Source organism: Dyadobacter sp. CY356, from assembly GCF_021440195.1.
Classification (GTDB): domain Bacteria; phylum Bacteroidota; class Bacteroidia; order Cytophagales; family Spirosomataceae; genus Dyadobacter.
In genome coordinates, this window is the sequence record NZ_JAJTSZ010000008.1 from 230686 (window position 1) to 288356 (window position 57671).

Annotated in this window: 59 protein-coding genes (2 of these 59 only partly in view); 23 read left to right on the forward strand and 36 right to left on the reverse strand. The window is 39.2% G+C overall.

Going from position 1 to position 57671, the window contains the following annotated elements; genetic code table 11:
- The 4 genes from dnaE to LXL81_RS23305 all read left to right on the forward strand — a co-directional run.
- On the forward strand, window positions 1-996 hold the 3' end of the coding sequence (dnaE, locus tag LXL81_RS23290; RefSeq protein WP_234649384.1) for a DNA polymerase III subunit alpha. Its footprint begins 2658 nt before the window's first position; 996 of the gene's 3654 nt are visible here — the last part of the coding sequence; its start codon lies off the left edge, out of view; its stop codon occupies window positions 994-996.
- 87 nt (window positions 997-1083) lie between these two features.
- Window positions 1084-1416: a thioredoxin gene (gene trxA, locus LXL81_RS23295; RefSeq protein WP_090338216.1), complete on the forward strand. Its 333-nt coding sequence runs from the start codon at window positions 1084-1086 to the stop codon at window positions 1414-1416.
- Between the two features lie 137 nt (window positions 1417-1553).
- The gene (locus LXL81_RS23300) at window positions 1554-1832 is read left to right on the forward strand and encodes a type II toxin-antitoxin system RelE/ParE family toxin (RefSeq protein WP_234649386.1); all 279 of its coding nucleotides are present in this window, start codon (window positions 1554-1556) and stop codon (window positions 1830-1832) included.
- Between the two features lie 12 nt (window positions 1833-1844).
- On the forward strand, window positions 1845-2138 hold the full coding sequence (locus LXL81_RS23305; protein WP_234649388.1) for a HigA family addiction module antitoxin: 294 nt from the start codon (window positions 1845-1847) through the stop codon (window positions 2136-2138).
- 9 nt (window positions 2139-2147) lie between these two features.
- Here LXL81_RS23305 and LXL81_RS23310 read toward each other — a convergent pair whose 3' ends face one another.
- The 8 genes from LXL81_RS23310 to LXL81_RS23345 form a co-directional block, all read right to left on the reverse strand.
- A complete protein-coding gene (locus LXL81_RS23310; RefSeq protein ID WP_234649390.1) occupies window positions 2148-3038 on the reverse strand; it encodes a serine hydrolase in 891 nt (296 codons plus the stop codon).
- Between the two features lie 3 nt (window positions 3039-3041).
- A complete protein-coding gene (locus LXL81_RS23315; RefSeq protein WP_234649392.1) occupies window positions 3042-3917 on the reverse strand; it encodes an aldose 1-epimerase family protein in 876 nt (291 codons plus the stop codon).
- A 55-nt stretch (window positions 3918-3972) separates the two neighbouring features.
- A complete protein-coding gene (locus LXL81_RS23320) occupies window positions 3973-5184 on the reverse strand; it encodes an aspartate aminotransferase family protein (RefSeq protein ID WP_234649394.1) in 1212 nt (403 codons plus the stop codon).
- 83 nt (window positions 5185-5267) lie between these two features.
- Window positions 5268-6461, reverse strand: coding sequence for a hypothetical protein (locus LXL81_RS23325; RefSeq protein WP_234649396.1), 1194 nt, complete (start codon window positions 6459-6461; stop codon window positions 5268-5270).
- Window positions 6462-6500: 39 nt separating this feature from the next.
- A complete protein-coding gene (locus LXL81_RS23330; protein ID WP_234649398.1) occupies window positions 6501-7355 on the reverse strand; it encodes a type 1 glutamine amidotransferase in 855 nt (284 codons plus the stop codon).
- Window positions 7356-7520: 165 nt separating this feature from the next.
- Entirely contained in the window at window positions 7521-8621 is a 1101-nt protein-coding gene (locus tag LXL81_RS23335; RefSeq protein WP_234649399.1) for a carboxylate-amine ligase, read from the reverse strand.
- A gap of 33 nt (window positions 8622-8654) precedes the next feature.
- Window positions 8655-9932 carry a glutathione synthase gene (locus tag LXL81_RS23340; RefSeq protein WP_234649401.1) on the reverse strand — a complete coding sequence of 426 codons (1278 nt, stop codon included), beginning with the start codon at window positions 9930-9932 and terminating at the stop codon, window positions 8655-8657.
- 99 nt (window positions 9933-10031) lie between these two features.
- Window positions 10032-10739, reverse strand: a complete 708-nt coding sequence (locus tag LXL81_RS23345) for an esterase family protein (protein ID WP_234649402.1) — start codon at window positions 10737-10739, stop codon at window positions 10032-10034.
- Between the two features lie 287 nt (window positions 10740-11026).
- Between LXL81_RS23345 and LXL81_RS23350 the strand changes: the two genes are divergently transcribed.
- Both LXL81_RS23350 and LXL81_RS23355 read left to right on the forward strand, forming a co-directional pair.
- A complete protein-coding gene (locus LXL81_RS23350) occupies window positions 11027-12160 on the forward strand; it encodes a carboxypeptidase-like regulatory domain-containing protein (protein WP_234649404.1) in 1134 nt (377 codons plus the stop codon).
- 118 nt (window positions 12161-12278) lie between these two features.
- The gene (locus LXL81_RS23355) at window positions 12279-13037 is read left to right on the forward strand and encodes an esterase family protein (RefSeq protein ID WP_234649406.1); all 759 of its coding nucleotides are present in this window, start codon (window positions 12279-12281) and stop codon (window positions 13035-13037) included.
- Between the two features lie 39 nt (window positions 13038-13076).
- Here the strand turns inward: LXL81_RS23355 and LXL81_RS23360 are convergent, their stop codons facing one another.
- Window positions 13077-14045: an acyl-CoA reductase gene (locus LXL81_RS23360; protein ID WP_310589610.1), complete on the reverse strand. Its 969-nt coding sequence runs from the start codon at window positions 14043-14045 to the stop codon at window positions 13077-13079.
- Window positions 14046-14227: 182 nt separating this feature from the next.
- On the opposite strand from LXL81_RS23360, the gene LXL81_RS23365 reads away from it, so the two are divergent.
- From LXL81_RS23365 to LXL81_RS23375, 3 genes are all read left to right on the forward strand, one after another.
- The gene (locus tag LXL81_RS23365) at window positions 14228-14575 is read left to right on the forward strand and encodes a 4Fe-4S dicluster domain-containing protein (protein WP_234649410.1); all 348 of its coding nucleotides are present in this window, start codon (window positions 14228-14230) and stop codon (window positions 14573-14575) included.
- Between the two features lie 347 nt (window positions 14576-14922).
- Window positions 14923-16161 (forward strand): porin, encoded by a 1239-nt coding sequence (locus tag LXL81_RS23370; RefSeq protein ID WP_234649412.1) that lies wholly within the window; start codon window positions 14923-14925, stop codon window positions 16159-16161.
- Window positions 16162-16204: 43 nt separating this feature from the next.
- Window positions 16205-17524 (forward strand): ammonium transporter, encoded by a 1320-nt coding sequence (locus LXL81_RS23375; RefSeq protein WP_234649414.1) that lies wholly within the window; start codon window positions 16205-16207, stop codon window positions 17522-17524.
- A gap of 169 nt (window positions 17525-17693) precedes the next feature.
- Here LXL81_RS23375 and mtaB read toward each other — a convergent pair whose 3' ends face one another.
- Complete coding sequence (gene mtaB, locus LXL81_RS23380; RefSeq protein ID WP_234649416.1) at window positions 17694-19022, reverse strand: tRNA (N(6)-L-threonylcarbamoyladenosine(37)-C(2))-methylthiotransferase MtaB; 1329 nt, start codon at window positions 19020-19022, stop codon at window positions 17694-17696.
- A gap of 39 nt (window positions 19023-19061) precedes the next feature.
- Window positions 19062-20900, reverse strand: a complete 1839-nt coding sequence (locus tag LXL81_RS23385) for an LTA synthase family protein (RefSeq protein WP_234649418.1) — start codon at window positions 20898-20900, stop codon at window positions 19062-19064.
- A gap of 156 nt (window positions 20901-21056) precedes the next feature.
- Here LXL81_RS23385 and LXL81_RS23390 point away from each other — a divergent pair, with 156 nt between their 5' ends.
- Together LXL81_RS23390 and LXL81_RS23395 are read left to right on the forward strand one after the other, a co-directional pair.
- Complete coding sequence (locus tag LXL81_RS23390) at window positions 21057-23243, forward strand: glutamine synthetase III (protein ID WP_234649419.1); 2187 nt, start codon at window positions 21057-21059, stop codon at window positions 23241-23243.
- Between the two features lie 42 nt (window positions 23244-23285).
- The gene (locus LXL81_RS23395; RefSeq protein WP_234649421.1) at window positions 23286-23837 is read left to right on the forward strand and encodes a hypothetical protein; all 552 of its coding nucleotides are present in this window, start codon (window positions 23286-23288) and stop codon (window positions 23835-23837) included.
- A gap of 78 nt (window positions 23838-23915) precedes the next feature.
- Here the strand turns inward: LXL81_RS23395 and LXL81_RS23400 are convergent, their stop codons facing one another.
- Window positions 23916-24926, reverse strand: a complete 1011-nt coding sequence (locus LXL81_RS23400) for a glutamine synthetase beta-grasp domain-containing protein (RefSeq protein WP_234649423.1) — start codon at window positions 24924-24926, stop codon at window positions 23916-23918.
- Window positions 24927-25320: 394 nt separating this feature from the next.
- Here LXL81_RS23400 and LXL81_RS23405 point away from each other — a divergent pair, with 394 nt between their 5' ends.
- From LXL81_RS23405 to LXL81_RS23415, 3 genes are all read left to right on the forward strand, one after another.
- Window positions 25321-26028: a 16S rRNA (uracil(1498)-N(3))-methyltransferase gene (locus LXL81_RS23405; protein WP_234649425.1), complete on the forward strand. Its 708-nt coding sequence runs from the start codon at window positions 25321-25323 to the stop codon at window positions 26026-26028.
- 67 nt (window positions 26029-26095) lie between these two features.
- A complete protein-coding gene (locus LXL81_RS23410) occupies window positions 26096-26749 on the forward strand; it encodes a DUF4159 domain-containing protein (protein WP_234649427.1) in 654 nt (217 codons plus the stop codon).
- Window positions 26750-26894: 145 nt separating this feature from the next.
- The gene (locus LXL81_RS23415) at window positions 26895-27641 is read left to right on the forward strand and encodes an acyl-CoA desaturase (RefSeq protein WP_234649429.1); all 747 of its coding nucleotides are present in this window, start codon (window positions 26895-26897) and stop codon (window positions 27639-27641) included.
- Window positions 27642-27928: 287 nt separating this feature from the next.
- Here LXL81_RS23415 and LXL81_RS23420 read toward each other — a convergent pair whose 3' ends face one another.
- The 5 genes from LXL81_RS23420 to LXL81_RS23440 form a co-directional block, all read right to left on the reverse strand.
- A complete protein-coding gene (locus LXL81_RS23420) occupies window positions 27929-29302 on the reverse strand; it encodes a HAMP domain-containing sensor histidine kinase (RefSeq protein WP_234649430.1) in 1374 nt (457 codons plus the stop codon).
- A gap of 3 nt (window positions 29303-29305) precedes the next feature.
- A complete protein-coding gene (locus LXL81_RS23425; protein ID WP_234649432.1) occupies window positions 29306-29983 on the reverse strand; it encodes a response regulator in 678 nt (225 codons plus the stop codon).
- Window positions 29980-30513, reverse strand: a complete 534-nt coding sequence (locus LXL81_RS23430) for a 5' nucleotidase, NT5C type (RefSeq protein ID WP_234649435.1) — start codon at window positions 30511-30513, stop codon at window positions 29980-29982. Before LXL81_RS23430 ends, LXL81_RS23425 begins: the two co-directional genes overlap by 4 nt.
- Window positions 30514-31818, reverse strand: coding sequence for a dihydrolipoamide acetyltransferase family protein (locus LXL81_RS23435; protein ID WP_234649437.1), 1305 nt, complete (start codon window positions 31816-31818; stop codon window positions 30514-30516).
- A gap of 75 nt (window positions 31819-31893) precedes the next feature.
- Window positions 31894-33162 (reverse strand): competence/damage-inducible protein A, encoded by a 1269-nt coding sequence (locus LXL81_RS23440; protein WP_234649439.1) that lies wholly within the window; start codon window positions 33160-33162, stop codon window positions 31894-31896.
- Window positions 33163-33268: 106 nt separating this feature from the next.
- Between LXL81_RS23440 and LXL81_RS23445 the strand changes: the two genes are divergently transcribed.
- Together LXL81_RS23445 and gldC are read left to right on the forward strand one after the other, a co-directional pair.
- Window positions 33269-34003, forward strand: coding sequence for a DUF4197 domain-containing protein (locus LXL81_RS23445; RefSeq protein ID WP_234649441.1), 735 nt, complete (start codon window positions 33269-33271; stop codon window positions 34001-34003).
- Between the two features lie 64 nt (window positions 34004-34067).
- Window positions 34068-34409, forward strand: a complete 342-nt coding sequence (gene gldC, locus LXL81_RS23450; protein ID WP_137342911.1) for a gliding motility protein GldC — start codon at window positions 34068-34070, stop codon at window positions 34407-34409.
- 56 nt (window positions 34410-34465) lie between these two features.
- On the opposite strand, the gene LXL81_RS23455 is transcribed toward gldC, so the two are convergent.
- The 6 genes from LXL81_RS23455 to LXL81_RS23480 form a co-directional block, all read right to left on the reverse strand.
- Complete coding sequence (locus tag LXL81_RS23455; protein WP_234649443.1) at window positions 34466-34825, reverse strand: MmcQ/YjbR family DNA-binding protein; 360 nt, start codon at window positions 34823-34825, stop codon at window positions 34466-34468.
- Window positions 34822-35001 carry a DUF6728 family protein gene (locus LXL81_RS23460; protein WP_234649445.1) on the reverse strand — a complete coding sequence of 60 codons (180 nt, stop codon included), beginning with the start codon at window positions 34999-35001 and terminating at the stop codon, window positions 34822-34824. The genes LXL81_RS23455 and LXL81_RS23460 overlap by 4 nt, the downstream gene beginning before the upstream one ends.
- A 32-nt stretch (window positions 35002-35033) precedes the next feature.
- Window positions 35034-37043, reverse strand: a complete 2010-nt coding sequence (ispG, locus tag LXL81_RS23465; protein WP_234649447.1) for a (E)-4-hydroxy-3-methylbut-2-enyl-diphosphate synthase — start codon at window positions 37041-37043, stop codon at window positions 35034-35036.
- Between the two features lie 282 nt (window positions 37044-37325).
- Window positions 37326-38408 (reverse strand): galactokinase family protein, encoded by a 1083-nt coding sequence (locus LXL81_RS23470; protein WP_234649448.1) that lies wholly within the window; start codon window positions 38406-38408, stop codon window positions 37326-37328.
- Window positions 38409-38411: 3 nt separating this feature from the next.
- Window positions 38412-39632, reverse strand: coding sequence for a sugar MFS transporter (locus tag LXL81_RS23475; RefSeq protein ID WP_234649450.1), 1221 nt, complete (start codon window positions 39630-39632; stop codon window positions 38412-38414).
- Between the two features lie 59 nt (window positions 39633-39691).
- Window positions 39692-41050 carry a Gfo/Idh/MocA family protein gene (locus tag LXL81_RS23480; protein WP_234649451.1) on the reverse strand — a complete coding sequence of 453 codons (1359 nt, stop codon included), beginning with the start codon at window positions 41048-41050 and terminating at the stop codon, window positions 39692-39694.
- A 299-nt stretch (window positions 41051-41349) separates the two neighbouring features.
- On the opposite strand from LXL81_RS23480, the gene LXL81_RS23485 reads away from it, so the two are divergent.
- Together LXL81_RS23485 and folE are read left to right on the forward strand one after the other, a co-directional pair.
- Window positions 41350-41766, forward strand: a complete 417-nt coding sequence (locus tag LXL81_RS23485; protein WP_234649454.1) for a 6-carboxytetrahydropterin synthase — start codon at window positions 41350-41352, stop codon at window positions 41764-41766.
- Window positions 41726-42415 carry a GTP cyclohydrolase I FolE gene (gene folE / locus LXL81_RS23490; RefSeq protein ID WP_234649456.1) on the forward strand — a complete coding sequence of 230 codons (690 nt, stop codon included), beginning with the start codon at window positions 41726-41728 and terminating at the stop codon, window positions 42413-42415. Before LXL81_RS23485 ends, folE begins: the two co-directional genes overlap by 41 nt.
- A gap of 167 nt (window positions 42416-42582) precedes the next feature.
- Here the strand turns inward: folE and LXL81_RS23495 are convergent, their stop codons facing one another.
- Together LXL81_RS23495 and LXL81_RS23500 are read right to left on the reverse strand one after the other, a co-directional pair.
- A complete protein-coding gene (locus LXL81_RS23495) occupies window positions 42583-43512 on the reverse strand; it encodes a TIM barrel protein (protein ID WP_234649457.1) in 930 nt (309 codons plus the stop codon).
- 36 nt (window positions 43513-43548) lie between these two features.
- The gene (locus LXL81_RS23500) at window positions 43549-44562 is read right to left on the reverse strand and encodes a cation diffusion facilitator family transporter (RefSeq protein ID WP_234649459.1); all 1014 of its coding nucleotides are present in this window, start codon (window positions 44560-44562) and stop codon (window positions 43549-43551) included.
- A gap of 38 nt (window positions 44563-44600) precedes the next feature.
- On the opposite strand from LXL81_RS23500, the gene LXL81_RS23505 reads away from it, so the two are divergent.
- Both LXL81_RS23505 and LXL81_RS23510 read left to right on the forward strand, forming a co-directional pair.
- A complete protein-coding gene (locus tag LXL81_RS23505) occupies window positions 44601-45155 on the forward strand; it encodes an NUDIX hydrolase (RefSeq protein WP_234649461.1) in 555 nt (184 codons plus the stop codon).
- A 1-nt stretch (window position 45156) separates the two neighbouring features.
- A complete protein-coding gene (locus LXL81_RS23510) occupies window positions 45157-45771 on the forward strand; it encodes a LysE family translocator (protein ID WP_234649463.1) in 615 nt (204 codons plus the stop codon).
- 76 nt (window positions 45772-45847) lie between these two features.
- Here LXL81_RS23510 and LXL81_RS23515 read toward each other — a convergent pair whose 3' ends face one another.
- Genes LXL81_RS23515 through surE form a run of 4 tightly spaced genes read right to left on the reverse strand, consistent with a single transcriptional unit; the run spans window position 45848 to window position 48738 of the window.
- Window positions 45848-46123, reverse strand: a complete 276-nt coding sequence (locus tag LXL81_RS23515) for a Txe/YoeB family addiction module toxin (protein WP_234649464.1) — start codon at window positions 46121-46123, stop codon at window positions 45848-45850.
- Window positions 46102-46317: a DUF2683 family protein gene (locus LXL81_RS23520; RefSeq protein WP_234649466.1), complete on the reverse strand. Its 216-nt coding sequence runs from the start codon at window positions 46315-46317 to the stop codon at window positions 46102-46104. The genes LXL81_RS23515 and LXL81_RS23520 overlap by 22 nt, the downstream gene beginning before the upstream one ends.
- Window positions 46318-46369: 52 nt before the next feature.
- On the reverse strand, window positions 46370-47950 hold the full coding sequence (locus LXL81_RS23525) for a GH3 auxin-responsive promoter family protein (RefSeq protein WP_234649468.1): 1581 nt from the start codon (window positions 47948-47950) through the stop codon (window positions 46370-46372).
- Between the two features lie 20 nt (window positions 47951-47970).
- Entirely contained in the window at window positions 47971-48738 is a 768-nt protein-coding gene (gene surE / locus LXL81_RS23530) for a 5'/3'-nucleotidase SurE (protein ID WP_234649471.1), read from the reverse strand.
- Between the two features lie 124 nt (window positions 48739-48862).
- Here surE and LXL81_RS23535 point away from each other — a divergent pair, with 124 nt between their 5' ends.
- Window positions 48863-49363 (forward strand): GNAT family N-acetyltransferase, encoded by a 501-nt coding sequence (locus LXL81_RS23535; protein WP_234649473.1) that lies wholly within the window; start codon window positions 48863-48865, stop codon window positions 49361-49363.
- A 3-nt stretch (window positions 49364-49366) separates the two neighbouring features.
- Here LXL81_RS23535 and LXL81_RS23540 read toward each other — a convergent pair whose 3' ends face one another.
- The gene (locus LXL81_RS23540) at window positions 49367-50350 is read right to left on the reverse strand and encodes a rhodanese-related sulfurtransferase (protein WP_234649475.1); all 984 of its coding nucleotides are present in this window, start codon (window positions 50348-50350) and stop codon (window positions 49367-49369) included.
- Between the two features lie 203 nt (window positions 50351-50553).
- On the opposite strand from LXL81_RS23540, the gene LXL81_RS23545 reads away from it, so the two are divergent.
- A complete protein-coding gene (locus LXL81_RS23545; RefSeq protein WP_234649477.1) occupies window positions 50554-51168 on the forward strand; it encodes a deoxynucleoside kinase in 615 nt (204 codons plus the stop codon).
- Window positions 51169-51227: 59 nt separating this feature from the next.
- Here the strand turns inward: LXL81_RS23545 and LXL81_RS23550 are convergent, their stop codons facing one another.
- From LXL81_RS23550 to LXL81_RS23565, 4 genes are all read right to left on the reverse strand, one after another.
- Window positions 51228-51581: a hypothetical protein gene (locus tag LXL81_RS23550; RefSeq protein ID WP_234649479.1), complete on the reverse strand. Its 354-nt coding sequence runs from the start codon at window positions 51579-51581 to the stop codon at window positions 51228-51230.
- Between the two features lie 79 nt (window positions 51582-51660).
- The gene (locus LXL81_RS23555) at window positions 51661-52326 is read right to left on the reverse strand and encodes a VOC family protein (RefSeq protein WP_234649481.1); all 666 of its coding nucleotides are present in this window, start codon (window positions 52324-52326) and stop codon (window positions 51661-51663) included.
- Between the two features lie 97 nt (window positions 52327-52423).
- Window positions 52424-52837: a response regulator gene (locus LXL81_RS23560; RefSeq protein ID WP_234649483.1), complete on the reverse strand. Its 414-nt coding sequence runs from the start codon at window positions 52835-52837 to the stop codon at window positions 52424-52426.
- Window positions 52838-53027: 190 nt separating this feature from the next.
- Window positions 53028-53423, reverse strand: coding sequence for a response regulator (locus LXL81_RS23565; RefSeq protein WP_234649485.1), 396 nt, complete (start codon window positions 53421-53423; stop codon window positions 53028-53030).
- A gap of 270 nt (window positions 53424-53693) precedes the next feature.
- Between LXL81_RS23565 and LXL81_RS23570 the strand changes: the two genes are divergently transcribed.
- Window positions 53694-54935, forward strand: coding sequence for an ATP-binding protein (locus tag LXL81_RS23570; RefSeq protein ID WP_234649487.1), 1242 nt, complete (start codon window positions 53694-53696; stop codon window positions 54933-54935).
- Window positions 54936-54966: 31 nt separating this feature from the next.
- On the opposite strand, the gene LXL81_RS23575 is transcribed toward LXL81_RS23570, so the two are convergent.
- Both LXL81_RS23575 and LXL81_RS23580 read right to left on the reverse strand, forming a co-directional pair.
- On the reverse strand, window positions 54967-57225 hold the full coding sequence (locus LXL81_RS23575) for a TonB-dependent receptor (RefSeq protein ID WP_234649491.1): 2259 nt from the start codon (window positions 57223-57225) through the stop codon (window positions 54967-54969).
- A gap of 54 nt (window positions 57226-57279) precedes the next feature.
- Window positions 57280-57671 carry the 3' end of a tetratricopeptide repeat protein gene (locus tag LXL81_RS23580; RefSeq protein WP_234649493.1) on the reverse strand. 898 nt of this gene lie beyond the right edge of the window, so only the last 392 of its 1290 coding nucleotides appear in the window; the start codon falls outside the window, past its right edge; it ends in the stop codon at window positions 57280-57282.

Consider the following 57671-nt stretch of genomic DNA (forward strand, 5'->3'; position numbering starts at 1 on the left):
GTGGAATCTATCATTGAGGAACGTGATACAAACGGGCAGTTCAAGGATATTTTTGATTTTATAACGAGGGTTAATTTAAGGACTGTCAACAAAAAAACGCTGGAAAGTTTGGCTTATGCCGGAGGTTTCGACTGTTTTGAAGATTACCATCGCGCCCAGTATTTTACCTCCGAGCCAGGTGGTGATGTCGGTACTTTTATAGAACGTCTGATTCGATATGCAAATAATTACCATGCGGAAAAGGCATCTGCACAATCGTCTCTGTTTGGGGCGTTTGGTGGTAATGAGGCACTTATGGTGAAGCCCAAACCTGCTGATGTTCAGCCTTGGGACGATCTTGCCAAATTGCGTTATGAACAGGAAGTTGTGGGTTTCTACATTTCAGGCCACCCGCTGGATACGTTCCGCCTTGAACTTGATAATTTCTGCAACGGCACACTTGATGAGCTTTTGACAATCCACGAAGGAGAGCGTGCTCCAAGAAATTTTGGTAAAGAAATCAGCGTCGGCGGTATTGTAACAAGTGTTATGGAACGGATGTCAAAAAATGGAAATCCATTTATCATCTTTAAATTGGAAGATTACAGGGGTTCCATAGAAATGCTTCTGGGTGGCGAAGATTGTGTGAAATTTAAAAATTATCTTGAAGTGGGGCGCTTTTTGTATATCAAAGGAAAAATACAAAATCGCTGGAAGCAGGAAGATCAGTTTGAATTCAAAATCTCCTCGATTCAATTGCTGACCGAAATCCGTGACAAGATGTGTAAGAAGATAAGAGTTAACCTAACGTTGGATCAGATTGATGCGCAATTTATCATGTTATTAAATGATACATTCAATAATAATCAGGGGTCATGTCCGGTCAATGTAACTGTAAAAGACCCTGATTCTCAATTAGAAGTTGAGATGGTTTCTCGTGGTTATCGTGTATCTCCAACAAACGAATTATTTAAAACCTTGGAAGGTTCTTTGGGTGTTAAGTTTTTTCTTAATTAGAACGGAAATTCAAGAATTCCGGAACTTTTATACCACTAATTTCATTATTATCTCAACTAATTAATATCAAACTAGACACTTATTGACATGGGAAAAGCACTTGAAATTACCGATAGCACCTTTGAAGAATTGATACAGGGCGATCAGCCTGTACTTGTTGATTTCTGGGCAGAGTGGTGCGGTCCTTGTAAAATGATCGGACCAGTTGTTGAACAATTGGCAGGTGAATATGAAGGAAAAGCTGTTATTGGTAAAATGGATGTTGACATGAATTCAGCGATTCCCGCTAAATTCGGTATCCGCAGTATCCCTACTTTAATGATCTTCAAAAATGGTCAGTTGGTAGATAAAGTTGTAGGTGTTGTACCTAAAACTACTTTGGAAGATAAATTGAATGCGCAGATCGTAGCGACTGTTTAAATTTAACAGTTTTGAGATTATATAAAAAAGGCTCCGTGAGGAGCCTTTTTTATATTTAGTAGTCGTAATTGGAATAATATTTATCTTTCAAATCTAAGTTGTTATATGTAATATTACATATAACACACGCTAAGACATTGATAAGAAATTTTCTCCATAAAGGATTACAGCAATATTATGAAGATGGAAATGGATCAAAATTACCATCTCAATATTTGAGAAAAATCAATCGTTTATTTGATGAACTGGATGCTGTTGACTCCATAGATGATATTAAAAAAATGGGCTCAGGTGTCCATAAGCTATCCGGAAAAATGTCCGACTTCTGGTCGGTTACAATTACGCCTAACTATCGTATGATTTTTAGGTTTGAAGAGCATGATGTTTGCGACGTAGACTTCCTTGACTACCATTAAAAGAATTCACTTATGCTAAAACGAAATTTGCCTCCGGTACATCCGGGCGAAATTTTAAGAGAAGAATTTATTAAAGAACGCAATTTGACAATTACAGAAGTTGCTCTGGGCTTGGGAATTACCAGAACCAGCTTGTCAGCCGTTTGTAATGAACGCGTTGGTATCAGCTCAGAATTAGCGGTAAAGTTATCTGAGGCATTTGGAAATACGCCTCAATTCTGGGTTAATCTTCAAAAAAACTATGAGTTATGGAATGCAGAACAGAAGGTAAACCGTTCTGGAATCACACATTTTACAATTGTATAGGGATAGCTTTCATTTCAAATTCAAATAAATCATCTCAGAAATCCCGGCCAGCATTTTGCGGTTTGCTGCTTCATTTTCCCAGTCTCTCGACAAAATTACAAGAACATATTTTCTTCCATCCGGCAGAAAAACAATCCCGCTGTCATGCTGGATATTTGGAAGTCCGCCGGTTTTATGGGCAACTTTTACATCTTTTGGAAGATTTCCAGGAATAACGTCATTAAATTTTTGATCCAGTAAAATTTTGATCATAGCGTCACAGGCCTTTTGATTAATAATTTTACCAAGCGCCATTTTTTCAAAAAGTAACCGCAGATCGCAAGCATTTGTTGTGTTGTTCATACCTTTTTGAAAAGCTTTTGCATCTTCAACACCCCGAAGGATAAGAATATCTTTCGCTCCTAAATCCCGCATGGTTTGCGTTACATTTTTTGCTCCAACGAGATCAATCACCATATTCGTAGCGAAATTACTGCTGACAATAATCATCTCGTAAACCAGGTCTTTAATCGCTCGTTTTTCGCCGATGTGTCTGTAAAGAATATGGTCACTGTCCTGAATAGAATCCTGACTGTACAGACTTCCATCCACAATGCTTTTAAATTCATTTTTGATCGTTATCGAATCCGTCAGCTTGAATTTCCCCTGAGAAGCCTGTTTGAAAACCTCGATCATAACCGGCATTTTCATCGTACTTGCCGCATGAAAAGTCTCATGTTCGTTAATTGATAATGTTTCGCCAGTGGTAAGATCTTTAAAAGCAACTGCGTAGGAGCCTTTATGTTTTTTCAATTCATCCGAAATTTTCAGCTTTAAATCTTCCATTTTTAATTTTGACTGCCCGAAAACAGCAAGATTTGACAGGCAAAATAATACGATGGTAAAGCATACTTTTTTCATAAACTATTCCTTGATTTCGATTGAGTAAGATGCGTTGAAAATTTCTTTGGCAACAAGTTTTAATATTCCTTCTTTGGTTTCAAAATTATGATCACTGTCGGCATTGTCAGCTATGCCAAGCCAGGGTTCGATACAAACAAACTTTGCATTTGGTTTTGCCCAGACTCCCAAATATGGAAAACCTGAATAGTTCACATGAACGGATTGAGAAGATTTTTTACTTTTCAGACTCACGCTTGTCGAATCCAGATTTTTAAAAATCAGGGCATCATTGTCAAACATATCCGGGGTCAGTGGAAGTATGTTGGAATTCTCAATGACCGGTTTTGTTGTTTTTCCAACCAGTCCATCTTTTTCTAGAAGCCACGTTGGTGCACTTTCAGTTTTTTCGAATTCAAGGTAATAATCTTCATATTCCTCACCATCATTAACAGGACATTTAAAAGCAGGATGTCCGCCAAGCGAAAAAAACATGGTTGAATTTCCAAGGTTTGTAATCTTATGGCTAACCGTAATTTTATTCCCGTCAAGTGAAAAAGTGATTAAAAACTCAAATTCATAAGGATAAATCTGCAAAGTTTTTTCGCTGAATTTCAAACCATATGTAAGGCTGTTTTCGGTTTGCTCAACAAGTTTAACATTCGGGTTATTCCGGATGAAACCATGACGTGGTACTTTGTATTGCTGTCCTTTGATCAGAACATAACCATCCTTGATCGCCCCGATTACAGGGAAAAGTACAGGTGCATAACTACCCCAAACGTCGGGATTGGCATCCCACATGTATTCCTTTCCTGTGATTTTGGAATGGATTTCGCAAAGTTCGGCACCCAGTTCACTTACGCCTATTTTAAGAATATCGTTTTCTATCGTAGCCATAATCTAATTTATAGTTTATTGATCAGTAAAATAAATTTAAATGGGAATGTCTAATTTATTGTTCCAATACTTCCATAATTACAGAACAACCTTCCCGGATTTGTTCTTCGGTAATGATCAGGGGAGGAGCAAGGCGCATGGAATTATCACAAAAAAGAAACCAGTCCGTTATAACACCTTTTGCTATACAGCTGTCAATGGTTTTTTTCAAAACGTCAAAAGAATCCATTTCCGCTGCCAACATCAATCCTTGTCCTCTGACTTCTCTGATTTTGGGATGGATCAGCAACGACTTAAAAAGTGCTCCTTTTTCAACTGATTTTTCAGCCAGATTATCTCTCAAAGTAATTTGAAGAGCAGCCAGTGAAGCGGCTGAACTTACAGGATGACCGCCAAAGGTTGTGATATGTCCTAAAACCGGATTTTTTTTGAACACGCTCATAACTTCCCGGGAAGCCATGAAAGCACCAATCGGCATACCGCCACCCATACCTTTTGCACTTAAAAGCACATCAGGATAAATGCCATATTGTTCAAATGCCCAAAACGAACCGGTTCTTCCAAAACCTGTCTGGACTTCATCAAGAATTAATAACGCACCTACCTCAGTGCATCTCTTGCGCAACGCTTTTATATAATCCAGGGTCGGGACCCGTACACCTGATTCTCCTCCGATTATCTCAATGATGACAGCGGCCGTTTTGGATGTAATAAATTCTAAGTCTTCGATTTTACCATGTTCAATATTTCTGATTCCGGGTAACAAGGGGCGGAAATTTCTCTTGAAAGATTCTGCCCCGGAAAGACTCAATGCGCCCTGGGTAGCACCGTGATAGGCGTTGTAACAGGAAATTAATTCTGTCCGGCTTGTGTAGCGTTTGGCAAGTTTCATTGCACCTTCCACCGCTTCGGTTCCTGAATTGGTAAAATATACATTATCAATCTTACCAAAAGGAGAGGGAATTTCTGAATTAAAGTTTAAAGTATCAGTCAGGGCTTTTGCGAGCTGGACTTGCGTGCTTTGTACCAATTCACCGTAAACCAGCAAGTGCATATGTTTATCAAGCTGCTCATGCAAAGCTGCTAAAACCTGCGGATGCCTGTGACCAACATTACTTACGCCAATGCCTGAAATAAGGTCCAGATAACGTTTTCCATCAGTTCCGTACATGTATACTCCTTCCGCCTTTTCAATTTCAAGTGCTAGCGGGAAGTCGGAAGTTTGTGCAATGTGATCAAAAAAATGTTGACGGTGCGAAATGTGCATTTAATACTTATTATACTTTTTAATTTTATTATACTAATTCAAAATATTAAACAGCTTATATTTTCGTTAAAATCATCAGACTTCTATTTCTCAAAAAAACAAGCAGTTCCACCAACCCAGGTGAAGTCCTTATTGAATCGGACTCCAATCATTTCACCACGACTTAACCTGCTTAAACTGGTTAATAACTGCGGTTTTTCTTCATGATCAGGCCAGCCATACATCATCCTTATTTCGCATTTTACAAGTCCATCCGGTGCTTGCACTACCGGCTCATACACTACTTTTTTCTGCAAAATATAGTTTTCAGGATCTGGTATCGCATTTAAAATTTCCTCGTTTACGTGAAGTTGAACACCAGTACCAGCAAATGAGAAAAGCGGTTTTAAAACATAATTTTCCAGATCTGACGGAAATGTATTGTTGTAGTCAGAGACAAATTTCGTTTCCGGGATATATTCTCCGGTCAAAAAAGGCAGGGTGAATTTACTGATTCTGAAAAACCAGTTTGGGTGACCAACCCAATCCACATCGACATCGTCGGTGAAATGGTAACTTGTTTCCAGATCCGGATAATTTTGTAGATCATCAAAAATCAGGCGGTTATAAATTCTCTTAACCTGGATTTTACGGCCGTCGATTTCATAGTAAAGATTGCGTCCATCTTTAATTAATCTGGTATAACAAACCGCTTTTACGCCAAGCAATTTTTCAGTCAATGCAAAATCAACTCTGGTCTTTTGCTTTTCCGGAAATATTTCGAGCAGAATAACATTTTCAGGATTTTCGTCTCCTAAAATCAACTTTTTTAAATCCTCAACATATCCTTCTAAATTTTCAGAGCTAAAAGAATATTGAAAATTCTCAGGGACCGGAAAATAATTTTTAAAAGTTTCAGACAAGTATCCCTGATAAGCATAAAGCGAAGCAAATCCCTGTAACTCTATCAATTTCGGTACCAAGTCACCATTTTTATCCTTACAAACAGCAAAGTCGATAGCGAGAAAAGAGGTATGTCCGTTTTCATTCGGAACATTTTGCCCCGCCGGAATAGCACGATCAGTTTTGGCTTTGAAATCATCTGAAACTATGGTTTGAATAATTTCGTCACAAGCTTCAATCAATTTATTTTTTAAATCTTTCGGAACAAAAACGGGTGTTTCAGCCACACGAAAATCAAGCTCATCAGGATAATCTATCTGGATTTTATTGATAAGTTGCTGGTACTTTTCCTCAGAAAATGATTGATTATACTGCTTCCTTGCTTCCTGATGCATATTATTCCTGATTTACTTTGTTGATGAATGCCTGAATGATTAAATAGCAGCTGCGATGTTTTCTACCTCCTGAATTTTATCAAAAGCTATTTTTAAAAAAGCTGGAATGATTGTAGCCTCCGTCATTCTGATCTTGTCAGGATCGTTCAAATGCTCGATCATGTCGTTGTATTTTGCCTCGCCGTAATTTTCTGTTATACTTTTTTTCTTATCTTCTCTTAAAAAATATCTCAGCATTCCTTCTGAATCTGCTTCCGGATGGAATTGTGTCCCAACAATTTCTTTGGAAAAACGGATGGCCATAATGGCACGTTCCAACGGCACATGAGGACGAATTTTTTCAAGACAAATGATCTTTGCACCCATATTGTCAATCGCCTGCTGGTCTGGCTGGATGACCTGAAAATCTCTTGAATCTACAATCCAGAAAGGATCATTCAGCGGATTTAATAGTGGATCTTTTCTCCCCCAGGAAGTTTTATGAACCGGAAATGTTCCAAATGAAGTTTTTCTTCTTTTGCCGACCGTACCAATTTGCCAATGTATACTGGCCATTTGGAAAGAATGACAAATTAAAAAAAGATGTTTTTTTGTACGGTTATGCCGACTTGCATTGAAGGCATTAATTTGATCCAGAAAACGAAAAAACTTGCGCTCCCAGGCCTCGCCAGACGGAGCCGGATTTCCCGGACCGCCTGTGGAAATATAGGCATCAAAGTCCATCCCGGGCACTTCCAGTTTCTGACGAACGTCAAAAATCTCATAAGTCAGGTTCAATAATTCCTTCTCACCAAAACCTGTAATTATTTTTTTTATACAACGCATGCCTTCATTTTCAAAGCCGTTGTACATATCCAGAATAGCAATTCTGAACTGTCTTTTGTTGTTGTTCATTTTCGATTGGGCCCAAACCTGATAAATAATTTTGGTACTCCGTTTTGTTATTGTCTCTATTTCAAAACGTAAATTTCCTCATTTGATTCAACAAAAAGAAGAATTCCCTTAGTAAGCACTAAAAAGAATTCTTCTTTAAACAGTTAATAATAAGAACCGGAATGTTTAATATATTCCGATTTTTGTTTCCGAAACTATATAATCAACAACGGCTTTCATGTCATTTGTTTGTTCAAAAACAGCCAGTTGCCGGTCTGCACCCGTACCCATTTCAAGGATCTGATGAATGTATTCAATCTCTTTTCTACTGCCAAGCTCATCGATTACGTCGTCAATAAATTCCAGTAATTCTACGACCAGCAATTTATATTCAACTTCCTCCTGTTTTCCAAAATCGATCAGTTTTCCACTGATTCCATAACGGGCTGCTCGCCATTTATTTTCGTTGATCAGCATACGGTGGTAAGGCCGGAAACTTAAATTCTGACGATGCAGTTTATGAATTTTTGCCACAAGTGCCTGCATAATAGCAGCCAGACATATGGTTTCATCCGTGCGCATCGGCACATCACACATCCGGAATTCTATCGTGTTGAAAAATGGATGGAGCCTGATATCCCACCAGATTTTCTTGCCATTATCAATACATTTGGTCTTTACGAGTAAGTTTATGTATTCGTCATATTCAGCTGCGCTGGAAAAATAATCGGGTATACCGGTTCTTGGGAATTTATCAAAAACTTTGGAACGGTAAGATTTAAATCCCGTATTACGCCCGCACCAGAATGGAGAATTTGTGGATAAGGCATAGATATGCGGAAGGAAGTAGCGCACCGCGTTCATGATCTCAATTCCCTCATTCCGGTTTTCTATACCTACATGCACATGCAAACCAAAAATAAGATTTCCTCTGGCCACATCACGCATCTCGTCTATAATTTCATCATAACGTGGATCTGCTGTGATCAACTGCTCGACCCAGTCTGCAAATGGATGCGTGCCCGCAGCGCCAACCTGCAGGTTTTGTTTGGCTGCCAGATCAAGAATCATTTTACGGAGATAAGTAACCTCTTCTCTTGCTTCCTGAATATTGTGGCAAATATTGGTACCTACCTCCACCACTGCCTGGTGCATTTCAGCTTTAACCCGCTCCTGCAACGTTATCTTCCCATCTTCCACAAGTTTAGACATGTGGGAGCGCAGATTTCTGGTATCAGGGTCAATGGTTTGAAATTCTTCTTCAATTCCGAGTGTGAAAGTCGCCATGATTGATTGCTGGGGTTAAAAGTATATTGGCTGCTATTTCTTTTTTGTCGCCTTACCAGTTGCTTTTTTAGGAGCTTCCGGTTTTTCTGCTTTTGGAGCTTCTGATTTTTTTGGAGCTGCCTTGGCTACCGGTTTGGCATCGGCTTTTTCTTTCACCTCCGGTTTTTCTGGAGCCTGCTTTGGCTCAGCTTTTCTTTTTGGAATTTCTTCAAAAGCGACCGGAACCGGTGCTTTTTCCTTCGTAGCTGGTGCCGGAGTTTCAGAGGTTTCGTTTTTTGAAACTTTTTCCTTTTTCAGTTTGACCGATTTTGAAACTTCAACTTCACCTTCCTGCGCAGCTGGTGCAGGAGCTTGCAAGGCAAAACCAACAGAGTCTTTTACGAATGTTCCCCAGGTGAGGTTCGTTTGTCCTGGTTTATGATTTTTAGCACGTTCTATGGCCATATTGGCAGCAGCCTCTACAACCCATTCAAAATTGTCATTACCAACTGAATATATATCTGCGTCCGGCGCAGGATTACAGAAATCGATAGCAATCGGAATTCCGTCACGCACAGCGAATTCCACCGTATTGAAATCATAACCCAAAGCAACATTCAGCTTCAGGGTATATTCTTTGATAGTCGCTAAAAGTTTTTCTGCTTCTTCTCCCTGAGCTTTTATTTCAGAAGCATAACGAAGGTGATGCGGATTTCTTGGTTCGTAGGGCATGATCAGCACATCTTTCTGGCCGATGCAATAACAACGGAAATAATCATCAAACTGAATTTCTTCCTGCAACATCATGATCAGCTGGCCTGTTTCCTCATGTTTTCTCCACATATCATGCGGATCATTTACCTGATAAACGCTTTTCCAGCCACCGCCATCGTGAGGTTTCATATATGCGGGAAATCCTATGTATTTAAACATTTCTTCCCAGGCCAGCGGAAATTTAAGATTTCGGAATGATGTTTCCGACGTATCCGTAGGTCTTTCTTTGGATGGGATCAATACCGTTTTTGGAACCGGAACTCCAATTTTTTCGGCCAGAGCGTTGTTAAAAAATTTTTCATCCGCACTCCACCAAAATGGATTATTTATTACGGCTGTTCCACTTAAAGCTGCATTTTTAAGATAAGCCCTGTAAAATGGAACGTCCTGGGAAATTCTGTCAATAATAACTGCATATTCAGTTGGGTCGGCTTGTACAACTTTTTCTATTGTTACAGCTTCTGCTATTATACCTTTTTCACCTTTGCTGTTTACGCGATCAATAAATGCCTGAGGAAAGGTATTTTCCATTCCAAAGAGTATTCCAATTTTTTTCATAATAATTTTTGTTAATGCGTTTAATATTAAAGTTGGTATTTACGGCGGTTTTTAATGTTTTTTTCAAATACCAAAATGGTGCCAATTATCTCGGCCGGTTTACATAATTCTGCTCAAATAATCGGGAAACATTTGGTTCCAGAGCGGCCAGTCGTGTTTTTCCCAACCCCGGATATCGAGCCAATGATCAATTCCTTTTGAACTCAGTATGTTCGACATTTTGATATTGCTGTTTAAACAAATATCCCAATCGGAAGTGCCCAGCACAATTTTCATGTGATTGAAACGCCAGCTTTGTTCATTAGGCATAAAATCAATAGGGTTGCTGAAATAGACATTATCATCATAAAAGCCGTCCATGAAATTCCGTATGTCGAAAGCGCCGCTCATGCTGACCAGATATGCTACCAGATCCGGGTGGCGGAACGCGAAATTTGCAGAGTGAAAACCACCAAAACTACATCCTGCCACTCCAATTTTTTCTACATGACATTCATTGCGAATATAAGGTACCAATTCATTTGCAAGAAATTTATCGTACTGAATATGATTCAAAACCCGGCTTTCGGGATTTAAGTGTTTGGCGTACCAGGAATCAGCATCCACCGAATCTATACAATAAATTTTATATTTCCCCGAATCAACAAGCCCTCTTACAGATTCCATTAAACCCATATCTTTTGCCTGGTAGTATCTTCCTAGCGTTGTGGGAAATACAAGAATTGGATAACCCCAGCTGCCATAAACCAGCATATCAATATCGCGGCCAAGGTGGTGCGAATAATATTTTATATGTTTTTCTTCCAATTTAGATCGATTTTTAAAGTAGATGTTGAAATATACAAAACATATAATTAGTGGCAAATAAATGAAAATTGCGAATAAACAATGACTGATCCTTTCAAAAGATAAAATTATTTAAATGCCACAACTGGTTAAAGCTGATAAAAGTGATATAAATTAAATATAGAAATTACTAATCGCTTACTGTGGAGCAAGAAACTTTTCATATGCTTTTAAAAATAAATTTAACAACGTATTTTGTAACCAAATAAAACTTGAAGTTTAAGTCAATTTCCCTAAAACTGCCGGTCATGAAAATTTTTCGTTTGTCAGCATTTCTAATTTTCATATTATTTTCTAATAGTCTGTATGCGCAGAAAAAAGCCTTTAATGGCCGCGTAATTGATGAAAAAAATAATGAGCCGTTAGCATTTGTTTCGGTTTATATCACCAATACCACAATTGGTACGATAACAAATGCAAAAGGAGAATTTTCTTTGATGCTGGATCCGGGAAAATACGAGGTGATTGTTTCCATGGTTGGTTATGGTCCGATAGTTCATCCGGTAGAAATCAGGAGAGAACTCGCAAATCCTCCTATTCTTTTCAAGATTGCCACCAAAGCTTATGCACTTGACACCGTTTCAGTACTTGCTAAGCGTGATGCATCCTGGTATTCAAATTTGCGGTTATTCAAGGATTATTTTCTTGGTAAAAGTTCAAAAGCCCAAAAATGCAAATTGCTGAATCCAGACGCACTGATCACTGTGTTTGATGTTGAAAAACAAACTTTAACAGTTACTGCAAAAGAACCTCTTCTCATCGAAAATCCTGAGCTCGGATATAAAATCAGTTTTTTGCTGATCGCGTTTGTCATGAATAAAGAGGCTAAATATTCAAGTTATCTTGGTTATCCGCACTTTGAGCTTATGGATGGCAGTGATAACCAAAAGCAGGAATGGGCAGAAAAACGCCAACAGGCATATCTGGGTTCTACCATGCATTTTGTACGTTCTTTAAGAGATCAAAAATTACAGCAGGAAGGATTTCGTGTAAGCCGGCCGGTGGAGGGTTTGAGCGTTTATGCGGCCGAGGCATCTGTGAATGGACGGCCAAGGGTGACGAAGTCAACAAGATTTGAAGATGTTTCGTATGGCGAATATTTATCCTTTCCCGAAAATCAGGCAAAGCTGGAATTTAAAGGATTTTTACAAGTTGTATATCTGAGGGAAATGGAAGATCTTGAATATGTTTATTCCAAAACTTCTGATGATTTAAGAAAGGCATCTTACCAGACCTCGATCATCTCGTTAAGAGATCCGAGCGTTTTTTTACAGGAAAACGGAAGTTTTGACAAGCCGCTCGGGATTACATTTGAGGGATACTGGAGTTGGGATAAGGTAGGGGACATGCTGCCTTACGATTATTACCCCAAATCAGAATAATTTCAATCTTTCTTTTATTAAATGACTGCATCTGTTACCTTGCCGCTTTACCATTTTTCCAACCATTTTGATTTCATCTGATCCCCGGCTTTTGTGTATTGAGCAAAGTATATCTTCTTTGTTTCTTCATCGTGATGTTTTTATTTCGATAAGGCTTCCTGTGCATTATCATGAAGCAACGCAATATCCTCTTCTTTTGATCAATGATGGCCAGGATTTCCGAGCGCTCGGCATGAATGAAATCCTTACGGATCTGCAAATTAATGCGATTATTGACCCGGTTATTGTAGTTGGAATTCATGCAGGAGCGGATCGTTTGCAGGAATATGGAACCGTTTGTAAACCTGATTATGCGCATCGCGGCAGCAAGGCTGGTGCCACGACTGATTTTGTGCTTAAAGAGTTGTTGCCTTATTTAAATGAACATTATCTGGTAAAAACAGACAATGTTTGTTACGCAGGATTTTCTCTTGGCGGTTTGATGGCGCTTGATATGGTTTGGAATCATCCCGATATTTTTTCAAGAACCGGCGTTTTTTCAGGTGCTCTGTGGTGGAGGCAAAAAGCCTTGGATGCCGGATATAAGGATGCGGACCGGATCATGCATGAACAGATCAGAAATTCATCTATAAAAACCGATCTTAAATTCTGGTTTCAAACCGGAACCAACGACGAAACCGACGACCGCGATCATGACGGGATTATTGATTCTATCCAGGATACGCTGGAATGTATTGCTGAACTGGAACGGAAAGGTTTTGTCTGGGGAAAAGATATTGCTTATTCTGAAACTCCGGCAGGAGAACATAATCCGGAAACCTGGTCCCGTGCCATGCCGGAATTTTTAATTTGGGCCTTTGGAAAAAGTAATCCCTGAAAAGCCCGCAGCTTTTTGGAGATTTTCAGGGATAATAATTTATAATGAAGTCAGAAAAGCCATGGTGTCAACATTATCAGCATAATCTGAAAGTTCTGGTTCCTGTGTTTTCCCGAAAGGAACAGCGCCATGAATTATATTCTTGTCACCAACCACGCACTGGATTTTCTCAGCATTTTCTTCAAGATAGCCTTTCATGGATTCAATGTTTTGGTATGTCTCATAATGAACAACGCTGATCGGAGATACCATTGCATGATTTTCAGTGAGCATCAAAAAGCCATTGTCGTAATGAAGAACACGGTTTACAAGTAAGATTGACTTGTTGTATTCGTAGTTGTTAAAATATTTATGATGATTAAGATACAGCTGGTCAAAGGCTTGAATTGATTCAAAAAACTTGGTAAAATCATATCCTTCCGGGATATATAATTTCGAAACATTCCTGCATCCCAGCCCAAAATATTGTAGGATATCCTTACCCAGAGCATGCAGCTCCGCATCACTTTCATTGCCGGTGATCACGGCAAGAGAGGTCCTGTTCTTCCTTATTATATTTGGTTTTTTAGAAAAATAGTAATGAAAATATCTCGCTGTGTTATCGCTCCCGGTTGCAAGGTAAGCGTCTGAATCGTTTAGTCTTTCCACAAAAAATATATAGTCAGCAAATGCTGGTTCAATTTCTATAAGTTTTTCCAGTAATGCCGGAATCAGGACAGGGTCGTCGGAACTGGATTTAGCCAATAATGTATGTCCGCTCATTAACACACACAAAACATCATGAAACCCAACAGCAGGAATATTGCCGGCCATGATCACACCAATTTTCTGAGATGCTGCCGGTTCCGGATATTGATTGATCCAGTTTGTCAAGTTTTCCTCTGAAAGGAAGCGTTCAGCAATTGCATCCAACGATCCCAACACATTGACCGGCGTAAACCAGTTATTTTTTCTATTGGCAGTAATAGCTAATTCCTGAAGATAATCCCTGTTTTGGGGGTCTTTCAAAAAATTTCCTAATTTAATAAAGGCATTTATGCGTTGAATTCTTGATATCATTCCAGGGAAACTAAAAATAATTAAACTTGTGAATCTGTTTTTATTTTTCTGATTGTCGGGAAACTTTAAATAGTTATATTTGTTAGTCTATTAGGGCGAAAATAGGAACAAATATAAACAATCCGGCGACTATGGCTATAATGATAACCGATGAATGCATAAATTGTGGGGCGTGCGAGCCAGAGTGCCCCAATACGGCTATTTATGAAGGTGGTGTAGAATGGACGTGGGGAGAGGGTACAAGTTTGGACGAGGTAGATTTTGGAGACGGAACCGTAATTAGCGGTAAAGAAAAGCAGTCACCTGTGTCAGATGAATTCTATTATATAGTATCAGATAAATGTACTGAGTGTGTAGGCTTTCATGAAGAACCGCAATGCGCTGCCGTTTGTCCGGTGGATTGCTGCGTGCCCGATCCTGAAAATGAGGAGGAAGAAGAAACTTTACTGGCTAAAAAAGCTTGGATGCATGGTGAATAATCCATAATCAGATCTTAATGCTTTAAAAGACCCACTTACTGTGGGTCTTTTTTTGTGCCTTACAATTTTATAATAGTAAAATAATAATAAAATTTCTTAATTAATCGGAGATCTGCCATTTAATAAAATTTCGTAATACTATGCAAATGCAGAATAAATTAAAATTTATTAAAATATATGTAATGCGTTGATTATGTTTTAATATTGATAAAAAAGAGTACAAAAAAAGGAAAATTCATCTTTTCATGATAAAAAATGACTATAATATTTGATAAATATAATTTTAATACAATATTTGGTTCGTAAATAATCAGTGAAACTATTAAATACGTAAACAGAAGAAAATTATGAAAAAGGTCTATTGCACAGTATTATCTTTAATGATCCCTTTTTTGGGTTTTAGTAAGTCGGGCTTGGCAGAAGAAAAGAAAACCAAAACAACAGAAACTACCAAGATTGAGGAGGTAAAAGAAGAAGGTGAAGAAGGTAAGGGATCTTTTGCGTTTTCTGGTTATTTAGATTCATATTACATGGCCAACTTTAATAAGCCGGCCTCACGTTCAAACCTTGGCCAGGCAAACGCCCGTGTTTTTGATATCAAATCGGGTGAGTTTCAGTTGGGTTTGGTACAGGCAAAAGCGGTTTATACCAATTCTAAATCTGAGGCAGTTGTTGACTTGACTTTTGGTCCTAATGCAAACCTGGGTAACTATGGTAATTTCCCGTTCAGTACAGCTTTGGCCATCAAACAAGCTTACTTTACGTATAAATTTACAGACAAGTTCTCAATGACAGCAGGTCAGTTTGGAACGCATATCGGATATGAAGTAATTGATGCGCCTGCAAACTTTAACTACTCACTTTCAAACTTATTTAACAACGGGCCATTTTATCATACGGGGGTTAAGGCAACTTATGCTTTCACTGATAAAGTTTCATTAATGGCTGGTGTGGTTAACAATGTAGATGGATTGGGAGATAACAACCGCAAAAAAGGTATTATATCTCAATTATTCATTTCACCTGTTACAGGATGGAATGTCTACCTTAACTTTATCAATAGCAATGAAGCTAACCCGGGTTCGGACGGAGATTCTCCAAAAGCTCATTACCGCGTATTTGATGTTACTTCAAGTTATCAGATTACCCCAAAATTCCTGGTTGGAGTTAATGCCGCACTTGGCTCTCAAAAAGGAGATTATCAAGGGTATGGGGGGCCAACGGATGCGCAAACATGGGGTGGAGCTGCACTTTATTCTAATGTAGCGATTACAGACAATTTTGCGATCGGTGCGCGTTACGAATATTTCAATAACGATAACGGTGTAAGAGCTTTACTTGCATTTCCTAATGGAAAAGGAACAGCAGAAAGTCCAATTTCTGGTATTGGAACTCACGTAAATTCTGTAACTTTAACAGGAAACATCGGTCTTGCAGATGGACACATTCTTATCAAACCTGAATTCCGTCTTGACGCTTATCCAAAAGCTGGTGGTAACAAGGAAGAACAATTTGAAGATTCAGACGGAAATTTCACAAAAAGCAGTCAGACAACATTTGGAATTGCTTTTATCTATAAATTTTAATTCACCTTCTTAAATCAAAAACAATCGAAATCTCTACAAAACAATGGAAAAACGTAATTATTTACCACTGATTATTTTACTGGTAATTGCTCTGCTGGGGGCTTTTGTTCCTAGCGTGCCTACCAAAATTGTCACTGAGGGCTTAAATTCGGGCGATATCGCCTGGATGTTGGTATCATCCGCACTGGTACTGTTAATGACTCCCGGTTTAGCTTATTTTTATGGAGGTATGGTTAATAACAAAAATGTTATTTCCACCATGCTTCAAAGCTTTATCGCCATGGGTGTTATTAGCGTTCTTTGGGTTGTAGTTGGTTTCAGTCTTGCTTTTGGAGATGACATTGGAGGATTTATCGGTAATCCGACCACTCACTTTATGTTTAAAGGCGTGTTGGATGGTCCTGCTTTCGGAACAATTCCTTTCGCTTTATTTGCGATGTTCCAAATGAAGTTCGCTGTTATTACACCTGCTCTTATCACAGGATCTATGGCTGAGCGTGTAAATTTCCGCTCTTATGTACTTTTCATGATTTTGTTCTGTGTGTTTGTTTACGCTCCGCTTTGCCACATGACATGGCATGCAGATGGTATCTTGTTCAAAATGGGGGTTCTTGACTTTGCTGGTGGAACAGTTGTTCACATGTCTGCTGGCTGGGCAGCTTTGGCTGGTGCAATGTATTTGAAAAGACGTAAATCTGTACTTGAATCACACGTATTGCCTCCTGCAAACATTCCTTACGTTCTTTTAGGAACTGGTTTACTTTGGTTTGGATGGTTCGGTTTCAACGCCGGTTCTGCTTTGACTGCTTCTCCTTTGGCAGTTTCTGCTTTCGCTGCAACTAACACTGCTGCCGGTGCTGCTGGTTTGGCCTGGGTATTGTTCGATGTTGCAAGAGGTAAAAAAGTTTCTGCACTTGGCTTTTGTATCGGTGCGGTTGTAGGTCTAGTGGCTATCACGCCTGCTGCTGGTTTCGTAACCGTTCCTTCGTCTATCTTCATCGGTGCAGTTGCTGCATGTATCAGTAATTATGTTGCACACCTTCGCACTCGTTCAACTTTGGATGATACACTTGACGTGTTCCCTTGCCATGGTGTAGGTGGAATGGTTGGTATGTTGATGACTGGTATTTTCGCAACAAGTGCAGTGAACCCATTGGTAACTGATCAAGGTCTTGCTTTTGGTGAAACTACGCTTTTCATCAACCACGTAATTGCGTTGGTAGGTGTTTCAGCATTCGCTTTCGGAGGTTCATTCCTTCTTTTGAAAATTACAGATCTTATTTTGCCGCTACGTGTATCTGAAACTGACGAAAAAGTTGGTTTGGATATCAGCCAGCATGATGAGTTCCTTGTAGAAGCATAGGAATTTAAAACATAAAAAACCGACCGGCAGAATATTCTGCCGGTCGGTTTTTTGTTACTAATGCTTTTTTTGAAATGTTCTTATTTTAGAACGGGTGCACCGAACTGAATTATCGTTAAACGCATTCCTAACAGCTAACAGCTAACAGCTAACAGCTAACAGCTAACAGCTAATGCGCAGGTTCATAATTTTCGGATTCCATAACCTCCATTAACCCTGATTCATTGAGATGAACGTACTGTATTTCCTTGGTTTCGTTGATCAGAAGCGGATCGTATTTTACAGCTACACGAATATAATTTTCAGTAAAGCCAAGCATTTGTCCGTTCTGTATTTCATCTTCAAACAATACAGTACCCGTTTTTCCAATCTGTGATTCGTAGAAATGTCTCTTCTTCTTTTCAGAAAGTATATGAAGCATTTTAGATCGTTCTGCTCTTTCTGATTTTGGTACAATTGGTCTAATCGTTGTCGCCAGCGTATTTTCCCGTTCCGAATAAGTAAAAACGTGGAGATAGGAAATGTCAAGCTCATTTAAAAACTGGTAGCTTTCCAAAAATAATTCATGCGTTTCACCCGGATGGCCCACAATCACGTCGACCCCGATGCAGCAATCCGGCATTAATGATTTAATTTTTGCTACTCTCTCAACATACAATTCTCTCCTGTACCTACGGCGCATGAGTGCCAAAACGCTGTTTGAGCCAGATTGTAACGGAATATGGAAATGAGGAACAAAACGTTTCGACTGCGCTACAAATTCAATTACTTCATCGGTCAATAAATTTGGTTCGATAGAAGAAATCCTGAATCTTGATATACCTTCCACTTCGTCCAATGCTCTGATCAGATCCAGAAAAGTTTCTTTTTTAATACCATTCTGAATTCCAAAATCTCCGATATTAACACCCGTCAACACAATTTCCTTAACCTCTCTTGCAGCAATATCCTGAGCAGCTTTGACGATATTGGCTATTGTGTCCGAACGGCTTTTTCCACGCGCCAGTGGTATTGTGCAATAAGCGCAGGGATAGTCACATCCGTCCTGCACTTTCAGGAAAGTACGGGTACGGTCATTAAGTGAATAGGAAGTATGGTATTCAACCGCATCTTCAATAGGAGAAGCAAGGATTTTCGCAGTTTGATTGACCGGCTCCTTTTCAAAAGTATCCAGTAATTCAACCAGGCGGAATTTTTCAGCTGCACCTAAAACGGCATCTACACCAGGAATTTCGGCAATTTCAGCAGGTTTTAATTGCGCATAACAACCTATGATGGCAACGTAACCGTCGGCATTTATTTTTTGTGCTTCACGAACAATTTTGCGGCATTTCTTATCCGCATTTTCAGTTACTGAGCAAGTATTGATGATAAAGATATCCGGCTTATCGTTGAATTCAACCTTGGAATAACCCTTGTCTTCAAACATCCTCGCGATCGAAGAACTTTCAGAGTAATTCAGTTTACAACCCAGCGTATAAAAAGCGACTTTTTTCATAGTAATGACAATAAGAGTGCAAAATTACACTTTTTCCGCTTAACGCTTTAAATAATCACCAAAAGAAGCTTGTAAATAGGATTTTCCATAGTCAACTTCTGTGGATTTCAGATTACCGGATTTCTCAGTAATGTTGCCTCCAATGTTATCTCTGACAATAAACCCGTTAGGGCGTATCCAGCCGAAACCGTTCATAAAAGCGAAATAGGCAAACGGAGTACGTTTTTTCATGAAAATATCATTACTCCAATGGAAGGATTTTGACGGCAGATTAAGTTGATTAACCAGAGTCGCGGCCAGATCGGTTTGCGAGCATAACGTATCAATAGTGATATTTTTTTCTTTCAACACACCGCCAAGCCATAACATGGGGATGTGAAATTCATTTGGTTTTGAGGCTGGTTTTTCTGGTAACGGATGCCCGTGATCCGCCAGGATGACGATCAGCGTATTTTTCCACCAGGGTTTTGTTTTGGCTTTTCTGATAAATTCTCCAATTGACGCATCTGAGTAATGATGCGCATTCAGAAACAAATGTTCCTGATCGTTCCCCTGAATAATCGTTTTTACAGGAACTTCAAAAGGCTCATGACTGCTCAATGTAAATATTGTCGAAAAAAACGGCTGTTTTTTTTGATCAAGGTCCGTCAGGAATTTATTCAAAACCACATGATCATGTGCACCCCATTTGGAATTCATGTCGGCCTCATTGAATGCATTTTTATCAACAATGGTGTTAAATCCCTGTTGTATAAAATATGTTTTCATGTTGGCAAATTCGGTTTCGCCTCCATAATAAAATGAAGTGTTATAACCGTAATCTCTGAACTCCCTTGGTAGCGATGGAAGCGAAACAGTTTTGTTCGGTATTTTAATGATGGAAGTAGTCGGTTGCGCCGGGTATCCGCTTAATACTGCCACCATCCCTTTATCGCTCCGGTTCCCACTTGCGTACATGTTTGTGAATAGGATTCCTTCTTTTGTAAGTGCATCAAATTGCGGTGTAATTCCGGGTACGCCATTCAGCTTTTCCACGATTTTGGCTGTGAAACTTTCCCAGATGATGATAATTACATTTACTGGCGCGTGGGTCGTATCAATCAATTGCTCGTGTTCTTTTCCTGTTTGATATAGTGATTTTACACGCGCATTTGTTTTTTCGTCTGAGAAATAATGAAAAGGGTTCCGTCTGTCAAAACCTTCGTTAAGCAAAGAGCGACTATAATTCCAGGGAACATTTACCGCTGCGTAATTGGCAAAACTTCGGTTTGAAAAATAAACCGCACTTTCGTTCATAGGAGCCAGTTGAAAGCCTCCACGAATTGGAATAATCAGTATAGCAGCCAGAAATATGAAAAGCAAGGCTGTGAAAACCGGAGAGGATCCGGAAAAATAGGGTATTGATCTTTCTTGAATAGTAAACAATATTTTGATCACCAGAACGAGAAGTGAGATCAAAAGAAGCAGTAAGGGGAAAACCGGGGCAGCACCCATAGAAGCAAATGCTTCTTTTGGTGTTTTCAAGTATATGAGTGATGTCGCATCAATTCTGAAACCCCAGGCACGAAATAGTTCAAGATCAAAAATGGTTAGCAAAACCATTAAAAACGCAACGATGACGCTATACCATTTCAAAAAGTTTTCATACCATTTCCACTTAACACTGCTTGCCGCAATCAGCAAAGTGGGAATCATAAGAATATATCCGGAAAAAGAAATATCCATTCTCAGACCGTGTAATGCACTTTGCACAAGCAGGTAACCGCCAAGATCCTGGGACTTTTTGAAATGATATATAAAAAAAATGATACGGAAGAGTTGAAAAAATAATATCCAGCTCAACCCGTACAAAGCCAGAAATCGAAATCTTTTTAGCATGTTAGGGGAATAAACTGCAAAATTCAAAAAAATATCCCGAATTTGACACTTGTTGTAACTTATAAAGTGAAAAATCAGAAAAATTCATGCAGTTTTGGTACTTAGTATCCCGAAATAAATAATTTTGGCAAGAAATACTATTAATTACCCATACTTATGACCTTTCGTTCCAAAGCTTTTGAGATTGCACTGAGCCGTGTTGCACCTGTATTAACACCACCAACTGAAAAGGTGGCTGACCTGTATGGAAGTAATACTTTCAGTGATGATGTGATGAGAACTTTACTTTCTCAGGAAGCTTATATTAAAATTTCAAATGCGATCCGCTCGGGATCTACAATAGATAGGGAAGTTGCCGAAGAAGTTTCCGCGGCCATGAAGTCATGGGCGATTTCCAAAGGCGCAACGCATTACACGCATTGGTTTCAGCCCTTGACCGGAAGTACGGCAGAAAAACATGATTCATTTTTCGATTTAACCATTGACGGAAAAGCCGTAGAAAAATTCAAAGGTAGTGCCCTCGTTCAGCAGGAACCTGACGCATCCTCGTTTCCAAGCGGAGGTTTACGGGCAACTTTTGAGGCCCGTGGTTATACAGGCTGGGATCCAAGTTCTCCTGCTTTTTTGATGGATAATGGGGCAGGAGGAAAAACCTTGTGTATTCCGTCTGTTTTTATTTCTTACACTGGTGAAGCGCTGGATTATAAGGCTCCGTTGCTGCGGTCGCTGGTGATGCTGGATAAGGCCGCAACTTCTGTTTGTCAGTTTTTTAATCGTGATGTTGACAAAGTCACGCCGACGCTTGGTATTGAACAGGAATATTTTCTCGTTGATAAAGCTTTATACTATGCCCGTCCGGATTTATTGATGACGGGGAGAACAGTATTTGGGCATAGCCCTGCGCGTGGTCAGCAGCTGGACGATCATTATTTCGGATCCATATCGCCGCGGGTTAACGCATTTATGGTTGATTTCGAATTTGAGGCTTTAAAACTTGGTATCCCGGTTCGGACAAGACATAATGAAGTAGCACCAGGCCAATTTGAATGCGCCCCGACTTTTGAAGAGGTAAATCTGGCCATCGATCATAATGCTTTGCTGATGGATCTGATGCAGAAAATTGGTGAAAAACATAATTTTCAGGTTCTTTTTCACGAAAAGCCTTTTGCAGGAATTAATGGAAGCGGAAAGCATAATAACTGGTCTTTGTCAACGGACACAGGAATTAACCTGCTTGCACCAACGACAAAACCGAAAGAAAATCTTCGCTTTCTGACCTTTTTGCTTAATGTGGTGAAGGCAGTGCATGATCACGCGGATCTGTTACGCGCTTCTATTTCTTCCGCAGGAAATGAACATCGTTTGGGAGCAAATGAGGCGCCGCCATCAATAGTTTCCGTATTTTTGGGAGGAGAATTGACCAATATGCTGGAAGAGTTGGTCAATAAAGGAGAAATTACACTGGAAAAAGGTGAAAACTTTTATTACAAACTTGGGATAACCCGGATACCAAACTTGCAGCGTGACAATACAGACAGAAACAGAACATCTCCTTTTTGTTTCACTGGAAATAAGTTTGAATACCGTGCGGTTGGCAGTGCATTAAACAGTGCCTCGCCAATGATTGTTTTAAACACGATTGTAGCAAATCAGCTGACCGAGTTTAAGCGGGAAATGGATGAAAGGCTGAATGCCGGAGAAGAGAAGAAAGTGGCCACCGTAGCAATTCTGAAAAGATACTTCAAAGAATCTAAAAAAATACTGTTTGAAGGAAACGGTTATTCTGAGGAATGGGTTGAAGAGGCTAAGAGCAGAGGATTAAGTAATATCAGCGCGACTTATGATGCGCTTTATGCTTATGTGACAGAAAGCACAATCAAGGCTTTTGAAAAAATGGGCGTATTGTCTTCAAGAGAATTGCATGCCCGTTATGAAATTGAACTTGAAAATTATGTTAAGAAATTACAGATTGAATCAAGGGTAATAAGTGACCTGGCACTGAATCACGTCGTATCAACGGTTGTTAAATATCAGTTCAAACTTGCTCAAACAGCAAGGGCCCTGACAGATCTGGAAATGCTGGAAGAGGCAGAGCCGATCAAGGAAATAATCAAGGATATTTCTTCGCATGTGGTCATTATTAAAAGGCTGGTGCATGAAATGACTGAAAGCCGGAAAACGGCTAACAACGTTGAAGATTTATTGGAACGGGCTCGTTTTTATGGCTCAACAGTAAAGGGATATTTTGATGAGATCAGATACCATGTTGATAAACTGGAATTATTGATCGACGATGAAGACTGGCCGCTGGCAAAATACAGGGAAATGCTATTTTTAGAATAATAATCGTTACCATTGCTTTAAAACAATAATCAAATCAAAACTATGAATCCGGGATTCGATCCAGAAGAAATTGCACAGCTAAAACGGGAATGTAAAGCTGAACGATTGAACTTTGTATACGTTACAGACGAGTTCGAAGAAGATGAAGAAGAAAATAACGAACATGCCCACGTTCAGTTTGTAGGTTATTACAAAGATAAAGAGGTGGTCTATGATTTGTTGATCTATACGCTGAGATTACACCATTCAACTTTGGTTTATGATGCGGCTTTGGAAAGATTGAAACTTCAAATGCCGGACTATATTTCACCTGATGAAAGAGGGGAAAACGATGTGGTTGATTTTGATAAAGATGAGGAAGCGGAAATTCTGCTAACTGAATTTATTGAAGAAATTGAGGAAAATGAAGAAATCTCTGTTCGCGAACACGTTGAAGTTGACGATAAGTTTGACTACGGAATCGGTCTGGAAGTTGGATTGAACAAAACTGAAATCAATGAAAAAGTAATTAACGATTTCATCATCCGTTACAATTCAGGACGTTTGCAACTTGATCCAAATGTTTATTCTTTTTCAACTGAGGACGAAGAGTAATATTTTTTCAAATACAATAACAAGAAAAAGACCACCAAAGCGGTGGTCTTTTTCTTGTTATTACAAAATAACTATTTTCTAAACGGCTCCTTTAACAGTTTTGATAATACGAGCAGCTACTTTATATGGATCAGCAGCAGAGTTTGGACGACGGTCTTCAAGGTATCCGCTCCATCCTCTTTGAGGAACAAGAACAGGAATACGGATAGAAGCACCACGGTCAGAAACACCATAGCTGAAATCATGAATACTTGCAGTTTCGTGTTTTCCAGTCAAACGAAGGTGGTTATCAGCACCGTAAACTTCGATATGTTCTTTAACAACAGGACGGAAGGCTTCGCAAATTTTGTCGAAAGTTTCTTTGCTGCCAGCAGTTCTCAATACATTGTTTGAGAAGTTGGCATGCATTCCGCTTCCGTTCCAGTCAAGAGCTCCCAATGGTTTCGGGTGCCAGTTGATAGAAACACCATATTTTTCACCGATACGCTCCAAAAGATAACGTCCCAACCAGATTTCGTCTCCGGCTTGTTTCGCACCTTTCGCAAACATCTGGAATTCCCACTGACCAGCCGCAACCTCAGCATTGATACCTTCAATGTTAAGACCTGCTTCGATACAAGCGTCAAGATGTTCTTCAATAATTTCGCGTCCGTATGCATTTTGAGCACCTACTGAACAGTAGTATGGGCCTTGTGGTGCTGGATATCCGTTTGCAGGAAATCCTAATGGCTTATTAGTTTCGATATCCCAAAGGAAATATTCCTGTTCAAAACCGAACCAGAAATCGTTATCATCGTCTTCAATCGTAGCTCTGCCATTTGTAACGTGAGGAGTTCCGTCAGCGTTAAGTACCTCGCACATAACAAGGTATCCGTCTTTACGTTGTGGATCCGGAATAATATAAACAGGTTTCAATAGACAGTCAGAAGAACCACCAGCTGCTTGCTCTGTAGATGAACCATCAAATGACCAATTGCTTAGATCTTCAAGTTTACCACTAAAGTCGCTTTCAATTTTGGTTTTGCTGCGTAAACTTTGGGTTGGCTTAGAGCCGTCCAGCCAAATGTATTCCAGCTTAGATTTTGACATAATAATACTAGATAAAGTGGTGACGAATTAATATTACGACACAATATTAATGCTAAAATGTATTTCTAAAAAATAAAATCTAATAAAATTTAATCTAATACAGAATAAAATTGCGAACATGGTAGTATTATCAGTAAATAATGTACTTTTTCCATAAAATAAGCTAAGATTTAAAAATAAACCATTCAAAACGCAATTGTGTATTTATATAATATTTAGGGTTTATATTCATAAGTATTTTTAAAAATAATGAAAAAATACAAAAAACGGGTTTTGAAGACTCTCCTTTCAAATCTTGGTATAGTCACTTTTTGTCTATGAAGTGATTACATAATATTTAACTATTTTTGAGAAATGAATCGGAGCAAAAGGCATCCGGAAATTAAATTAAATTATGCACTTATTTTTTCAACCTGATCCAAAGGTTTTTGAATTGGATGAAGAGGAGTCGCGGCACTGTACCAAGGTTCTGAGACTCACTACCGGAGATATGATTTATGTTACTGATGGTAAGGGACTTCTGCGCAAATGCAGGCTTAATGTTGGCAAAAGGAATGTTTCTTATGAAACCGTAGAGTCAAGTTTTATACCAAAAAGATTATATAACGTACATATTGCTGTCGCCCCGACGCGAAAAGCAGAGCGGAATGAATGGATGGTTGAAAAGATGACTGAAATGGGTGTGGACCGGATTGATTTTATTGTCACTGAACATACGCATCGTGAAACGGTAACCCGTGTTGTGAATCTTAGTCGTCTAAACCGGATTGCTGCGTCGGCTATGAAACAATCCCAGCAATATTATATGCCGGAAATCAGATTGATTACAGAATTTCATTCGTTTATAAAAGCGTGTGATCAGGAAACCCGCCTGATCGCATATGTTCCGGATAACCATTTGACCGAACATGTTATAAAAAAGGTTAAAAAGCATTCTGATACAATATTATTGATAGGACCGGAGGGTGATTTCTCCCCGGAGGAAGTTATATTAGCAACTAACAACGGTTTTGAAGCCGTTTCCTTAGGTGCGACCAGGTTACGCACTGAAACGGCGGCTGTTGCAGGTTGCCATGCTATTAATCTGGCAGAATTACTTTAAGAAGCATTCAACGATACCGGTTCTGGCACTTCTTTTTATAAAGGATATTATGGTGAAATACATTTGGATGAAATCGTTTATAATACTTTTATTTCTGACATCCGTAAATGTCAGTCAGGCGCAGTCGTCGTTAAAAATCGCAAAGCTGAAATATGGCGGCGGGGGCGACTGGTATGCCAACAAAACATCGCTTCCAAATCTGATCCGGTTTGGGAATTCTGAGCTTAAAATGAATATTAATCCGGTTGAAGATGTAGTGGAAGTAGGAAGCCCGGATTTGTTTACTTATCCGTTTGTACACATGACCGGGCATGGAAATGTCGTTTTTACAGATGCAGAAGCCCGGAACCTGCGCACTTACCTGCTTGCAGGAGGTTTTTTACATATAGATGACAATTACGGTCTGGACCCTTTTATTCGTAGGGAAATGAAAAAAGTATTTCCAGAACTATCTTTTGTTGAGCTTCCTTTTAATCATCAGATTTATCATCTGAAATATGATTTTCCCAATGGCCTGCCCAAAGTACATGAACATGACGGCAAGTCGCCACAAGGTTTTGGCTTGATTTACCAAGGCCGTTTACTGTGCTTTTATTCTTATGAATGTGACTTGGGAAATGGCTGGGAAGATCAAAGCGTTTACAAAGATCCAGAAGAGCTTCGCCGCAAAGCTTTACAGATGGGTGCGAATCTTCTTGACTATGCATTTACCATTTTGTAAAAAACCAAGTTAGGCATGGTATTTTAATGATGTTGTAGAATCAATATAAATAAGTCCGCAAATTAACGCGTAATGATGGTGGAATTCTGCCTTCTCTGAATTAAATTTGTGTTATAATTCCGTATTTAACCATTATATCTTTTCAATGTATATAGTTCTTGCCGTTTTTGTTGTACACTGGTACTTGTCTCTTTTTTGTCAAACATTCTTTTTGCACCGTTATTCAGCTCATAAAATGTTTATCATGAGTAAGCCATGGGAGCGGTTTTTTTATTTGTTAACCTATTTGTCACAAGGTTCTTCGTATTTAAGTCCACGTGCTTACGCCATTCTTCACCGGATGCACCATGCATTCAGTGACACTGAAAGAGATCCTCATTCTCCTCATCACACAAAAAATGTTTTTACAATGATGTGGGAGACAAAAGATATATATAATGCTGTTTTAAATCGTAAAAGAGCAATTGAAACTCAATTTGAACGCAATTATCCTGAATGGAATTTTATTGAAAAACTGGGAGATTCCTGGGCATCAAGAGCAGGTTGGGCAATTTTGTATTCAGCTTTTTATATTTTGGCATATTTGTATCTGGATATGCACTGGGCGTTTTTCTTCTTGTTGCCAATCCACTTTTTAATGGGACCAATTCATGGTGCTATTGTTAACTGGAGTGGACATAAATATGGTTATCAGAATTTTGATAACGATGATAAATCTAAAAACTCCTTAATTTTTGATTTTCTCATGATGGGGGAGTTGTTCCAGAATAATCACCACAAACGTCCTAATTCAATCAATTTCGGCTCAAAGTGGTTTGAAGTGGATCCAACTTATCCTGTGATTAAGATGCTTAACAAGCTGAAAATTATTGAGATTCGTAAGAAAGCGTAGAAGAAATTAAAAAAATATAGGGCAGTGGACATTTATTGTTTACTGCCTTTTTTTTGTTGATAAAGTATTAAAGTTTGTAATTACTTTTTATCTGTAAACGCAGAATTCTCTTACTGGCTACAAAAAACTTTGGCAGGTGTGAGAAACACCTGCCAAGTTTGCTTATTAACACCACAAAAAATGAAATCTAATTTTACGCGTTCAACGAAATAGTCTGACGCTTAAAAGAACATTACAAATAAAACATGTAATGCTTAAGATGGACTTAAGGATAAATTAGAATTTGCTTAGAGACGAATAAAATCGATAATAAACGTCGTGCCCTTTGGCTGATTGGTCTGGATGGAGACATATCCGTTATGCAGTTTGACAATTCTTTCGACCAATGAAAGCCCTATGCCATAACCTTTTACATTGGCCGTGTTGTCGCCACGGTAAAAGGGCTGAAAAATAAGATTTTGGTCCTGTTCCGGAATCCCCTTGCCATTGTCAGCAAAGCGCAGATTAAGTTTTTTAAATGATGCATGTAAAGTAATCGTCACCATCTGGTTTTCGGAGAACTTGCAGGCATTATCCATCAGATTCAAAAAAGCTGTTTTTAATAAAGTCGAATTTCCTGCAATTTCCAGCCAGGTATCGTCGTCGGGGAGTTCATCCAGATTGAGCTGGATATTATAGGCAGGGTTTGCCTGGCTCAGACTCTGCCGGCAATCCCAGAGTAAATCATCAATCCGGACAATTTCTGTCAGAAGGTCGCGCTGGTCTTCACTTACCTTTGCCAGTTCGAGTAAAGTATTGGAAAGTTGGGCAAGTTCCTGGACATCTTCAAGCACAGATTGAATTGTAACCTGATAATCACTCGTACTTCGCTCTTTGAGCATACTTACTTCAAGCTGGGATCTTATTTTTGTCAATGGATTTTTAAGCTCATGTGAAACATTGGCTACAAATATTTTCTGCATTTGAAAAGCCGTTTCAATCCGTTCTAAAAGTTTATTGAAAGTGGTTGATAACCGTCCTATTTCATCTTTCTGATTTGGGATCTCCAACCTTGTATCCAGCTTCTGAGGAAGAATACCTTCCACGGCATTCATTACTTTTGAAATAGGTCTTAAAGCACGTTTGGCAAAAACCCATCCGGCAAGTCCTACAATGGCCGTTACGATAAGATAAAGCACCGTAAGAAGCGTATTTAAATTTGATAAATTAGCCTGCCCATACAAATCCTGCGCACCCAACATAACCACGGCACGGTTGAAGGGATATTTATAATAAAGTCCAACAACTTTATAATCTCCATCTGTATACCGGATTTCCCCGGATTTTCTGATTTCGTCCAGCCAGTAATTTGAAACGTGAATTGATTTGGTGACAGCGTTCGTATTGGTATAGATCAGTCTGTTTTTTTCATCAAAAATCAGAATGTTTTCATTGTAGATCAGGTCACGGTTTGAGCCTTCCAGTGCCCGTAAAACTTCTGTATTAACTTGTGGGACTTTTAGTAACAGCTCGGCAGTAGATTTTGCTTTTGACCTTAACCTATCGTAAAAATCTTCCGTTACGTTATTGTAGGTAAAATAATAAATTGCAAAAAATGTAACCAATAAAATGCCGCTTACAAGCAGGGAAAACTGGATCGTAAGTCGGGTACGGATCTGCATGATTTACTCGATTTTAAGCACATAGCCCATTCCAAACTGCGTATGAATCAGTTTAACCGGGTAATCTTTGTCAATTTTTTTACGAAGGTAATTGACATAAACCTCAATGACATTGGTTCCGGTATCAAAGCCGATGTCCCAAACCTGCTCAGCAATTTCAACCTTCGACACAACACGTCCCTGATTTCTGATCAGATAAACAAGAAGATTAAATTCCCTGGCGGTTAAATTGATTTTATTTCCGGATCTGTGCACCGTCTTGGCATCCATGGAAACTTCAATATCAGCAAAACGCAATATCTGTGCAGTTTGAGAAATAGCAGAGCCACGTTTGGTCAACGCACGAACGCGGGCCAGTAATTCTTTGAATTCAAAGGGTTTGACGAGGTAATCGTCTGCGCCGGCGTCCAGTCCTGTTACTTTATCGTCGGTTGAACCTAGTGCCGTCAGCATTAAAATCGGGGTTTCATCACCTGAATGACGTAGTTCCCTGCAAAGTTCTATTCCGTTGATACCAGGAATGATAATGTCACTGATAATTAACTGATAGCCGCCCTTTTTTGCCAGTTGTTTTCCGATCAGCCCGTCGTAGGCAATATCAACCTCATAACCATTTTCTTCAAGACCCTGTTTGAGGGACTGGACGGTTTTCGGTTCATCTTCTATCAGTAGTAATTTCATTTATTGGGTAAGAATAATTCTGATACTTCCTGCCAGCTCGACACACGCCGAAATGTTTTGTCAGAAAGATTGTGTGTTGCTGTGAATAATATTCCTTCACCTTTGAAAGCATTCAAATTGCGAACCTGGTCGTCAATAAGATAATCAGAATGAATGATACTTTTATGACCACAAAAAACAATATTGGTCCAGGGTATAAAACTGAAATGTTTTTGCAGCCAGTCAAATTTATCTTTAAACGAATTTGGAAATTCCATCGCAGCTGTCGCTACATAGATTTCGTAAAAGCTCGAAAGTTTGAGGATCGTTTCCCTTGCGTCCTTTTTAACCGGAATATCAGCGAAGAAACCCGGTTCGTTCATGATTTTATTTAATCTTGTCAACTGTTTGGGATGAAGTAATTGCCTCAGCGGCTTTGTATCAAAATCTTTCTGAGTCAAAGCTGTATCAAAATCTTCCAAAACAATGCCAGCCAGCTTTTCGTATGTGTCGGCCATCACATCATCCATATCCAAAGTAAGTCTCAGCATTTAGACGAGTGTTCTATGGGCATCAAAATTTTCAAGATAATCAGAAACCCTTTTTACAAACATTCCACCCAATGAGCCGTCCACGACGCGGTGGTCATAGGAGTGTGATATAAACATCAGACTTCTGATACCAAGCAAATCTCCCTGCAAGGTTTCGATAACGGCAGGTTTCTTCTTAATTGCACCAAAAGCCATAATAGCAACCTGCGGCTGAACAATGATAGGAGTTCCCATCAAATTACCAAAAGCACCAATATTGGATACAGTGTAAGTTCCACCTGCGAGGTCGTCGGCTTTCAATTTATTCTCTCGTGCTCTTTTTGCCAGTTCATTGACCTTCCGGGCTAAACCCGCCAGGTCATACTGGTCAGCATGATGAATTACGGGCACTATCAGATTTCCATCAGGTAAGGCAACGGCCATGCCAATGTTGATATCTTTCTTTTTAACAATATTATCGCCTTCAACAGAAATATTGATGAGCGGATAATCTTTTATGGCTTTAACAACAGCCTCTATCAGAATCGGTGTAAAAGTGATACTGTCACCTGATTTTTTTCTAAAATCATTTTTAATCGCATCTCTCCACTTTACAATGGTGGTCATGTCAGTTTCTATAAAGGAAGTAACGTGGGCAGAAATGCGTTTGGATTCACTCATACGCGAAGAGATCATCTTACGCATACGATCCATTTCTATAATTTCGGTGGAACCGTTTAAAGAAGTCGCTTTGACCGGAACAGTTTGAACAGGTTCAATTTTAGCATTTGTCCGATTTGTCAGATACGAAAGAATATCGTTTTTAGTAATACGGTTTTCTGCTCCGGTACCTTGAATGCTGGCCAGTTCCTGTGCACTTAAATTTTCCTCCCGGGCAATACTTAATACCAGTGGAGAATAAAATGCGCTTGACTCAGAACCACTTTTTAATAATAGTTCAGCTTCAACGGTTTCAGACGTTTTGCGGACGGCATTATGGATATCTTTTTCAAGAAATGCGACGGCATCAAAACCAGGATCGTCAAAGTTTGTATGAGGAGGATCATCCTGAGATTCTTCACCTTCTTCCACCTGAATATTTGCCACCGGACTGCCAATCGCAACGACATCACCTTCTTTGACAAGCCATTCAATTAACACACCGGAATAGGGCGAGGGAACTTCCGTATCCACCTTATCTGTGGCTACTTCAAGAACAGAATCATCAGCCGTAATTGATTCGCCCGCTTTGTTCAGGAGGGTCAAAACGGTGCATTCCATGATACTCTCGCCCAGAGCGGGCATTAACATTTCAATTATTTTCATATTGTTCTATATTTCATCTCCACAATCTATCGCCACGATATTATGAATTATCTAAATTTTTTAAGGTTTCAATTTTCAATTTTTATCGGCTTCTGTTTTTAAGATTGTTTTTCTCAACAAATTTAAAACATAGCTCGATGTCAGCTCAATATTTACTTTTCTGTCGTTTCTTAACGTTAAAAGTTGTGTGACGGTTTCTTTTGGTGTTGCACATGCAATCCAAACCGTTCCGACTGGTTTTTCAAGTGTCCCACCGTCCGGACCGGCAATTCCGGTGGTCGAAATGGCGTAGGTTGTGTTTAACTTCCGGCGTGCACCTTCTGCCATTTCACGCGCAGTTTGTTCACTTACTGCCCCAAAGTCTTCCAGCGTTTGTCTGGAAACGCCCAAGATATGCATTTTTATTGCATTGCTATAACTGATTACAGAACCTTGGTAATAACGCGATGAGCCAGGAATATTTGTTATTTGATTTGCTACAAATCCACCTGTGCAACTTTCGGCTGTGGAAACGGTTGAATCGCTTTCCAGAAGCAATTTTCCAATTACAGTTTCCAGTTCGTCTGCATCATATCCAAAGATAAATTCCTGGATCATGGGAACAAGCTGATCTACTTGTTCTTTTAGTTCCGCATCCATGGTGGCCTGGTTATCGCCTGTTGCGGTTAATCTCAATTTCACCTGTCCAAAGTGGGGAAGATAAGCCAGTTTGATATGAGGTGGCAAAGCATCCTCCCAGTCAGCTATTTTTTCTGCCAGAAAGGATTCACCGATGCCGATCGTGCGTATTATTTTATGTGTAATAATGTTAAAAATGAAACGCTCCTTCAATTTTGGCAGAATGGCGTGCGTCATCAGGCTTTTCATTTCATAAGGAACGCCGGGGAGAGATACATAGATAACCCCGTCCTTCTCGAACCACATACCCGGCGCCGTGCCCCAGAGATTTGGAATGTAGGTACAGTTTTCCGGCAGTGCCGCCTGTTGCTTATTCAGTTCCGTCATTTCTCTACCACGTTTGGCAAAAAAGTCTGTAACCAGAGCCAGGGCATCCTCATTTATTTTTAATTCAGTATCAAAATATTTACAGAATGTATGTTTTGTTATGTCATCTTTTGTCGGGCCAAGTCCACCAGTTACGATAATAACATTAACTCTTTGGCTGGCTTCCGTCAATGCTGCAATGATATCTTCCTGCAAATCGCCGACAGAAGTTTTTCTAACCGGACGAATTCCTATGCCAGTTAATTCAGAGCCAATCCATTGTGTATTTGTATCTGTGATTTGTCCAAAAAGAATTTCATCACCTATGGTAATTATTTCCGCCCTGATAATGGGATTCATAAATGCGAATTTGAATGAATTGAACCGTTTATTTTTCCAAAAATAAGTAAAATTAATTGTTATTGATTACGTTTGAAACTTAGTGTGTATTAAACAGAGTAACCCAATGAATCGTAAAATATTATTAATTGTCTTTCTATGGATTTCATGTAGCTGTGCTTCAATGGCTCAGTTCAATCTTGGAAAGGTACTTGACTCATTTAAAAAACCGGAAGGAACTTCCTCGTCATTATCCAACGCTGATATAGTAAAAGGTTTGAAAGAAGCATTGACAGTCGGAATCAGCAAGGGATCTGCCGAAGCGTCCAAGACGGATGGATTTTTTAAAAATGAACTGATAAAAATTGTTGTACCGCCGGAAGCTCAGAAAGTTGCAGAAACACTTCGGAAACTTGGATTAGGCAAGGAAGTTGACAAATTCACACTTTCGCTAAACCGGGCTGCTGAGGATGCTGCTAAAAAGTCCAAGCCTATTTTTGTGAAGGCGATCACTTCGATGACCATAACAGATGCCCTTGGTATATTGAAAGGACAGGATGACGCGGCGACGAAATATCTTCAAAAAACAACAAATCAGGATCTTTACAATACTTTTTTTCCTGTTGTTGACAGTACATTGAATTTGAATAAAGCGACGCAGTATTATGCTGATCTTGTAAAAACTTACAATGAAATTCCATTGGTGAAAAAGGTAAATCCCGATTTGAAAGGATATGCAACACAGAAGACAATTGACGGACTTTACACCTTAATTGCACAAGAAGAAAAGAAAATCAGAAAGGATCCGGTGGCCAGGGTAAGTGATATTTTGAAAACAGTTTTCGGACAATCGGCTAAGTAACGAACCTGAAACCACGAGGTGTTGTTACTTTATCTTACTTTTGCGAAAAATATTTAATCCTTTTATGAAAAATTCTGAGATTCATTTCACCGTTGAACTTGATAATCAAAACGTACCTGATAAAATCCACTGGTCGGCGACCGACAATCCTAACGAAGGAATCAATGACACACGGGCAATAGCGATTGCTGTCTGGGATCATTACCACAGAGGTACTTTAAAAATTGACCTTTGGACAAAAGATATGGAGGTTTTTGAAATGAAACGTTTTTATATTGAAATAATGAGCGGTATAGCTGATACTTTGCTGACTGCTACCAATGATACAGTAATGGCAGACGCCATTGAAGGCGTTTGTGAAACACTGAGTAAAAAACTGGATGAGGAAATGAAGGCCGCGAAGTAATTTAGTGTTTCGTTATAAAGTAAAGAGCGGTCTTTGGCCGCTTTTTTAGTTTTTTATCATTTCAATTCCTCCAAAGCCATTTTATCCTTCTTCGGCAAACTGTCAACAATCAGCTCATAAGAATCCTTAATCCAGCTATATAAAAGTTCACTGGGAATACTACCGGTAATGTGGACCGTATTCCAGTGCTTTTTACTCATGTGATATCCCGGCAAAACGTCAGAATATTTTTCACGCAATTCTTCGGCTTTTTCAGGATCACATTTTACGTTGAACTGAGGTGTTGCCGAGTCCATTGGTGTTAAGAGAAACACTTTTCCCATCACCTTAAACACAAGCGTATCAGGTCCGAAGGGAAGCTCTTCTACCGCACCGGGCAACGAAAGACAAAAATTTCTGATCGATTCTAAATTCATCTTGTAAACGCGCGAAAGATCATAACGATCAGACAAAACAAAAACATAATAATTGAAATCCGGTTAATACCATGCATCATCCGTAGATTGAACGAAGTTGGATCGTTTGGATTTGGTTTTTTAAACACGCGGACGAAGTAATAAAATACATCTCCAAGCTGAAAATACTTTTTCATATCAAACTAGATTTAAAATTCAAGATTAGGAATTAAGAAAGATTGAAAGCTTCGTCCTGCCCCGGTTCAATCCAGCGGCCGTCTTCCTTAATAAGTTCAATTAATTCATCAACTGCTTTCGCAGCTGTTACAGAACGTTTTACAACTTCCTGTCCACGGTATAAAGCAATTTTATCCTTACCCATACCCACGTAACCATAATCCGCATCAGCCATTTCTCCCGGTCCGTTCACAATACAACCCATAATCCCGATTTTAAGACCTTTTAAATGCTCTGTATATTTCCGGATCATGGCCGTAGTTTCCTGTAAATCAAACAAAGTGCGGCCACATGACGGGCATGAAATATACTCAGTTTTTGACATCCGGGTTCTTGCAGCCTGCAAAATTCCGAATGCAATACTATTATAAGAAGTGGCCAGGGTCAGTTTTTCTTTGTGTGAAATCGGATACTGAAAATCGGGTGATAATAAAGTTCCATCTCCAAATCCATCCACCAGTAATCCCCCAATATCCGTTGCTGAATATAAAGGTAAACTATCGCCGAGATCCGTTTCGTATGTACGCTGTATAATAACCGGCGTCTTTATTTTCATATCAACCAAACGATAAAAAAATCTGCGCATTTCCGGCATTGCATGATGATTTTCGGAATGGAGCAGCAACACTATATTTTTTTCATCACGGATCTTTTCAAGGAAAGTTATATCAAACTGATGGATATTTCCTTTGATAAAATTTAATTGGAAAGAGGTTTGCGTTGCCGCATAATATTCCTGAACCGTCAGTGCCGGAAATTTATTGAACCGGTCGTTATGTTTAAGCCACTGTTCATGATCTAAAATTTCTTTCAAGCCATTTGGTAGCATAAATGGAATGGCATTACTTCCTGAGTAGATAAAATCGGCTCCCTGGTCATTCATAGCCCACTTATCCGGTACCGGTAAAAAGAAATGCCCAATACTTTTCAGATCATCATATTGTTCAACGCTGAGATCAGAATAATCCGCAATCACGCGCGGGACGTTTAATCCGCCAATGTTGAAGACCTCCGAAGTTTCTCTTCTGGTATACTGAAATGGATTTATCGGACAGGTTTCTATGGCTTCAATATGCTCATGCGGTGCACGATGATTATATCTTTCAACAAGCGCGCGTGCAACAGGAGCCTCTTTTTCAGGAGCTTCTGTAAGTGAAACACGAACAGTATCACCCAACCCGTCTTCCAGTAACGTTCCGATTCCAACTGCTGATTTTATTCTTCCATCTTCCGCTTCACCCGCTTCGGTTACGCCTAAATGCAATGGATATGGTTTTAAACCTTCCTCGTCAAGTCGCTGAACCAGTAGTCGATACGCCTCCACCATTACCTGCGTATTGCTGGATTTCATCGAAAGTGCAATATTGAAATAATTAAATTCTTCACAGATACGTAAAAATTCCAATGCAGATTCAACCATTCCAAGCGGCGTATCGCCATATCGGCTTAAAATCCTGTCAGAAAGCGAACCGTGATTTGTTCCGATACGCATGGCTGTCCCATACTCCTTACAAATCTTAATCAGAGGAATAAATTTTTCCCGGATACGTTCCAATTCTGCTGCGTATGAAGAATCCGTATAATCAATTACTTCAAAACGTTTTCTATCAGCGTAGTTTCCCGGATTAATCCTTACTTTTTCAACAATTCTTGCTGCCAGTTCAGCAGCGTTCGGCGTGAAATGTATATCTGCGATCAGGGGAACAAAAATTCCTCTCTGACGTAAACCGTTACGGATATTTTCAAGATTTTGCGCTTCTTTAACACTTGGGGCGGTAATACGCACATACTCGCAACCCGAATCTACCATACGAATAACCTCTTCAATCGATCCCTGCGTATCCATCGTGTCAACCGTAGTCATAGACTGAATCCGGATTGGATAGTCGGATCCCATTGGAATATCACCAATTTTAATCGTTATCGTTTTCCTCCGTTTGTACTCCGTAAGAGAAGGACAGTATATATTTAATTTATTCTCAGGAGCTGTCAAAATGGACATCTTGTTATTGTTTTTTAAAGCAGATGATATTGTGCTTGTAATGAATTCCGGTGCTGTTGCCTATATTCTGATTTCCATATCCTAAACCGAATAAGTAAAAAGATAAAGCTTCAACATCTTATTGATTCTGGCGTAAACCAGCTTACAAATTACACAAAAGTAAAACACAAATGGAATTACAAAGGTGCATTTCTATTAAAAAACGCTTTATTCACACAAAACAAAATCGGCCGGAAAAATTAATTCCCGGCCGATTTTGTTTTTCAAACTTTTTTAAATTTTTTATTCTTCAATTCTTGTTCCGGAATCGACATTGATAATATAACTTTTTCCGCCTGCGCCGTCAATGGCGTAGGCAACTTCCTGAGCATTATTAGGAGCATAAACAAACATACATCCACCGCCTCCGGAGCCATTTATTTTTCCACCCAAAGCACCGGCGGAAAGAGCAGCATCCATCATGCGTTCGATTTTCGGTGTTGAAGTCCGCTTATGATCACGCAGATTTTTGTAATGCCGATATAGCAATGTTCCCAGTTTTTTGTCAAATGCTTCCGTTTCTGCATCATCAACAATTTGCGACAAAAGTGATTTTCCCTGTAAAAGAATATCCCTGTCATCGATATTGGCCTGAAGAAGGCTAAGTTCATCCTGAGACAATAATTTCTTATAGTCGGCAGACTGCGCCATTGGTGTCTTGAAGATCGAAAAATAAGGATCGTACTGAGTTACCTTCTTAATCACATCTTCCATTCCATAACGACAGCGCGACAGGATTCCAAGGGTATCTTTTGGTTCAAGCGAATCGCCCAGCACAAAAGTACCAAGTTTTGGAGTCAGGGTTTCAACATGGATCTTAGGTGTAGATTCAAGATAAATCACATTTCCGATTGCCGTTGAATAATGATCCATCATACCACCAGGTTCTCCAAATTCCAGAACTTCGGCTGCATTGGCAATTTCTCCCAATTCTTTTTGAGAGAAGTTAGCCGGATTGTCGCTCATCTTATCAAGAAAATGTGCCCAGGAAACAATGAGTGCAGAAGAGCTGGAAGTTCCCGAATTGATCGGGATATTTCCATGTATTGTGCATTCAAAGCCCTTCGAAAAAATCAGGCCCTTTCTTTTTAAAACATTAATCGTACTTCTGAAATAATCTCTTTGAATGATGTAAGGAAATGTTTCTTTCAAAGAAAATTCTATTTTTTCATCCAGATCAGGTAAATGGAGAATGATCTTGTCATCATTTCTATAATCTCCATTTATACTGATTCGTCTGGAAATGGCCGCTGCAATAACGGGAAGACCTAAATAGTCCTGGTGTTCACCGAAAAAACAAATACGGCCGGGCGTTGAGATTCTCATGTACTACCAGCTTTTCTTTTTATGACCAACAAGGCCGAAATAAACTATAAACGCGTAAAGAGGAAGTACTATAAGGTAAGCTTTTTGAGTGCTGCCAATTGAATCGGCAAGACCACCGTAAATCAATGGCATAATGGCGCCACCGGAAATACCCATTACCAAAAGTGCAGAAGCAATTTTGGTGAATTTACCAAGTCCGCTAAGCGCTAGTGGCCACAATGCCGGCCAGATTACTGCGTTGGCAAAACCCAGCACTGCAATGCACATAACGGATGTGAAACCTGTTGTTAGAAAAGCTGCGATGGTCACTACAAGTCCTAAGCTGGCAGAGAAGATCATATACGCTTGCTGTGAAACGAATTTAGGGATAAGGACAATACCAAGCACATAACCAAACATCATTCCGCCCAAAGTGTACGCACCAAAAACCCTTGCTTCGCTTTCCGGAATTCCTAATGAAACACCATAACTGATGATGGTATCTGCCGCAATTACTTCCACACCTACATAACAAAACAAAGCGATCACACCTAAAACAAGGTTTGGGTACTGGAATACGCTGGTTTTTTGTACGGCCTGGCTCGAACCCGGTGTTTCATCTTCTTCTTCGCTCACTTCAACAAGTCCTTTTGTCATCCGGATAACTATGGCCAGGATAACTAAAATTGCCGTCAGGATCAGATAAGGTACAACCACTTTGTCAAGTTCGTCCTTTGGATCTACCGATTCTGCACCGGCCAAAAGCAATTTACCAATCACAATCTGGCTTATGATACCTGCACCTTTGTTGGCAATACCCATGATACTGATTCTTTGTGCCGCACTTTCACGAGGCCCAAGAATGGTAGCATATGGATTGGAAGCAGTTTGGAGGACAGTAAGCCCAATACCAATTGTAAAAAGACCTACCAGAAATAGAGGATAAGATGCCATTTCGGCGGCTGGAATAAAAATAAGTGTTCCAACGGCCATCACCATCAGTGCCAGTGACATACCATTTTTAAAACCTGTTTTTTTCACAACCATCGAACATGGGATTGCCATAACGGTGTAAGAAATGAAAAATGCGAAGGTTACCAGGTATGAACTGGTATTGTCAAGAGAGAATGCTTTTTTGAAAAAAGTAATCAGGGTCCCATTGACCCAGGTGATGAATCCCATCACAAAGAATAAAACGCCGATAATTACCAGAGGGCCCAGGTATTCGTTTTTTTTATTAGTCATTTAATTTGAGTAGTTAAAATTTCCGGGTTATAATATAATTGAACTGATATTTGCAGGATTTAAAATTCATCATTCAGACCAAAAATTGGCTTATTTGTTTTCCATTTTCCTCTGGTAAAATCCGGAATTTCAACCGGTGAGCTTCCTCTGGCTATGGATAATTCTGAAAGCGGACTGATTGCACTCCACACAGCTGCGTCATAAACATCGATAGGAGGCGCAACTTTTCTTTTTACAGCTTCAATAAATCCGCGGAAAACGAAATAGTCAATTCCCCCGTGACCCGCATTTTCAGCCTCTTTTTCATATTTTGTCCAAAGCGGATGGTCATATTTTTTCAAATAAGGTGCATCTGGTTCCGCTTCATGTTTTTTTGGTGAAACGTCTTCAAGATAAATCGTATGACCATCATTCATCCAAATCCCTTCCGTACCCTGCGCTCTGAATCCCAGTGAATAGGGGCGGGGAGAATTGGTATCATGAATGATCACAATATTTTCTCCATTATGACATTGGATTACAGTTGTTACAACATCACCCAGTTTGAAATTAACTTTTGCATTTGGATGATCTTTTCCGCCATGATCCACTACATATTTATGCAAACCTAACGGTTTTGTCGCTGTTGAGGTCAGATAATTGAATTTATTTCCCCGGTTAATATTCATCCAGTGCGCCACCGGACCTAATCCATGTGTTGGATAAATGTCACCATTCCGGTCAACGGAGTGCTGTGTACGCCACTTCGCTTCTGAAAATCCTTTTTCTCCAAATTCTACACCGGTGCCTTCATTACTGGTTCCGTTATTAAATTTGATTCCGCGCAAATCATGCTGATAACCGCAATGTGCATAGGTCATTTCTCCGAACATTCCCTCACGGATCATTTTTAAAATGGCCATCACATCCCGCCGGTAACAAACATTTTCCAGGATCATGCAGTGTGAACCTGTTTTCTCAAAAGTATCAACCAAATCCCAGGATTCCTGCAATGTCACAGTTGCCGAAACTTCCACCGCTGCATATTTTCCTGCTTTCATAGCAGCAATTGCCATCGGAACGTGCCATTGCCAGGGTGTAGCAATCAGTATAGCGTCCAGATCGTCCCGTTTAACCATATTCAGAAAATCTTCATCTCCTTTTGCATACAAGGCTGGTTCTTTTTTGCCGGCTTTTTTAATCAGGTCAAGCGCTGCTTTTACTGAATTGGAATCAATATCACAAATGGCATTTACCTCCACATCCGGGCGGAAAAGTGCCTGCTGTAAATGGTTGCGACCCCGCAGCCCAACGCCGATAAAACCAATTCTGACTTTATCCCTGGCCGTTTCTGTTTCATTGTTCAGAAGTATGGACGGTAATATTCCGGTAGCGGAACCGGCCAGTGTCGCTTTTTGGAGAAAATTTCGTCTATCCATAAAAAGGCTTAAAGAAAATTTTATTAGGTTCAGGTATTAGTACTGTAACCGCGCAAGATACGACCAATTACCATATTTTTAAATTTTTTTATTAATTAAAAAATATTAGAAACAAAGTCTTGCCGGGAAACTTTCCTAATTATAATCATGCAATTTGAACAATTTGAATTAATATCGTGTTGACAGTGAAAAGTATACTCCGATGGGTAGAGAGAATCCCGCCCTACGGCTTTAAGTGTGTTGGACACATACTTTGTTACGACATTTAAGGCATTCTTTATTTAACGTTAACATATTATATGGCTCACAAAGTGGCTGTGTTTCGTAAAGAACACTTCAATGCGGCTCATCGGCTTCACAATCCGACGTGGTCGGACGAAAGAAACGAAGAGGTTTTTGGCAAGTGTAATAATCCGAATTTTCATGGTCATAATTATGAACTTATTATTCAGGTTGTTGGTGAAGTAAATCCGGAGACGGGTTATGTGATTGACATGAAAGTATTAAGTGCTGTTGTTAAAGAAAATGTGCTTGATCGTTTTGACCATAAAAACCTGAATCTTGATGTTGAAGAATTCAGGAATTTAAATCCATCTGCCGAGAATATTGCCGTTGTTGTATATGATATTCTCCGGCCAAAAATTGATGCAGAGCTTGCTCTGAAAATTAGATTATATGAAACAGAACGAAACTTTGTTGAATACCCGGTCGATTGACAATTTTGATGTTGAGGAAATTGGTGACGAGCATCTTTTTTCTTCTATTGAAACACCCATGCGTCCCGATGCATTTGCGTTGGAGGATGATGTGAAGATTGAGCTGATTGAAAAACATTTTCGCCATATCATGGAAATCATGGGTTTGGACCTGACGGACGATAGTTTGCAGGGAACTCCAAAGCGTGTTGCGAAAATGTATATTAAGGAAGTTTTTAGCGGTCTCGATCCTAAAAACAAACCGAAAGTTGCCCTTTTTGATAACAAATACAAGTATGATCAAATGCTTGTAGAAAAAGATATTTCCGTTTTTTCAAACTGTGAGCATCATTTTGTTCCCATTTATGGAAAAGCGCATATTGCCTATATATCCAGTGGAAAAGTTATTGGTTTGTCAAAGCTGAATCGTATTGTAGAATATTTCTCGAAACGTCCGCAGGTTCAGGAAAGACTTACTGTGCAAATTGCAAATGAATTGAAACAAGCTCTGCGAACAGAAGATGTTGCTGTGGTGATTGACGCGAAACACATGTGCGTACAATCAAGAGGGGTTCGTGACGCCGGCAGCTCCACTGTGACATCGTATTATGGAGGAAAATTTGAACAGGAAGCGACGAGAAAGGAATTCCTGGCTTACCTGGGCATGTGAGTCTTAATGATTAATGATTAATTGTTAATGAATTAGCTTATAGAGTGTCTTACTCATCATAAAAATTCTATTAAAATCTATTTTTACTTTTCAAACAAGGGCCCGGCTAATCGGAGATTGACCGGGCCTTTTGTTATCATTAATAATTAAGCATTGATAATTAACAATTAGATCGTCGGTCCAATTCTTTCCAAAAGCGCCTTCGTTGCCTTAATGCCTTCACGCTCGGAAAGTTTGCTTCCTTCATATTCAATACCTGCAATACCTTTGAAGCCGCTATCTTTTACGATTTTAAGGATTTTGGTATAATCTGTTTCAATACAGTTTCCTTTTTCGTCAAAATCATAAGTTTTTGCGCTGACGCCTTTTGCAAATGGCATTAACTCTTTTGTTCCCTGGTAGCGGTCATATGATTCTTCGCATTCGAAGCTTCCTTGTTTCCTTTTGATACAGAAGTTTCCGAAATCCGGCAAAGTTCCGACATTTTTCATGTTAACCTGTTTCATGACACCGGATAACCACTGACCATTTGATGAAGAGCCACCATGATTTTCAACGATCACGTTGATTCCGGTTTTCTTGGCAAATTCACCCAGTTTTCCCAGACCTTCAACCGCTGCTTTTGCGATTTCTTCATTGGTTCCTTTTCCAAATGCGTTTACCCGAATCGTTTTACATCCAAGATATTTGGCACATTCAACCCATTTGTAATGGTTTTCGACTGCTTTGTTTCTAACGGCCGCATCCAGTTCTCCAAGTCCGCCTTCACCATCGATCATGATCAGGTTGTTGGTCACACCATTATCCTTGCATCTTTGTAACAGCTCGTTCAAATATGTTTTGTCTTCGGCTTTGTCCTTGAAAAACTGATTTACATATTCAACAATTGATATCCCAAACTCTTTTTTAGCGAGTTCCGGAAAATCCATATTTGTAATTTTTTTTGCAAATAATTCCTTGTGGAGTGACCATTCTGCAAGAGAAATGTCAAAAAACATTTTTTTAGCAGCCGATTCTGCCAAAAGGTCTGTCAGGGTAGTAGCCATCAGCGCAGTTGCACCTGCTTTCTTTAAAAAATCGCGTCTTGAAAAAGTCATTTCCTGGTTAGAATTTAGATTTAAGATATAGAAAAATTATACATTCAGTTTAAGGCTGGCATCTTCATAAAGCTTTTGGTTTTTAACCAGATTCGCAGCATCCCAATCGATATCTTTTACAAAATCATATTGTCGGACCGGACAAACTTTCATTTTACAGAAGTAACAGCATTTGGGAAGACAAGGATCAGCATGGACAAAAATCTCGGTTTCACCGGTGTGGTTTGCTTTTAAAATGTTTTCAAACTCATGTATGGCTTCATGTGCTTTCTGTAACTCCCAATAATAAGGCAAAGTAAGGTGACAATCAATATGCAGGTCAGAACCATATTGCTGCACCCTTAAATTGTGGACATCAACCCAGTGATCTTTTTTATTTTCAGATATGGATTGTACAATTTTTTCAAGCAGATTTTCGTCAGTTGCGTCCATCAAACCGGCCACTGATTTACTCACCAGCTGAAAACCGCTGTAAGCTAAAAATAATCCGAATAATAACGAAGCAGCACTATCAATCCAGACTTGCCCGGTTAATAAAATTAATCCTACGCTGACAATCAAAACCACACTGCTAACGCTGTCGGACAATAAATGCCTTCCATCTGCGGTCAAGGCAAGAGAATTTGATTTTTTTCCTTCGTCAACCAGTTTATAACCGATCAGCATATTAACGATGATCGTAATGACAATAAAAATTGCTCCCTGTGCCAGATTTTGGATAGGAGCAGGGTCCATTATCCTTTTTATTGCTTCGATGATGATAAAAAGAGATGCAATTACGATCAAAGCTCCTTCAAAACCGGCAGAGAAAAATTCAATTTTTCCATGTCCATATGGATGGTTCCTATCCTTTGGCTGTGCCGAGAGGTAAATGCTGTAAAATGCGAAACCACTTGCGATGACATTGATGATTGATTCAAGCGCATCACTCAGAATTGCGTTCGAATCTGTGAGGTAATATGCAAAAAACTTTAAACCCGTCAGGACAATACTTGCTACAAAAGAAAGCAGGATGAGACGTTGTTTACGCTTATTTTGGTTTATTTGCATCAGAGATTAATATTTTGAAGATCAAAAATACTAAGAAAATGCCGGGAATAAACACAGAAAATAATTGGAAGACGCTTTCTTCCGAAACCGTGTATGAGAATGCGTGGCTGGAAATCAGTCACCGTGAAGTGATTAACCCTGCCGGAAAAGATGGAATTTATGGTGTTGTAAAATTCAAAAATAAAGCGCTGGGTATTATTCCCATTGACGAAAACAATAATATTTATCTTGTCGGTCAGTTTCGGTATGCAATAAATGAATATTCCTGGGAAATCCCTGAAGGTGGCGGACCTTTTGATGAAGATAAGCTGGATGCGGCAAAAAGAGAATTAAAAGAAGAAACAGGTTTACTCGCGAGCAACTGGACGACATTATCAAGAATTCATACCTCAAACTCAGCCACAAACGAAGAAGGTTTTATTTTTTTGGCGGAGGGGTTGAGCCAGAGTGAGGCAGAACCGGAGGAAACAGAAGAATTGCAGGTGAAAAAGATTCATTTATCAGAAGCTGTGGAAATGGTGATGCGATCTGAAATTACTGATTCCATTTCAATAGCCGCAATTTTAATGGCTGCACGGCTGAAAGGAATTTAATATGATTGAAGCTTTATTTTACGGTATCCTGACGGGTATAGGATTGTGCCTGACTTTTGGTACGGTGTTTTTTTCCTTGATTCAAAATAGTGTTGATAATGGTTATCGGACCGGGATTAAAATAGCTTTTGGTGTTTTCATCTCTGATGCTATTTTTGTCTTTTTTGCAATTTTTGGAACTGGTTTGTTGCCGGATATCCACAATTTTCAAAAGTACATGGCTGGTGCCGGTGTTCTTTTTTTGTTGATTTTGGGTATATCAAATTTGGTGAAAGGTCAGCCTAAGGTGGCCTATCCAAAAACAAGGTTTGGTAATTTGCTGTATTACTTTACAACCGGTTTTTTTCTGAACGCTCTAAATCCTGTAAATTTTATCAGCTGGGTTACGATCGCTTCTTACATCCGGTCTACATTACACTACAATTTTCATCAGGTACTTATCTTTTTTATAGCCAGTGTAATTGCTGTTTTTCTGGTAGAAAGTTCAATCGCCGTTTTTGCGGATAAACTGAAAAAGGTTTTTACTCCGAAAGTGGTTTTAATCTTTAATAAGGTGACGGGCGTAGTTTTTATTTTAATTGCCTGCCAGATTGCTTACAGTAATTTTTTGAAGTAGGAAATGAGCGATAATAAATCACAAAAAACGGCCAGGATTTTACTTCTGACCGTTTTTGTAAAGAATTTTTTTATATTTAATAATGACCCCTCAGACCAAGAATATAAATGACGTTATCCTTTATTTCATAAATAATTCGATGTTCTCGATTTATGCGCCGTGAATACTTTCCTGACAGATTATGTTTAAAAGGCTCAGGTTTACCGATACCAGTAAATGGATCTTCCCTTATAGCTTCAACCAATTGCTCAATCTTTTTTTTTTTTATTAGATTTTTTTGACCTGATTTATTCCAATATCGGAGGTCGTATATCGCCTCATCTGTCAATTCTATTGTGAAGCCAGATCCCATAAATTTGATCCTGATTCAAATTTTACTGTCTTTCCCTCCTTGATTTGTTGCTCACTTCTTCTTATTTTTTCTACAAATTCAGGAGCATAAGGACTGTCAGAATCTTCTGTGTATGTTACTTCAAATCCCCTAAGTAATGCTTTAACAGCTTTAATTATCTCTGGATCTTCGGTCTCAATAGTTAGTGTTGTCATAGTGTTTCAGATTAATTTCAATTAAAATTAACATATTGATTTAATAAAACCACTATTTCGAAAAAACCTCATCCACTACATATCCATTATTTTTTAAATATTCTTTCCAATCCTCAATCAAAAAGTTTTTCAAAACGCGGGGGAATTTATGTTGCCCGCCCATTTTTCCTTTTGACTGCATCCAGCCATAAAAAGCTTTATTTGGTAGCACTGTAACAAAAACATCTTTCAAGGCGTGCTTCCGTTCCACAGCATAATCATCGTTTAATTCAGCAAGTTTGGCATCAATTTTGGTTTTCAAAATCTCCGGATCGACATTGCTTTCTTCCACACCGATATACCAGTGATGCGCAAAGAGCGAATCATGCTCAACTCCGCAAACAGTAAACTCTTTAACGGTCAGACCTAATTCATCGGAGATTAAATCAACCGCTTTGTTCATATTATCAACCGAAAGATGCTCTCCGCATAAACTCAGGTAATGCTTCGTACGGCCAGTAATGACAATTTCAGCTTTGGCTTTATCTACAAATTTGACCGTGTCACCAATCAGATAACGCCAGGCACCTGAGCAAGTCGAGATTAAAAGTGCATATTCTTTTCCTTCCTCAACCTGATCAACCATCAGGGTTTCGGGTGCAGCTACCAAAGTACCTTCCGAATCAAAGTTCTTTTCATTGAAAGGAACAAATTCAAAGAAAATCCCATTGTCGAGGACCAGAGCCATCCCAGCAGCACCGGGGCGGTTCTGATAGGCAATAAAACCCTCCGAAGCCAGATAGGTATTGATATAAATTAATGGTCGTGCCAGCAATTTCTCAAAACCTTTACGGTACGGCTCAAAGGAAACGCCGCCATGTGCAAAGACCTGAAGATTTGGCCAGATATCATGGATTGTTTTGACTTTATAATGAGCGATGATCTTTTCCATCAGAAGCTGAATCCAGGCCGGTACGCCTACAATAAAGCCGATATCCCATTCATGCGCTTTCAGTGTGATCTCTTCCAGCTTTAATCCCCAATCCTTTTCTGAGGCAATTTTTTCTCCCGGTTTATAATAGGGGCGAAACCAGGCTGGAATCTGGCTGGCTGTTATTCCACTTAAATCACCTTCATAATGTGAATCCTGATTGTTGAGATTCGTACTTCCACCCAACATCAAAAATCCTTTTTCATACAGATCATCCGGCAGATCCTTGTAACTTCCAAGCGATAGAATTTGTCGGATACTGGTTTTCTGAATTGCTTTTGACATGGCCTTGGTAACAGGAATGTGCTTGGTAGCAGCTTCCGAAGTTCCTGAGCTCAATGCATAATATTTTATACTTCCCGGCCAGCAGATGTCTTTTTCTCCGTCCAGCGAACGGTGCCACCATTCTTTGAAAATGGCATTATAGTCATATACTGGTACTGATTTTTTGTATTGCTCGTAAAATGCCCCTTTGCTGCCAAACAAAATGGATGATAACAATTCATCAAAATTGTATTTTTCGCCAAACTCAGTATATCTGGCCTTGGCCAAAAGTTTTGCTAATGTCTTTTTCTGCTGCTGATGAATAGTTGCCTTCTTCCTGTTGGCAACGATGTTACTCAACCGAATTCCTCTTTTTAGCAAACTTCCTACAATGGCCATAGCTGATTTTCTAACGTGGGTTATAAATTCCAGTTTTCAAGCTCTTTTAAAGCTTTGTATCCGGTTAAATCATATTGACAAGGTACAACGGAAATGTAATTATTATCCAGTGCCCAAACATCTGTATCTTCTTTTTCTGTATCAAAGTTGACAAATTTCCCCGCCATCCAAAGGTAACCACGACCGTTAGGATCAATGCGGTGGTCAAATTTTTCCTGCCATTTGGCATGTGCCTGACGACAAACTTTTACACCTTTCAAAGGTTCTTCAGACTTTGCAGGAATATTAACGTTCAGGGCTATGCCCTTTGGTATACCATGCTTTATGGCGGATTCCGTAATGGATTTAATAAACGGAATTCCATGACTGAAATCGGCATCTTCCCGGAAATCGCATAAAGAAAAACCAATGGCAGGTATTCCTTCAATCGCGCCTTCAATAGCTGCAGACATAGTTCCTGAGTAAAGCACGCTGATAGAACTATTACTTCCATGGTTGATTCCGCTTACAATCAGATCAGGTTTTCTGTCCTGTAAAACGTAATTTTTAGCCAGTTTCACACAGTCTGCGGGTGTTCCTGAGCATTCATATTCTACGACATCTTCAAAAATGTGTGTTTCATATAACCGTAACGGTTCGCCAATAGTTATAGCGTGACCCATTCCGGATTGCGGGCTATTCGGTGCCACAACGATGACATCACCAATGGTTTTCATAATATTAACCAGTGTGCGAATTCCTAACGATGTTATTCCGTCATCATTTGTAACTAAAATAAGTGGTTTCATATATTAAATCAAAATTTTACTCAGCTTTATATCTGCAAAGTTCGAGGAACTTTGTCGATGAAAATTATTTATTTTTGCAGCGAACCGGATTCTAAATCACTTTAAAAAACCAAATTTAAGGAATATGCCTACATTCTCAATAAAGCATGCTACCCTTGCAGACATACCCGTCATTATTGAAATTCAGGAAAAAACATGGGAACCGACTTACCGTGAAATCCTTACAAAAGAGCAAATAGATTATATGTTCGAAAAAATATATTCTAAAAATGCGCTGGAAAATCAAATGACAGAGGGCGGACAACAATTTATGCTGTTGTTTAACGCGGAAACTCCCGAAGGTTTTGCTGCAATCTCTGAGGAATTGACAGGCTATTTCAAGTTACACAAGATTTATGTACTTCCAACTACACAGGGAACGGGAGCAGGGAAATTTTTGCTAACGGCGGTAGAAAATTATGTCAGATCGCTCGGAGGGAAAAAACTGGCACTGAATGTGAACAGGTATAACAAAGCCAGGTCATTTTATGAGCGCATGAATTTCAGTATTACAAAAGAAGTTGATGTTCCAATTGGTCCTTACTGGATGAACGATTTCATCATGGAGAAACAATTGGAACAATAAGTATCAAGCCTGCTCTTTTGCAGCCAGCTTTAATTTTTTGAGTGTCTTTTTCAGACTTTTCATGCCTTGCAACGGATTGTAATGGTTACTGTTGCTCACATAGTAACCGGTTCCGTCGTAAATTCTTTTATTAGGATGTGCTTTGCATTCTGCCGAACATGCACCTTCCATTTCTTCACCACATTTATGGCAAACGGGAACGTGCGTATTACACTCTGCATTGGCGCAGTTTATCATCCGGTCACATGGGTCATTGCAGATGTAGCATCTTGAAATGACGGTGGGGTTTACCTGATTTACATCAACAGTAATTCTATTATCAAAAACATAACATTTTCCGTCAAAATCTTCGCCACCTTCTTCCAGTCCATAACGGATAATCCCACCGTGAAGCTGGTAAACATCTGTAAAACCCTTTTCCAGAAGATACGCACTGGCTTTTTCACACTTAATTCCGCCCGTGCAATACGTGACGATTTTTTTGTCTTTTAAATGCTCTATTTCGTGGATATGATCCGGCAACTCGCGCAGGTTATGCATATCAAAAGTGATAGCACCTTTGAATTTTCCAACTTCATGTTCGTAATCCGAACGCATATCAACCAAAACCACATCCGGATCCTGCATCATGGATTTCAATTCGGATGGTTCCAGGTGTTTGCCGGTACGAACAAGCGGGTTGACGTTCAGATCTGAATTTACAATTTCGTCTTTCACACGAACGTGCAGTTTTTGGAAAGCAATTTCATCATGCTCATCTACCTTAAACTGGACATCTTTAAATCTTTCGTCGGAGCGTATATAATTCATGTAAGCCTCACAATCCTCAGGCGTTCCGGAAACAGTTCCGTTAAGGCCTTCGGGAGCAATTATGATTCTTCCAAGAAGATTGTTTTCTACACAAAACAAATGATGCTCATCCCGATACGTTTCCGTATTTTCGATGGGAGCATAAAAATAATAGAGTATTACTCGAAAAGGCTTCATTAATCTAAATTTCAAAGACTGAATGGGGTAGCAGCGGTTGAAAAAACGCTAACCCGTAAAATCGACTGCAAATATACGAATATCCTAACTTTATCCGAAACCGGAAAAACTAACTTTCGTCAGTCTTTCAATTAACGTTCAAATCCATATTTTTGTGCCACTTGTTGCACCACATATTCATTTAAAAACTAAATTAAAATCCAATGCACATCGCGATAATCGGAAATATCGGCGCAGGAAAAACGACTTTAACCCAAATGTTAGGAGAACATTATGGCTGGGAAGTTATGTATGAAGCCGTTGAAGGAAATCCGTATCTGGCTGATTTTTATGACGATATGGAGCGTTGGGCATTTAATCTGCAAATATATTTTCTGAATAACCGTTTTGCCCAGGTTCAGACGATCCGCTCGACAACCTATGCCACGATCATCCAGGACCGGACGATTTATGAAGATGCCTTTGTTTTTGCGCGTAATTTGTATGACTCAAAAATAATGACAGAACGGGACTACAAAAGCTATTTGTTACTGTTTGAATCAATCATGAAAACTGTTTCCCAACCGGACCTTTTGATCTATCTAAAAGCGGATATTCCAAAACTGGTTTCGCAGATCAAAAAGAGAGGACGCGAATTTGAAGCAGATATCACAGAAGAATACTTGTCAAACCTGAATAAATATTATGAAGATTTCAGCCAGAATTATGACCATGGCAGATTGCTTACAATCGATGTGAACAATATGGATTTTGCCTCAAAACCTGACGATTTCAGCACCATTGTCACGGCCCTGAATAAAGAATTATTTTACGTATAGAAAACTGAAACGCTAACAGGAATGAGTTTAGCCTGTGATCATTCCTGTTAGTATTTGATTTAGAAACGGTCCGTTATTACCAATCCCCTGGCCACAATAGCGATCAGATCTTTCGAAGATTTTGCTTTTTCAAGATCAGATTTCATGGACAAAAATTCAAATTTTTCTTTTTTATCCAAACTCATTTTAAGGAATTTACTTATCGCTTTTGCAATAAATCCTTTTACCTTTTCAAGTTGTTTTATGTTGGACGAAGCAAGTTTGCTTAAATCCTTACCCTCTTCAATATCGATCAAATTAGTCATTTGAATACCATGCTCCCCGTTTTTCCCTTCCGAGGTGACATTTTTAAAAGCGCGGCGGATGAAGGTTTCGTAATCGTATGCGTCGTTGTAAGCGTTGTCGTTTGTCATTATTCTTCCTGATTTTACCGCAAGGTACGGTTTTGCACTTTCGTTTCAATTTTATTGCCGAGAGTAATGTAAACGGCTTTCAGCTTTTTGCACCAGTAAAAATCTCATGTACCGAGCCATCGGCAACCTCAATGATAATTTTCGACCAGTAACTTTGCGCCTTTTCATTTGTTGGAAACCAATTTCTGTTTTGATTAACAAGGACGAGTAAGCCCTCATCATCTCCAACGGCAGTAAAATTTTCCTGAGCCGGCTGTTTGTGAAATACCGGGATATTGTACTTTTCTGTAATGCTTTTTGTTAGAGCCGGAACGTCATCTGTGACAATTCCAATTTCACTGATGGAAATGACGGATGAAGCGTCGAACGGTTTTTCAGACTGGTTGTCAAGATCAAAGCGACAAATTAATTCTAGCAGATTTCCATTGATGTCGTAGAAATAAATCGATTTGGCATTCCACAGTTTAATATCCGCGATCTGGCTATCCGGCGTTACCGGAAGTACTGAAACCTTTTCCGAAAGCCAGTCGAAAGCCTCTTCCAACTTGTTGTGGGGTATGTCAAAAGCTATATGATATACTGGTTTCGGAACCGGAGAAAGTATAAATTTCAAATCCGTGGTTCCGATAGAAAATGATATTTCTTTTTCTGTTTTTTGAATTACCGGTACGTTAAAAATTGCACTGTAAAAAGCCTCGGTTTTGTCAAGGTTATTGGTCAGTAGTTGTAATTCCTTTATTTTCATGATAATAGTAATGTAAATTGAATTGCTCTTCAAGTCATACTATTAAAAAGAAAATGCATAAAATTATAGTTCCTGATGCAGAAGGTATCAAAGGATTTTACAATCGGTTATGATCGAAAAAACAGGTTTGTAAAGCTTCTGCGATCTTCATGAAGCCATCCACAGTGTTTGGCTTTTTAATGTAGGCATTAATACCCGCCTGATATGCTTTCTGAATTAATTCTTTATCCGATGATGTGGAAATCATTACAGCAGGAATATGTTTGATCTGATCATTGGCACGGATTGCCTCTAAAGCTTCCAGGCCGGTCACTTTGGGCATATTCATATCCAGGATTACAAGTACCTGCGAATCTGCAATGCTTTCTGTTTGAATCAGTTTCAATAAATCCATTCCATCAGCAACTTCAATGATCTTGATTTCAAGGTTGAGTTCACGAATTGCATCTGTAATAAAAAGGCGATCGTCCTCGTCATCATCAGCTACGTAAATAATTTTGGAATGTTTCATTAATTAAGATCTTTGTTAGTCGTTTATCGAAATTATTCACATAGTGAATGATTATTTCAGTCCCCAAAGATAGAAAAAATACTATTTTAACATTTTACTGAAATCCTGATCTTCGTCATTTTATACTTCAAAAAATTGTGGAAGAAAGCTCTTTATTATTATAAAAGTTAAAACAAGTCAGATTAAAATATTACAAAAACTGATTGGTCAGCTTTTGAATCAGATCCAGAAATGCCTCAAAAGAATCAGGTTTTGTTAAAAAAATGCTAATACCGGCTTTATAGGCAAGTGTTGCGAGAGAAGGATCCGTTGAGGTAGATAACATGACGGCAGGAATCATTGACAAGTTTGGTATGGCACGCATGGCATCAAATGTTTCCAATCCGTTCATTTTTGGCATATTCATGTCAAGAATAACAAAGGCAGTCCCGGTTTGCGCGCTCCCCTGCAAAAGTATCAACAGTTCTTCACCATTTTCTGCTTCAATCAGTTCAATTTCCTGACTTACTTTTCTTATGGCTTCCTTGATCAGTATTCTGTCGTCAACATCGTCATCAGCCAGAAAAATCGTTTTTATATTGTGCATAGAAAATTAATGAATACGGATTTTAATTTCATTTGAATGAGATTTGGAAACCAGGAATATCCAAGTTCCGGGGCGGAGGCTTTCGCTGAAAGTTCAGGCAAATAAGGAGAAAAGTAATTTGTGAAATGGTGGTATCCGGTTAGAATTTAATTAAAATTCATACGTATATCAGTTCATTAGGTCAAAGCATAATTTGTCAGTTTTTTGAATAAATACAATTTGAATAATTATATTTGATAAAGAACGTTTTGAAAACTTTGCTCAGGAAAGATGAATTTTGACAGTTATTTGTCCCGGGATATTGAAAATGTACGGCAGATTCCAATAGTATCGACGATGTTGGAAGTGGTTTGCCGTACGACCGGAATGGGTTTCGCTGCCATCGCACGCGTTACAGAGGATAGATGGATCGTATGTTCCGTTAGGGATGAGATTTCATTTGGATTGGATATCGGTGGTGAGTTGCCCATAGAGACAACAATTTGTAATGAAATCCGTGATGCACGGAAAGCTGTTATAATCGACAATGTAAGCCAGGACCCAATTTATTGTCATCACCATACACCAAAAATCTACGGTTTTCAAAGTTATATTTCCGTTCCGATCTTTCTGAAAAACGGTGAATTTTTCGGAACGCTTTGCGCAATAGATCCAAAACCAGCAGTGCTCAATAACGCTCAGACTATTGGTATGTTCAAGTTATTTACTGATTTGATTTCCTACCATCTGAATAGTATTGATATTTTGGATAAGAATAATGCATCTGTTTTGGAAATTAACAGAAGGCTGACTGAATCGAATGATGAAAACCGGCAGTATCAGCATATTTCAAGCCATAACTTGCAGGAGCCGCTTCGTAAAATAAGGATGTTCAGCAGTTTGTTGACCGAAGCAGCGGAGATTCAGGATATGGAGAAGGTGAAAAATCTTGCTTTGAAGATTAATGTCAGTGCGCAAAAGTTTTCAATGATGATTAAGGATTTGTCCGATTTCTCCGGACTGAATGATACTTCATTCCAATCCGTTGATCTAAACAGAATTATCAGCGACGTTTGCGCGCAGCTAAATTCTGAACCAGATGCAAAAAAAGTTGAAACTAATGTTTCAGAAATTCCGGTTATTGAGGCAGTTCCTTTTCAGATGGAGCAGCTTTTTTATCATCTGATTCACAACAGTATCAAGTTTGCGAAAAAAGATTCTGCTCCTGTCATTGATATCAGGGCCCGTTTGATTCCGCTTGATGAGGTAATTAGATTAATACCAACGGCGCGTGGTTTTGAGTATATCGAGATTTTAATGCAGGATAATGGTATCGGAATAGAGCAATCCCAGCTTGAAAATATATTTGATATGTTTTCACAACTTCCGTCTGATTTAAAATTAAAGGGTCGGGGAGTCGGTTTGTCTTATTGCAGGAAAATAATACGCAACCATCAGGGTATCATTACTGCACAATCTGAATCAGGAAAGGGAACACGTATACAAATTATTTTACCTGTTTCAAGATATTAAGTTAATCAACCGGACGATAAACTTTCATAAATCAAAAAAATACGGTCCAGCTAAGTCTGGCGAAAAATGGAGTTCCGGGCGTAAAGTGAATTTCTTCAACAGGTGTCGTTTCATTTTTCAATCTGCTTTCGGTTGCAAATTGCGTTTCCTTCCATTTTGTGTTCAGAATATTCTGGATCGACAGTCCAAGATTGTATTTGTTTTTGGTATAATTCAACTGCAAATCACTTACAAAATATCCCTTCGCAACGATGGAATTATCCTCATTGGCTGGCCTGTTGGCCATGTAACGATATCTTAAAGAACCATTAATTCCGTTTTTCATTTGTAACGATAATCCTCCTGTGGAAGAAAAAAGAGGAGCGAGCGGCAAATAATTCATTCCTGCTGATTCACCAATCGCGCGCGGTTTTGCAGAGCTGACATCTAAATCGGCATAAAGAATATTGGTTAGCTGATATCTTACCGATACATCAATTCCCTGTCTTTTCGATTTTCCACTTGGCTCGATAACACCAGCGTCGCCGACATAAACAAATTCTTGTTGCAGCCATAGATACCAGGCTGCGGCGTTGATCAGCATTTTCGGAAACGGCTTGAAAATCATACCCAGATCTGAGCCGTATGCAGCGGGTAAAATCTGCTTTCCTCCTTGCGGAACGACAACGCGTGTATCATTTGAATGAAATCCTTTTCCGGTATTGAGATATAGTTGTAAACGCGGATTGAAGGTATAATAAAAGTTTAACTTGGGAGAAACAATGGCGTCACTGGCATGTTTTGTGTTGACGGGCTGTGCAAGTAAATCCTTATACTGATTGCGAAAATAATCAATTCTCACGCCAGCATTAATTGTGAATTGATCAGTGACCTGAACCAATTCGTCTGCATAAAGCCCTGCGTTCAACTCATTTACATCACCTAGCTGATATCTTTCAAGTGTTATGGATCTGTCCTTTGTATGTGACAGTTCCGTTTTATTAGTCAGATCATGCCGGAACTGGGCGCCCAAAGTAGTCGTCCACCGCATTTTTCCCAGATAAGTTTCTTTTGAAATGCTGCCATTATAGCCATAGAGGTTTCTTTTTTCCTTTTGACGAATCTGATCACCATTGATAGAATCCTGCAAGAAAAATGTAAAATTGGAATACAGTTCGAAATTATAATTGCTGTAAAAAACCTGATTTTTGATGACAAAATTATTGGACGTAACCGTAACAAACTGAGCATTAAAATTGGTTCGGCTTGTTTCTCCGCCTTCCGAGGGATCAATAGAGCCAAAAAAACTAATTTCACCTGATTCGTAAGCGCGGTCAGGAATTTGTCCGGAATGATTCCATTTGCTGTAAAAAGTTGATCCTGTTAAAGTCAGATTTGTATTTTTCGTAATATGTCCATGATATTTTCCGACGAGATTCAGACGGTTGAAATGCTGTGGATTATCAAAGTAGGAGTTTGAAAAAGAATATTCAGAAGCGATATAGGCAGACTGGTTCTTATCTTTTCCCCTTTGACCCAATAGGTCGATACCAGCAACTGCACGGTATGAATCATATTGACCAGCTTCAAGTTTAACAAAGGAATGATCCAGAGCATCTTTTGTCCTGAAATCGACCCAACCTGCCGTTGTGAAATTTCCCTTCTCCGCATTGTATGGCCCTTTTTTAAAATCGACTCCTTTTACCAGTTCGGGTATAACAAAATGCAGATCCGCATAACCTTGTCCATGCGCGTGAGAAACCATATTGACCGGCATTCCATCAACGGTCAGACGAATATCAGTGCCATGATCCAGGTCAAAACCACGCAGAAAAATTTGTTCAGCTTTTCCACCACCTGCATGTTGTCCAATAAAAAGTCCCGGCACCATTCTTAAAATTTCCTGTGAATTATTTATCGGCCTGAGCTTGATATCCATGTTGCTGATCAACTGCTGATCATGGGCACGGGCAGAGGAGATTACGACTTCACTTAATTCAATATTGCTGTTTGAAAGTGAAGTTGTGACAAATGAAGTCTGGTTGTCAACGACCGTTACCTCAATGATCTGCGATGTAAAACTAACATGGGAAAGTTCTATTTTATATTTAGATGCAACCAGATCTTCAAACCTGTATTGCCCTAACGCATTGGTTACTGTCGCTTTCCCCTGGTTGCTCAGCTGGACATTTACTCCCTTTAATGGTGTGTTGCCTGCTTTGTCGTAAACTGTACCTGAAATGTTTCCCAGATGCGCGAATGCGGTAAGGCATGCCAGTAAAAAGAGTAAGGAAAGTAGATATTTTTTCATAAATTTTGAGTCAGCGCATTTCCTGGTGAGCGGCAAAGATTCTTTAATACAGCCTTAGAAAACAAATTTTGGATTGACTTTCTTTGCCTGAGCAATCAATTTGTTCCCTGATTCCTTATTGCCCATCGCCAATTCTATGTTGCTTGCGATCTGCAGTATTTCAGGATCTTTGCTACCAGTACTCAATGCAATATCAATGTGTTGCTTCGCTTTATTTGTATTTTTATCGAGGAAATAAACCTGGGCCAGGGCATGGTTAACATCAATATTCTGAGGTCGTCTTGAATATTCTTTTAATCCATAAACCAGAGCGGAATCAAGCTGGGCAGTTTTTGTATATAATTTACAAAGTTCAAGATCAACGGCGTGGCCTGAACGGGCATCTTCATCCAGCATTTTCACAACATCAGCATACTTTTGCTTTGCTTTATCAGCATTTCCCTGAA

Coding starts and splice junctions, on each gene's coding strand:
- LXL81_RS23445 (WP_234649441.1), top strand. CDS start 33,269: ATGAATCGTAAAATATTATTAATTGTCTTTCTATGGATTTCATGTAGC.
- LXL81_RS23560 (WP_234649483.1), bottom strand. CDS start 52,837: ATGAAACATTCCAAAATTATTTACGTAGCTGATGATGACGAGGACGAT.
- LXL81_RS23395 (WP_234649421.1), top strand. CDS start 23,286: ATGAATCCGGGATTCGATCCAGAAGAAATTGCACAGCTAAAACGGGAA.
- ispG (WP_234649447.1), bottom strand. CDS start 37,043: ATGTCCATTTTGACAGCTCCTGAGAATAAATTAAATATATACTGTCCT.
- LXL81_RS23430 (WP_234649435.1), bottom strand. CDS start 30,513: ATGCTGAGACTTACTTTGGATATGGATGATGTGATGGCCGACACATAC.
- LXL81_RS23510 (WP_234649463.1), top strand. CDS start 45,157: ATGATTGAAGCTTTATTTTACGGTATCCTGACGGGTATAGGATTGTGC.
- LXL81_RS23340 (WP_234649401.1), bottom strand. CDS start 9,932: ATGAAAAAAATTGGAATACTCTTTGGAATGGAAAATACCTTTCCTCAG.
- LXL81_RS23565 (WP_234649485.1), bottom strand. CDS start 53,423: ATGCACAATATAAAAACGATTTTTCTGGCTGATGACGATGTTGACGAC.
- LXL81_RS23475 (WP_234649450.1), bottom strand. CDS start 39,632: ATGACTAATAAAAAAAACGAATACCTGGGCCCTCTGGTAATTATCGGC.
- LXL81_RS23435 (WP_234649437.1), bottom strand. CDS start 31,818: ATGAAAATAATTGAAATGTTAATGCCCGCTCTGGGCGAGAGTATCATG.
- folE (WP_234649456.1), top strand. CDS start 41,726: ATGAAACAGAACGAAACTTTGTTGAATACCCGGTCGATTGACAATTTT.
- LXL81_RS23410 (WP_234649427.1), top strand. CDS start 26,096: ATGAAATCGTTTATAATACTTTTATTTCTGACATCCGTAAATGTCAGT.
- LXL81_RS23385 (WP_234649418.1), bottom strand. CDS start 20,900: ATGCTAAAAAGATTTCGATTTCTGGCTTTGTACGGGTTGAGCTGGATA.
- LXL81_RS23455 (WP_234649443.1), bottom strand. CDS start 34,825: ATGAATTTAGAATCGATCAGAAATTTTTGTCTTTCGTTGCCCGGTGCG.
- LXL81_RS23495 (WP_234649457.1), bottom strand. CDS start 43,512: ATGACTTTTTCAAGACGCGATTTTTTAAAGAAAGCAGGTGCAACTGCG.
- LXL81_RS23535 (WP_234649473.1), top strand. CDS start 48,863: ATGCCTACATTCTCAATAAAGCATGCTACCCTTGCAGACATACCCGTC.
- LXL81_RS23325 (WP_234649396.1), bottom strand. CDS start 6,461: ATGCATCAGGAAGCAAGGAAGCAGTATAATCAATCATTTTCTGAGGAA.
- LXL81_RS23485 (WP_234649454.1), top strand. CDS start 41,350: ATGGCTCACAAAGTGGCTGTGTTTCGTAAAGAACACTTCAATGCGGCT.
- gldC (WP_137342911.1), top strand. CDS start 34,068: ATGAAAAATTCTGAGATTCATTTCACCGTTGAACTTGATAATCAAAAC.
- LXL81_RS23470 (WP_234649448.1), bottom strand. CDS start 38,408: ATGAGAATCTCAACGCCCGGCCGTATTTGTTTTTTCGGTGAACACCAG.
- mtaB (WP_234649416.1), bottom strand. CDS start 19,022: ATGAAAAAAGTCGCTTTTTATACGCTGGGTTGTAAACTGAATTACTCT.
- LXL81_RS23525 (WP_234649468.1), bottom strand. CDS start 47,950: ATGGCCATTGTAGGAAGTTTGCTAAAAAGAGGAATTCGGTTGAGTAAC.
- LXL81_RS23575 (WP_234649491.1), bottom strand. CDS start 57,225: ATGAAAAAATATCTACTTTCCTTACTCTTTTTACTGGCATGCCTTACC.
- LXL81_RS23365 (WP_234649410.1), top strand. CDS start 14,228: ATGGCTATAATGATAACCGATGAATGCATAAATTGTGGGGCGTGCGAG.
- LXL81_RS23375 (WP_234649414.1), top strand. CDS start 16,205: ATGGAAAAACGTAATTATTTACCACTGATTATTTTACTGGTAATTGCT.
- LXL81_RS23350 (WP_234649404.1), top strand. CDS start 11,027: ATGAAAATTTTTCGTTTGTCAGCATTTCTAATTTTCATATTATTTTCT.
- LXL81_RS23540 (WP_234649475.1), bottom strand. CDS start 50,350: ATGAAGCCTTTTCGAGTAATACTCTATTATTTTTATGCTCCCATCGAA.
- LXL81_RS23440 (WP_234649439.1), bottom strand. CDS start 33,162: ATGAATCCCATTATCAGGGCGGAAATAATTACCATAGGTGATGAAATT.
- LXL81_RS23310 (WP_234649390.1), bottom strand. CDS start 3,038: ATGAAAAAAGTATGCTTTACCATCGTATTATTTTGCCTGTCAAATCTT.
- LXL81_RS23320 (WP_234649394.1), bottom strand. CDS start 5,184: ATGCACATTTCGCACCGTCAACATTTTTTTGATCACATTGCACAAACT.
- LXL81_RS23555 (WP_234649481.1), bottom strand. CDS start 52,326: ATGAAAATAAAGGAATTACAACTACTGACCAATAACCTTGACAAAACC.
- LXL81_RS23570 (WP_234649487.1), top strand. CDS start 53,694: ATGAATTTTGACAGTTATTTGTCCCGGGATATTGAAAATGTACGGCAG.
- LXL81_RS23420 (WP_234649430.1), bottom strand. CDS start 29,302: ATGCAGATCCGTACCCGACTTACGATCCAGTTTTCCCTGCTTGTAAGC.
- LXL81_RS23415 (WP_234649429.1), top strand. CDS start 26,895: ATGTATATAGTTCTTGCCGTTTTTGTTGTACACTGGTACTTGTCTCTT.
- LXL81_RS23425 (WP_234649432.1), bottom strand. CDS start 29,983: ATGAAATTACTACTGATAGAAGATGAACCGAAAACCGTCCAGTCCCTC.
- surE (WP_234649471.1), bottom strand. CDS start 48,738: ATGAAACCACTTATTTTAGTTACAAATGATGACGGAATAACATCGTTA.
- LXL81_RS23370 (WP_234649412.1), top strand. CDS start 14,923: ATGAAAAAGGTCTATTGCACAGTATTATCTTTAATGATCCCTTTTTTG.
- LXL81_RS23505 (WP_234649461.1), top strand. CDS start 44,601: ATGCCGGGAATAAACACAGAAAATAATTGGAAGACGCTTTCTTCCGAA.
- LXL81_RS23545 (WP_234649477.1), top strand. CDS start 50,554: ATGCACATCGCGATAATCGGAAATATCGGCGCAGGAAAAACGACTTTA.
- LXL81_RS23550 (WP_234649479.1), bottom strand. CDS start 51,581: ATGACAAACGACAACGCTTACAACGACGCATACGATTACGAAACCTTC.
- LXL81_RS23330 (WP_234649398.1), bottom strand. CDS start 7,355: ATGAACAACAACAAAAGACAGTTCAGAATTGCTATTCTGGATATGTAC.
- LXL81_RS23500 (WP_234649459.1), bottom strand. CDS start 44,562: ATGCAAATAAACCAAAATAAGCGTAAACAACGTCTCATCCTGCTTTCT.
- LXL81_RS23405 (WP_234649425.1), top strand. CDS start 25,321: ATGCACTTATTTTTTCAACCTGATCCAAAGGTTTTTGAATTGGATGAA.
- LXL81_RS23515 (WP_234649464.1), bottom strand. CDS start 46,123: ATGGGATCTGGCTTCACAATAGAATTGACAGATGAGGCGATATACGAC.
- LXL81_RS23335 (WP_234649399.1), bottom strand. CDS start 8,621: ATGGCGACTTTCACACTCGGAATTGAAGAAGAATTTCAAACCATTGAC.
- LXL81_RS23390 (WP_234649419.1), top strand. CDS start 21,057: ATGACCTTTCGTTCCAAAGCTTTTGAGATTGCACTGAGCCGTGTTGCA.
- LXL81_RS23305 (WP_234649388.1), top strand. CDS start 1,845: ATGCTAAAACGAAATTTGCCTCCGGTACATCCGGGCGAAATTTTAAGA.
- LXL81_RS23400 (WP_234649423.1), bottom strand. CDS start 24,926: ATGTCAAAATCTAAGCTGGAATACATTTGGCTGGACGGCTCTAAGCCA.
- LXL81_RS23315 (WP_234649392.1), bottom strand. CDS start 3,917: ATGGCTACGATAGAAAACGATATTCTTAAAATAGGCGTAAGTGAACTG.
- LXL81_RS23460 (WP_234649445.1), bottom strand. CDS start 35,001: ATGAAAAAGTATTTTCAGCTTGGAGATGTATTTTATTACTTCGTCCGC.
- LXL81_RS23520 (WP_234649466.1), bottom strand. CDS start 46,317: ATGACAACACTAACTATTGAGACCGAAGATCCAGAGATAATTAAAGCT.
- trxA (WP_090338216.1), top strand. CDS start 1,084: ATGGGAAAAGCACTTGAAATTACCGATAGCACCTTTGAAGAATTGATA.
- LXL81_RS23480 (WP_234649451.1), bottom strand. CDS start 41,050: ATGGATAGACGAAATTTTCTCCAAAAAGCGACACTGGCCGGTTCCGCT.